General features: G+C 54.7%; 50 protein-coding genes and 1 tRNA gene (1 of these 51 running past the window's edge). 13 read left to right on the top strand and 38 right to left on the bottom strand.

What is annotated here, in order from left to right; all coding sequences use genetic code 11:
• From purF to SBO83_RS17610, 10 genes are all read right to left on the bottom strand, one after another.
• Window positions 1–1,403, bottom strand: partial view of an amidophosphoribosyltransferase gene (purF, locus tag SBO83_RS17655; RefSeq protein ID WP_034791819.1) — the 5' portion only. 115 nt of this gene lie to the left of the window's left edge; only the first 1,403 of its 1,518 coding nucleotides appear in the window; the start codon lies at window positions 1,401–1,403; its stop codon lies off the left edge, out of view.
• A 31-nt stretch (window positions 1,404–1,434) separates the two neighbouring features.
• Entirely contained in the window at window positions 1,435–1,926 is a 492-nt protein-coding gene (cvpA, locus tag SBO83_RS17650) for a colicin V production protein (protein ID WP_034791821.1), read from the bottom strand.
• A gap of 270 nt (window positions 1,927–2,196) precedes the next feature.
• A complete protein-coding gene (gene dedD / locus SBO83_RS17645) occupies window positions 2,197–3,015 on the bottom strand; it encodes a cell division protein DedD (RefSeq protein WP_396132403.1) in 819 nt (272 codons plus the stop codon).
• A complete protein-coding gene (gene folC / locus SBO83_RS17640; protein WP_396132402.1) occupies window positions 3,008–4,279 on the bottom strand; it encodes a bifunctional tetrahydrofolate synthase/dihydrofolate synthase in 1,272 nt (423 codons plus the stop codon). The genes dedD and folC overlap by 8 nt, the downstream gene beginning before the upstream one ends.
• 158 nt (window positions 4,280–4,437) lie before the next feature.
• Complete coding sequence (accD, locus tag SBO83_RS17635) at window positions 4,438–5,355, bottom strand: acetyl-CoA carboxylase, carboxyltransferase subunit beta (RefSeq protein ID WP_034791827.1); 918 nt, start codon at window positions 5,353–5,355, stop codon at window positions 4,438–4,440.
• A 254-nt stretch (window positions 5,356–5,609) separates the two neighbouring features.
• Window positions 5,610–6,278: a DedA family protein gene (locus SBO83_RS17630; RefSeq protein ID WP_034791829.1), complete on the bottom strand. Its 669-nt coding sequence runs from the start codon at window positions 6,276–6,278 to the stop codon at window positions 5,610–5,612.
• Between the two features lie 59 nt (window positions 6,279–6,337).
• On the bottom strand, window positions 6,338–7,153 hold the full coding sequence (truA, locus tag SBO83_RS17625) for a tRNA pseudouridine(38-40) synthase TruA (RefSeq protein WP_396132401.1): 816 nt from the start codon (window positions 7,151–7,153) through the stop codon (window positions 6,338–6,340).
• Window positions 7,153–8,163, bottom strand: coding sequence for an aspartate-semialdehyde dehydrogenase (locus SBO83_RS17620; protein ID WP_396132400.1), 1,011 nt, complete (start codon window positions 8,161–8,163; stop codon window positions 7,153–7,155). Before SBO83_RS17620 ends, truA begins: the two co-directional genes overlap by 1 nt.
• A gap of 84 nt (window positions 8,164–8,247) precedes the next feature.
• Complete coding sequence (pdxB, locus tag SBO83_RS17615) at window positions 8,248–9,375, bottom strand: 4-phosphoerythronate dehydrogenase PdxB (protein WP_396132399.1); 1,128 nt, start codon at window positions 9,373–9,375, stop codon at window positions 8,248–8,250.
• Window positions 9,376–9,475: 100 nt separating this feature from the next.
• Window positions 9,476–10,252, bottom strand: a complete 777-nt coding sequence (locus SBO83_RS17610; protein ID WP_396132398.1) for a helix-turn-helix domain-containing protein — start codon at window positions 10,250–10,252, stop codon at window positions 9,476–9,478.
• A gap of 142 nt (window positions 10,253–10,394) precedes the next feature.
• On the opposite strand from SBO83_RS17610, the gene SBO83_RS17605 reads away from it, so the two are divergent.
• On the top strand, window positions 10,395–11,303 hold the full coding sequence (locus SBO83_RS17605) for a DMT family transporter (RefSeq protein ID WP_353502793.1): 909 nt from the start codon (window positions 10,395–10,397) through the stop codon (window positions 11,301–11,303).
• A 208-nt stretch (window positions 11,304–11,511) separates the two neighbouring features.
• Complete coding sequence (gene flk, locus SBO83_RS17600; protein ID WP_396132397.1) at window positions 11,512–12,558, top strand: flagella biosynthesis regulator Flk; 1,047 nt, start codon at window positions 11,512–11,514, stop codon at window positions 12,556–12,558.
• A 12-nt stretch (window positions 12,559–12,570) separates the two neighbouring features.
• On the opposite strand, the gene SBO83_RS17595 is transcribed toward flk, so the two are convergent.
• The gene (locus SBO83_RS17595) at window positions 12,571–13,038 is read right to left on the bottom strand and encodes a rhodanese-like domain-containing protein (RefSeq protein ID WP_396132396.1); all 468 of its coding nucleotides are present in this window, start codon (window positions 13,036–13,038) and stop codon (window positions 12,571–12,573) included.
• Between the two features lie 123 nt (window positions 13,039–13,161).
• Between SBO83_RS17595 and pdxR the strand changes: the two genes are divergently transcribed.
• Window positions 13,162–14,643 (top strand): MocR-like pyridoxine biosynthesis transcription factor PdxR, encoded by a 1,482-nt coding sequence (gene pdxR, locus SBO83_RS17590; protein WP_396132395.1) that lies wholly within the window; start codon window positions 13,162–13,164, stop codon window positions 14,641–14,643.
• Here pdxR and SBO83_RS17585 read toward each other — a convergent pair.
• The 4 genes from SBO83_RS17585 to fabB form a co-directional block, all read right to left on the bottom strand.
• Window positions 14,626–15,747 (bottom strand): SLC13 family permease, encoded by a 1,122-nt coding sequence (locus tag SBO83_RS17585; protein WP_396132394.1) that lies wholly within the window; start codon window positions 15,745–15,747, stop codon window positions 14,626–14,628. The genes pdxR and SBO83_RS17585 overlap by 18 nt on opposite strands.
• A 214-nt stretch (window positions 15,748–15,961) precedes the next feature.
• On the bottom strand, window positions 15,962–17,422 hold the full coding sequence (locus SBO83_RS17580; RefSeq protein ID WP_396132393.1) for a PepSY domain-containing protein: 1,461 nt from the start codon (window positions 17,420–17,422) through the stop codon (window positions 15,962–15,964).
• Between the two features lie 93 nt (window positions 17,423–17,515).
• A complete protein-coding gene (locus SBO83_RS17575; RefSeq protein ID WP_396132392.1) occupies window positions 17,516–18,028 on the bottom strand; it encodes a DUF2946 domain-containing protein in 513 nt (170 codons plus the stop codon).
• 157 nt (window positions 18,029–18,185) lie between these two features.
• A complete protein-coding gene (gene fabB / locus SBO83_RS17570; protein ID WP_034791854.1) occupies window positions 18,186–19,406 on the bottom strand; it encodes a beta-ketoacyl-ACP synthase I in 1,221 nt (406 codons plus the stop codon).
• A gap of 169 nt (window positions 19,407–19,575) precedes the next feature.
• Between fabB and mnmC the strand changes: the two genes are divergently transcribed.
• On the top strand, window positions 19,576–21,612 hold the full coding sequence (mnmC, locus tag SBO83_RS17565; RefSeq protein ID WP_396132391.1) for a bifunctional tRNA (5-methylaminomethyl-2-thiouridine)(34)-methyltransferase MnmD/FAD-dependent 5-carboxymethylaminomethyl-2-thiouridine(34) oxidoreductase MnmC: 2,037 nt from the start codon (window positions 19,576–19,578) through the stop codon (window positions 21,610–21,612).
• A gap of 51 nt (window positions 21,613–21,663) precedes the next feature.
• Here mnmC and SBO83_RS17560 read toward each other — a convergent pair whose 3' ends face one another.
• The 6 genes from SBO83_RS17560 to prmB form a co-directional block, all read right to left on the bottom strand.
• The gene (locus SBO83_RS17560; RefSeq protein WP_034791857.1) at window positions 21,664–21,948 is read right to left on the bottom strand and encodes a YfcL family protein; all 285 of its coding nucleotides are present in this window, start codon (window positions 21,946–21,948) and stop codon (window positions 21,664–21,666) included.
• A gap of 32 nt (window positions 21,949–21,980) precedes the next feature.
• Window positions 21,981–22,538 carry an elongation factor P hydroxylase gene (locus tag SBO83_RS17555; protein ID WP_353502802.1) on the bottom strand — a complete coding sequence of 186 codons (558 nt, stop codon included), beginning with the start codon at window positions 22,536–22,538 and terminating at the stop codon, window positions 21,981–21,983.
• Between the two features lie 107 nt (window positions 22,539–22,645).
• Window positions 22,646–23,446: a sulfite exporter TauE/SafE family protein gene (locus SBO83_RS17550; protein ID WP_154145402.1), complete on the bottom strand. Its 801-nt coding sequence runs from the start codon at window positions 23,444–23,446 to the stop codon at window positions 22,646–22,648.
• Between the two features lie 46 nt (window positions 23,447–23,492).
• Window positions 23,493–24,347 carry a penicillin-insensitive murein endopeptidase gene (mepA, locus tag SBO83_RS17545; RefSeq protein WP_396132390.1) on the bottom strand — a complete coding sequence of 285 codons (855 nt, stop codon included), beginning with the start codon at window positions 24,345–24,347 and terminating at the stop codon, window positions 23,493–23,495.
• A gap of 25 nt (window positions 24,348–24,372) precedes the next feature.
• On the bottom strand, window positions 24,373–25,458 hold the full coding sequence (gene aroC, locus SBO83_RS17540; RefSeq protein ID WP_034791860.1) for a chorismate synthase: 1,086 nt from the start codon (window positions 25,456–25,458) through the stop codon (window positions 24,373–24,375).
• 71 nt (window positions 25,459–25,529) lie between these two features.
• On the bottom strand, window positions 25,530–26,462 hold the full coding sequence (gene prmB, locus SBO83_RS17535) for a 50S ribosomal protein L3 N(5)-glutamine methyltransferase (protein ID WP_034791861.1): 933 nt from the start codon (window positions 26,460–26,462) through the stop codon (window positions 25,530–25,532).
• A gap of 215 nt (window positions 26,463–26,677) precedes the next feature.
• Here prmB and smrB point away from each other — a divergent pair, with 215 nt between their 5' ends.
• Window positions 26,678–27,223 (top strand): endonuclease SmrB, encoded by a 546-nt coding sequence (gene smrB / locus SBO83_RS17530; protein ID WP_353502807.1) that lies wholly within the window; start codon window positions 26,678–26,680, stop codon window positions 27,221–27,223.
• A 78-nt stretch (window positions 27,224–27,301) separates the two neighbouring features.
• Here smrB and sixA read toward each other — a convergent pair whose 3' ends face one another.
• The 4 genes from sixA to SBO83_RS17510 form a co-directional block, all read right to left on the bottom strand.
• Window positions 27,302–27,784 (bottom strand): phosphohistidine phosphatase SixA, encoded by a 483-nt coding sequence (sixA, locus tag SBO83_RS17525; protein ID WP_396132389.1) that lies wholly within the window; start codon window positions 27,782–27,784, stop codon window positions 27,302–27,304.
• A gap of 505 nt (window positions 27,785–28,289) precedes the next feature.
• Window positions 28,290–30,440, bottom strand: a complete 2,151-nt coding sequence (fadJ, locus tag SBO83_RS17520; protein ID WP_396132388.1) for a fatty acid oxidation complex subunit alpha FadJ — start codon at window positions 30,438–30,440, stop codon at window positions 28,290–28,292.
• Window positions 30,437–31,750: an acetyl-CoA C-acyltransferase FadI gene (gene fadI / locus SBO83_RS17515; protein ID WP_396132387.1), complete on the bottom strand. Its 1,314-nt coding sequence runs from the start codon at window positions 31,748–31,750 to the stop codon at window positions 30,437–30,439. The genes fadJ and fadI overlap by 4 nt, the downstream gene beginning before the upstream one ends.
• A gap of 158 nt (window positions 31,751–31,908) precedes the next feature.
• Window positions 31,909–32,241: a YfcZ/YiiS family protein gene (locus SBO83_RS17510; RefSeq protein WP_353502811.1), complete on the bottom strand. Its 333-nt coding sequence runs from the start codon at window positions 32,239–32,241 to the stop codon at window positions 31,909–31,911.
• Window positions 32,242–32,656: 415 nt separating this feature from the next.
• On the opposite strand from SBO83_RS17510, the gene fadL reads away from it, so the two are divergent.
• On the top strand, window positions 32,657–33,934 hold the full coding sequence (gene fadL, locus SBO83_RS17505; RefSeq protein WP_353502812.1) for a long-chain fatty acid transporter FadL: 1,278 nt from the start codon (window positions 32,657–32,659) through the stop codon (window positions 33,932–33,934).
• Window positions 33,935–34,024: 90 nt separating this feature from the next.
• Here the strand turns inward: fadL and mlaA are convergent, their stop codons facing one another.
• The 10 genes from mlaA to ccmA all read right to left on the bottom strand — a co-directional run bounded on the left by mlaA (window position 34,025) and on the right by ccmA (window position 42,150).
• Window positions 34,025–34,789: a phospholipid-binding lipoprotein MlaA gene (gene mlaA, locus SBO83_RS17500; RefSeq protein ID WP_034791886.1), complete on the bottom strand. Its 765-nt coding sequence runs from the start codon at window positions 34,787–34,789 to the stop codon at window positions 34,025–34,027.
• Window positions 34,790–34,821: 32 nt separating this feature from the next.
• A complete protein-coding gene (ccmI, locus tag SBO83_RS17495) occupies window positions 34,822–36,033 on the bottom strand; it encodes a c-type cytochrome biogenesis protein CcmI (protein ID WP_396132386.1) in 1,212 nt (403 codons plus the stop codon).
• Window positions 36,030–36,554 carry a cytochrome c-type biogenesis protein CcmH gene (locus tag SBO83_RS17490; RefSeq protein ID WP_396132385.1) on the bottom strand — a complete coding sequence of 175 codons (525 nt, stop codon included), beginning with the start codon at window positions 36,552–36,554 and terminating at the stop codon, window positions 36,030–36,032. The genes ccmI and SBO83_RS17490 overlap by 4 nt, the downstream gene beginning before the upstream one ends.
• Window positions 36,551–37,102, bottom strand: coding sequence for a DsbE family thiol:disulfide interchange protein (locus SBO83_RS17485; RefSeq protein ID WP_353502816.1), 552 nt, complete (start codon window positions 37,100–37,102; stop codon window positions 36,551–36,553). Before SBO83_RS17485 ends, SBO83_RS17490 begins: the two co-directional genes overlap by 4 nt.
• The gene (locus tag SBO83_RS17480) at window positions 37,099–39,072 is read right to left on the bottom strand and encodes a heme lyase CcmF/NrfE family subunit (protein WP_396132384.1); all 1,974 of its coding nucleotides are present in this window, start codon (window positions 39,070–39,072) and stop codon (window positions 37,099–37,101) included. The genes SBO83_RS17485 and SBO83_RS17480 overlap by 4 nt, the downstream gene beginning before the upstream one ends.
• On the bottom strand, window positions 39,069–39,563 hold the full coding sequence (gene ccmE, locus SBO83_RS17475) for a cytochrome c maturation protein CcmE (protein WP_396132383.1): 495 nt from the start codon (window positions 39,561–39,563) through the stop codon (window positions 39,069–39,071). The genes SBO83_RS17480 and ccmE overlap by 4 nt, the downstream gene beginning before the upstream one ends.
• Window positions 39,560–39,838, bottom strand: a complete 279-nt coding sequence (gene ccmD, locus SBO83_RS17470; RefSeq protein WP_396132382.1) for a heme exporter protein CcmD — start codon at window positions 39,836–39,838, stop codon at window positions 39,560–39,562. Before ccmD ends, ccmE begins: the two co-directional genes overlap by 4 nt.
• On the bottom strand, window positions 39,838–40,572 hold the full coding sequence (locus tag SBO83_RS17465; protein WP_353502818.1) for a heme ABC transporter permease: 735 nt from the start codon (window positions 40,570–40,572) through the stop codon (window positions 39,838–39,840). The genes ccmD and SBO83_RS17465 overlap by 1 nt, the downstream gene beginning before the upstream one ends.
• A 269-nt stretch (window positions 40,573–40,841) precedes the next feature.
• Complete coding sequence (gene ccmB, locus SBO83_RS17460) at window positions 40,842–41,501, bottom strand: heme exporter protein CcmB (RefSeq protein ID WP_353502819.1); 660 nt, start codon at window positions 41,499–41,501, stop codon at window positions 40,842–40,844.
• Between the two features lie 22 nt (window positions 41,502–41,523).
• Window positions 41,524–42,150 (bottom strand): cytochrome c biogenesis heme-transporting ATPase CcmA, encoded by a 627-nt coding sequence (gene ccmA, locus SBO83_RS17455; protein WP_396132381.1) that lies wholly within the window; start codon window positions 42,148–42,150, stop codon window positions 41,524–41,526.
• Between the two features lie 182 nt (window positions 42,151–42,332).
• On the opposite strand from ccmA, the gene SBO83_RS17450 reads away from it, so the two are divergent.
• From SBO83_RS17450 to SBO83_RS17440, 3 genes are all read left to right on the top strand, one after another.
• Entirely contained in the window at window positions 42,333–43,253 is a 921-nt protein-coding gene (locus SBO83_RS17450) for a formate/nitrite transporter family protein (RefSeq protein ID WP_396132380.1), read from the top strand.
• A gap of 90 nt (window positions 43,254–43,343) precedes the next feature.
• A tRNA-Arg gene (locus SBO83_RS17445) sits at window positions 43,344–43,418 on the top strand.
• A 567-nt stretch (window positions 43,419–43,985) separates the two neighbouring features.
• Window positions 43,986–44,312, top strand: coding sequence for a hypothetical protein (locus tag SBO83_RS17440; protein WP_396132379.1), 327 nt, complete (start codon window positions 43,986–43,988; stop codon window positions 44,310–44,312).
• Here SBO83_RS17440 and SBO83_RS17435 read toward each other — a convergent pair.
• Window positions 44,300–45,091, bottom strand: a complete 792-nt coding sequence (locus tag SBO83_RS17435) for a DUF4225 domain-containing protein (protein WP_396132378.1) — start codon at window positions 45,089–45,091, stop codon at window positions 44,300–44,302. The genes SBO83_RS17440 and SBO83_RS17435 overlap by 13 nt on opposite strands.
• A gap of 665 nt (window positions 45,092–45,756) precedes the next feature.
• On the opposite strand from SBO83_RS17435, the gene SBO83_RS17430 reads away from it, so the two are divergent.
• Window positions 45,757–46,125 carry a VOC family protein gene (locus SBO83_RS17430; protein ID WP_396132377.1) on the top strand — a complete coding sequence of 123 codons (369 nt, stop codon included), beginning with the start codon at window positions 45,757–45,759 and terminating at the stop codon, window positions 46,123–46,125.
• A 27-nt stretch (window positions 46,126–46,152) separates the two neighbouring features.
• Window positions 46,153–46,281, top strand: a complete 129-nt coding sequence (locus SBO83_RS17425; protein WP_396132376.1) for a hypothetical protein — start codon at window positions 46,153–46,155, stop codon at window positions 46,279–46,281.
• A gap of 75 nt (window positions 46,282–46,356) precedes the next feature.
• Here SBO83_RS17425 and SBO83_RS17420 read toward each other — a convergent pair whose 3' ends face one another.
• Window positions 46,357–47,610: a glycosyl hydrolase family 18 protein gene (locus SBO83_RS17420; RefSeq protein WP_396132375.1), complete on the bottom strand. Its 1,254-nt coding sequence runs from the start codon at window positions 47,608–47,610 to the stop codon at window positions 46,357–46,359.
• Window positions 47,611–48,113: 503 nt separating this feature from the next.
• Here SBO83_RS17420 and SBO83_RS17415 point away from each other — a divergent pair.
• Together SBO83_RS17415 and pbpC are read left to right on the top strand one after the other, a co-directional pair.
• Entirely contained in the window at window positions 48,114–54,095 is a 5,982-nt protein-coding gene (locus tag SBO83_RS17415) for an alpha-2-macroglobulin (RefSeq protein WP_396132374.1), read from the top strand.
• A gap of 3 nt (window positions 54,096–54,098) precedes the next feature.
• Window positions 54,099–56,456 carry a penicillin-binding protein 1C gene (gene pbpC / locus SBO83_RS17410; RefSeq protein WP_396132373.1) on the top strand — a complete coding sequence of 786 codons (2,358 nt, stop codon included), beginning with the start codon at window positions 54,099–54,101 and terminating at the stop codon, window positions 56,454–56,456.
• A 249-nt stretch (window positions 56,457–56,705) separates the two neighbouring features.
• Here pbpC and SBO83_RS17405 read toward each other — a convergent pair.
• Window positions 56,706–57,671: VENN motif pre-toxin domain-containing protein (locus tag SBO83_RS17405; protein ID WP_396132372.1), on the bottom strand; the 966-nt coding region annotated here is incomplete at its 5' end.

Raw genomic sequence — 57,671 nt, 5'->3', positions numbered from 1 at the left:
GTAACGTAAACGCCGTCAAACACGGAACATTCGAACTGCTCGATATCCACGTTATCTTCTTTTACTGCCGCAATCAGATCGCTCAGGTCCTGGAAGATTAACGCGTCGGCGCCAATCATCTGGTTGATTTCACTGACTTCGCGACCGTGAGCAATCAGCTCGTTGGCACTTGGCATGTCGATACCGTAAACGTTCGGGAAACGAATCTCAGGTGCCGCAGAGGCCAGATAAACGCGTTTCGCCCCGGCTTCGCGCGCCATCTCAACGATTTGCTGAGAAGTGGTACCACGCACGATGGAGTCATCCACCAGCAGCACGTTTTTATCTCGGAACTCAGCGCGGTTTGCGTTGAGCTTGCGGCGCACCGACTTACGGCGCTCCTGCTGGCCCGGCATGATAAAGGTACGGCCGACATAACGGTTCTTCACAAAGCCCTGACGATAAGGCTTGTCGAGGATACGGGCGATTTCCAGCGCGATATCGCAAGAGGTTTCCGGGATAGGAATGACCACGTCGATATCCAAATCTTCCCACTCACGAGCAATTTTCGCGCCCAGCTTCTCGCCCATGCGAACACGTGCGCTGTAAACGGAAATCTTGTCGATGAAGGAGTCCGGACGCGCAAAATAGACGTATTCGAACAGACATGGGTTGTACTGAGGGTTTTCAGCACACAGGCGGGTGAACAGCTGGCCTTTCTCGGTGATGTACACCGCTTCGCCCGGCGCGACGTCGCGCAGGAACTCAAAACCTAAGGTGTCGAGCGCCACGCTCTCCGATGCCACCATGTACTCATTGCGGCCATCTTCCAGAGTGCGTTTACCGATAACTAGCGGGCGGATCCCGTGCGGGTCGCGGAACGCCAGCATGCCGTGACCGATGATCATCGCGACGCATGCATAAGCACCGCGGATTTTCAGGTTCATGGCGGATACGGCAGCAAACACATTATCAGCTTCCAGCGGGTAGTGCTGGAAACGGTCGAGTTCACTGGCCAGAATATTGAGCAGAATTTCAGAATCAGAAGTGGTGTTAACGTGGCGGCGTTGGCCTTCGAACAGGTTACTTCTCAATTCGTGAGCGTTGGTCAGGTTACCGTTGTGGGCCAAGGTGATGCCGAACGGTGAGTTGACGTAGAAAGGTTGAGCTTCTGAAGCGCTGGAACTGCCAGCCGTAGGGTAGCGAACATGCCCAATACCCATGTTGCCCTGCAAGCGTTGCATATGGCGTGCTTCGAATACATCTCTCACCAGACCATTGGCTTTCCGTAAACGGAAGTTGTTATTAGCATCAATGGTGACGATGCCCGCAGCATCTTGCCCACGGTGTTGTAACACCGTTAACGCATCATAAATCGACTGGTTTACCGGCGCAAAACCGGCGATACCGACAATACCGCACATGTTGTCTTTTCCTCATCAGCGCTGCCAAAAACTAGAGATGTTTTGGCAAGAAACTCGACGTGCTCTGCAGGTAGTCAAAGAACCACCTGATGATATAACTGAACTGTGGGATCAACTGAGACTGTTTCCAGTCCTCACTTTGTGAAAAGCCGGTAAAGGTATCCAGGAAGAACAGCATCGCGGAAACAATCAGTACGCCACGCAGTGCGCCGAAACACACGCCTAGCACTCTGTCTGTGCCGGATAACCCGGTTCGCTCAACCAGTGAACCAATCACATAGTTGACAATTGCACCTACGATCAACGTCGCGATGAACAAGATGGCAATTGCGATCCCGTTTCGAACTAATTCATCTTCGAAACGTGTGAAATAGATGGCGAGATAGGGGTAATAATGGCTGGCAACGAAGAAGGCGCAAGCCCAGGTTACCAGTGATAAGGCCTCGCGAACAAAACCCCGGATCAGGCTAACTAAAGCAGAAAACCCAATTACCGCAATAATGACGTAATCAATCCAGACCATTAACGTATTCCAATGTATAGACCAGTAAAACCCGTCTCCTATCCATTTCGCGGCGAATTCTAACAGAAAAAGAAAACGTTTGCGTAGGGGAAATCTGCGGGTTAGGAAAATTATTAACAGCGATGAAAAAAACCTCAATCATCGCAGAAACCTATAAAATTCCGACCTCAGAATCTTATAGAAAAAGGGCACAAAACGCGTGCCCTTTCCGATTATTTCTTAAGATTTAAACCCAATTATTGGCGCAACCAGAGCGGCAAAAATGCAGGTTTATTTGCCTGCGCTATAAGAGCGCACCTGCCCGCTTAACCCACTGATCTGGTTTAGCTGCGGCAGAGAAGCCTCGAGTTTTTGCTTCGAAGCATCTGGCCCGACGAAGACGCGCGTGATCTGCCCCTGCACCGGCGTGCTTGGCACAGTGTAAGCGCGGTAGCCCGACAGGCGCAGGTTAGCGACAATCTCGCTGGCCTTGGCGGCATTCTTCAACGCACCGAGCTGGACAATATAAGCCTGACCGCTTGGCGCTTTCTCTTCCGCCTGCGGCTTGCTTTCAGCTTTCGGCGCTTCCGCCGCTTTTGGCTGCTCAACCGCCTTCGGCTGCTCTACCGGTTTGGTTTCAACCGGTTTTGGTTTCGGCTTTTCGACCGGCTTTGGTTTCTCAACCGGTTTCGCTTCCACCATTGGCTTCGGCTCAATGGTCTTCGGCTTGGTTTGGGTCTGATGCGTCGGCTGCGTCGCTTTCGGCTGCTCAGGGCGCTTGGTGACTGGCGCGACCACCGGCTCATCCGGCTGTGCATCGGTGTCATCAGGCAATTCCTGACCGCTATTGGCAGGCTGCGAGGCGATATTCCCCTGCCCCTTCACGGCTTCGCTCGCGCCTTCCGGCGGCTGGGCTGGCAAAGATTGCGTCACCGGCGGCGGCACGTCCCCTTGTTCTGGCGCGTCACCCGGCTTCGGTACCAGCGGAATGGACGCAAATTCATCTTCATAATGCTTTTTCTTGCCATCGAGCAGGCCGGGCAAAATGATCACGCCGAGCGCCACCAAAATAACCGTTCCGACCAGACGATTTTGAAACTTACTAGCCACTGGTTTTCCCCGCGTCTAAAGCAGCCATCACGTGCGCTACGGTATGAAATGATCCGCAGACAATCACAATATCCTGACTATCAGCATCCTGCATCGCCTGCTGCCAGGCGGAAACCACATCCGTGAACTGATACGCTTGCGTCAGATGCACAGAAAGTTCTTCTACACTGGCACCGCGCGGCCCTTCGAGCGGCGCGCAGTACCAAAAATCAATTTGTGGCGAGAGGCAAGCCAGGGTACCTGCAATATCTTTATCATGCAGCATACCGACTACCGCGCGCACTTTCCCGCCATTGCGTGGCAATTCGGATAAACGCCCAGCCAGATATGCCGCGGCGTGTGGGTTATGGGCCACATCCAAAATCAGACGCGGCGACTCGCTTACCGTCTGGAAACGGCCCGGCAACTGTGCCTGCTGCAAGCCACAGCGAATCGCCTCTTCGGCAACCTCTAACTTACTAAAGTGCAAGGCCGCCAGCGCCGTCGCGGCATTGGCGAGCGGAACGTTGGGCATCGGCAGATTAGCCAGTGACTTGCCCTCGACGGCCTGCCAGCTCCAGCTGTCGCCTTCCACGGCGTAGCGCCAGTTTTCACCCACGCGATACAGCTCGGAACCCTTCTCTGCGGCCACGTCAGCAATCGACTGCGGCATATCAGGCTCGCCAACCACGGCGGGTGTTTGACCACGGAACACGCCGGCTTTTTCGCGGCCAATACTTTCGCGGTCTGACCCTAACCAGTCAGTGTGGTCCAGCGCGATACTGGTTACGACAGCAACATTGGCATCCACGATATTGGTGGCGTCAAGTCGCCCTCCAAGGCCCACTTCGAGGATAACCACGTCCAGTTTGGCGTGCTTAAACAGCTGCAAAGCGGAGACGGTGCCGTACTCGAAATAGGTTAGAGGAATATCACCTCGACCGGCTTCAAGCGTAGCAAAAGATTGGCAATGTGCTTGTTCTGGCAGCTCTTCGCCCTGAATTCTGACCCGCTCGGTGTAGCGAACCAAATGAGGAGAGCTGTAGACCCCAACGCGCAACCCCGCAGCCATCAAGATAGCTTCCAGCGTGCGACAGGTGGTGCCCTTGCCATTGGTGCCAGCGACGGTGATGACAAAAGGCGCGGGTTGCAGCAAGTCGAGCTTAGCGGCGACCGCTTTAACACGCTTGAGACCCAGCTCTATCGCTTGAGAATGGAGGTTTTCGAGATAATAAAGCCACGCGGCCAAAGGCGACGTGGCTTGGGGAATAGGTAGATTCTGCATGAGTCTCGTTCAGCCAATGTTAGGTCCACTTCGACACTATACCCAAAGTCATTGAAGTTGCAGCAAGACTACAAACCAGATGAAACACGGCCCGTTGACCAAAGCGTGCGAGAGCTCCCGCACGCTCGAGATGACTGACCGGTTTCATCTCAGACTAATCAGGCATCCTGATGGTTGTCAGCCGCGTTGCCGCTGACTGCCGCCTGAACCACGTCCACTTTAGGCTCAGGCTGACCGGTTAATTTGGCCAGCACGCTGCCCAATTTAGGTCGCAGATCAGGACGGCGAACGATCATATCGATAGCGCCCTTCTCAATCAGGAACTCACTGCGCTGGAAGCCCGGCGGCAGTTTTTCACGAACGGTTTGTTCGATAACGCGTGGGCCAGCAAAGCCGATCAGCGCTTTTGGCTCAGCCACGTTGATATCACCCAGCATTGCCAGACTCGCCGACACGCCACCCATGGTTGGGTCAGTCATTACAGAAATGTACGGCAGGCCGCGTTCCTGTAATTTCGCCAGCGCAGCACTGGTTTTCGCCATCTGCATCAGGGACATCAGCGCTTCTTGCATACGCGCACCGCCACTGGCTGAGAAACAGACCAGCGGGCAATTATCTTCCAACGCCTGCTCTACCGCACGAACGAAACGCGCGCCAACAACAGAAGCCATTGAACCGCCCATGAAGGCAAATTCAAAAGCAGCAACGACGATTGGCATGCCGTACAGGGTGCCTTTCATGACAACCATGGCGTCTTTTTCGTCAGTTTCTTTCTGTGCTGCGACCAGACGGTCTTTATATTTTTTGGAATCTTTAAACTTCAGAACATCTTTAGGCTCAAGCTCGCTGCCTAATTCAACCTCGCTGCCTTCATCCATAAAGGTGAAGAGACGCATACGCGCAGACATGCGCATGTGATGGTCGCACTTTGGGCAAACCATGAGATTGCGTTCCAACTCGGCGCGGTAAAGTACCTGACCGCAGCTGTCACACTTAGTCCAGACACCCTCAGGAATGCTTGCCTTACGGGTTTGCGAGACGTTGCTCTTATTAAGAATTCGTTCAATCCAGCTCATCGATAACCTTTCTGTTTGAACCCGGCCGAAGCCAGTCCGCTGTTCATGCTGTAACAAGTCCCCTGAAACCTACCCAAAATCACCCGCCAGCACTGATGCCCAGTGGCATTCACCATGCAAAACGGAAGGGTTGTTCGCAGGAACAGACCATAAATGTCGCTCATTAAACCATAACGGCCCGACGCTGTGGATAAAAAACTGGTCGAACCCTCTGGTTTAATCTCTTTATATTTCCCAGCTTTGCTGCCTTAAGGCTAGCCTTGCTGACGCTTTTCCTTGGCTGCCGCACGTTTGTGCCGCCAAATTTCGATCACGCCCGGCAAAATCGAAAGCACAATGATCGCCACGATCAATAATTTCAGATTTTCCTGAACCACCGGCACGTTGCCGAAAAGGTAGCCAGCATAGGTAAATAACAGCACCCAAACTAGCGCACCAATCACGTTATAGGCCGCAAAGTGGCGATACGACATGCGCCCCATACCCGCAACGAAGGGTGCAAAAGTTCGTACGATTGGGACAAAGCGCGCAAGAATAATCGTTTTGCCGCCATGTTTCTCGTAAAACTTGTGCGTTTGATCCAAATAACTGCGACGGAATATCTTCGAATTCGGATTGCTGAACAAACGTTCACCAAACAGGCGGCCAATCGTATAGTTAATCGCATCACCCAGAATCGCCGCCACCACCATCAGGAACACCATCAGATGGACATTCAGATCATTGCCCGGCAAGGCCGCCAGCGCGCCAGCCACGAACAGTAAAGAATCGCCCGGCAGGAACGGCGTGACCACCAGCCCCGTCTCACAGAATAAGATCAGGAACAGGATACCGTAGACCCAAACACCATACTGAGCAACCAGCTCGGCTAAGTGCACATCGATATGTAAAATGAAATCAATAACAAGGTGGATGAAATCCATTTGATTTATCGCCTTTTTTAAGCGCCCGATGCGCAATGTTAATCAATAGAAAACCGTCTTCAGTCTTCTAAGAACAGCGGCCCCATATTCATTTTGGGTAAGCCAAACTTCTCCGGGTAATCCACTGAGACTAAGTACAACCCCTCAGCACGCGCGGTGGCAGCCGCCAAATTGCGGTCTTTGGCTGCTAACAGCTCGCCCATCCAGCTTTCGGGCTGGATCCCGGCACCGATATCAATCAAGCTGCCGACGATATTGCGCACCATGTGGTGAACAAAGGCGTTGGCTTTGACATCCACCACCACATAGTTACCGTGGCGCGCGACGTTCAGGTGCATCATGTAACGCCACGGCGTGCGCGACTGACACTGGGAGGCGCGAAACGACGTGAAGTCATTCTCACCCAACAGTGCCTGACCGGCACGCTGCATTTTGTCGACGTCCAGCGGCATATGCACATGGGTGATTCCACTGTGCAGAATGGCCGAACGGTAGCGATGATTATAGATAACGTAACGATAACGGCGCGCGGTGGCGCTAAAGCGCGCGTGGAAATCCTCCGGCACCTCGTGCATCCAGCGCACGGCGATGTTTTTCGGCAAATGGGTATTCACCCCCATAGTCCACGCCGCCTCTTTACGCATTACCGGCGTGTCGAAATGCACCACTTGCCCGGTGGCGCTGACGCCCGCGTCAGTACGCCCCGCGCAAAACACCACAATCGGCGCATCCGCCACGCGGCTCAAGGCCTTTTCCAGACAGGCCTGAACGCTGGCCGCATCTTGCTGGCGCTGCCAGCCATAATAGGCGCTACCGTCGTACTCAATTCCTAATGCAATGCGTCCGGCAACGGGCGCAGCAGGCAATTCAGACATTAATACCAATACTCCCCAATCAGCTTCTCGGCAGTTTCTACCGCCATCAGCGCGCCGCCGAAGCGCACGTTGTCAGCCACAGACCAGAACTGCACCACTTCAGGAATACCGTAATCATTGCGCAGACAGCCGATGCTCAGGTTGGCGTTGCCCGAGGCGTCGCTGACCTGTGTCGGGAAATCATCTTCTTCGCTCAGATTAATATCATCAATGCGTTCAAGCTCGGTGCGGGCTTCTTCGGCAGACAGCGGGCGCAAGCCTTCCATATGCACCACCTGCGCGTGGCCGTAAAACACCGGCGACTGCACGCAGCTGACAGAAATCGGTAAGCCGTCGTTTTGCAACACTTTGCGCACTTGGTCAACCAGACGGCGCTCTTCGCGCACGCTGCCCTCTTCGTCATTCAACAGCGGCAACAGGTTGAAAGCCAACTGCTTGCTGAAAATGCCCTCTTCGGCAGGAATGCCGTTGAGCAGGCGCGCGCTCTGTCCGGCCAAATCGTCCACTGCCGCTTTGCCCAAGGCAGAAACGGAGAGCAAAGAAGTCACGTGCAGACGCGCCAAACCAGCCTGATCGGTTAAAGGCTTGATGGCCGTTAACAACTGGCTGGTCAGGCTATCAGCGACCGCCACGATGTTGCGGTTGCGATAGTGCGCCAGCGCGTCAGGGTTAACCCCCGGCACCACCAGCGGAATGTCGTGTTCCATAGCAAACAGGCCGCTGCTGTCGATAACCAGACAGCCCTGATTGGCAGCTTCTTCGGCAAACTGCGCCGAGGCCTCGTGGCCTGCCACAAAGAAAGCCAGTTGCACCAGCGACCAGTCGAACTCGGCGACGTTTTGCACGCGCAGGCTTTTGCCATTGAAGCGCACGGTTTGACCCGCGCTGCGTTCGCTGGCTAACGGAAAGAGTTCACCAACCGGGAACTGGCGATCGGCCAGCAGCTCCAGTAACGCATCACCGACTGCGCCCGTGGCGCCAAGCAGCGCAATATTCCAGCCATCAGACATGTTGGTCTTCTCCAAAAAATGAATCGTACAGAAATACAAAGGGGCGGTAGTTCACCGCCCTCAAGTCGAAAATTGCGCCGGGCCTTAGCCCTGAACGGCAGTAAAACCGAGTTTATTGAGCAACTCGACGGTCGCCGGATTATCGCAAATTACTTTCAGCGATGACCACTCGCGGCGCTCTTCATAGAATTTGCGCAGTTTGTCGAACTCCCCGGCTTTGCCCGCCACGCGGCGTAACGGCGCGTCATCGCGGCGCACATCATACACTAAGTGAATAAGTCGCAGCAGTCTGGCTTCGTTCAGTTCCCCTGAGAATGAGACAACCGGGAACTCTGGAGCAGGCAGCAACTCTTCCAACGGTACTTTTTGCGGCTGGCCGATAAACTGGCTAAATGCTTCGAACACCTGAGTGGTGCCGCGCGCCTTGCCTTCAAGGCTGTATCCGGCAATGTGCGCCGTGCCAATCGCCACTTTATCCAGCAATGCCAGCGAGAGATCCGGCTCCGGCTCCCACACGTCCAGCACGGCGGTGAGTTTTTTCGCGCCGTTGAGCGCGTCGAGCAGCGCGGCGTTATCTACCACTTCGCCACGACAGGCGTTAATCAAAATACGGTCAGCAGGCAGGCGTGCCAACAGGTCGGCGTCCACCAGATGGTGCGTGCTATAAGGCCCGGACATGTTCAACGGCGTGTGAAAGGTCAAGATATCGGCTTCGGCCACCAGTTGGTCCAGCGAAGAGAAAGTCTCTTCGTCACCTCGATCGGCGCGCGGCGGGTCGCACAGCAGAGTGCGGATGCCCAAGGCACGCAGGCGCGCATTCAGACGCGATCCCACATTGCCTACCCCAACAATGCCGACCGCTTTGTCGCGCAGCTGGAAGCCATCACGCTGGGCCAAAATCAGTAAAGAAGAGAACACATATTCCACTACCGCAATGGCGTTACAGCCCGGCGCGGCGGAGAAACCAATCCCCTGCTGTTGCAGCCAGGCGTCATCCACGTGGTCAGTCCCCGCCGTCGCGGTACCCACGAATTTCACCGGCTTTCCTGCCAGCAGTGCCTCATTCACCTTGGTCACCGAGCGCACCATCAGGGCATCGGCGTCATTGAGTGCATCTTGCGGAATCGGCCGGCCCGGAACGGCCTGCACATTGCCCAGTCGGCTAAATAGCTCGACGGCATAAGGCATATTTTCATCAACCAGGATTTTCACGTGTGTCTCCGGCAGGCAGTGCCATAGAAAAAACAGACTATAAAGAAGAGGAAGATTTTGCCACGAACTGCGGCAGATCCCAATGCCAGCTTGTCACGGCTTACCGTTCATTACGAAAACGTTGAGGCGTGGTCCCAGATATTTGCTGGAACATGGCAATAAACGCTGATGATGAACTGTAGCCAACTTCCAGCGCCACGTCTTGCACCGTTTTGCCCTGCTCGAGCAGAGAAATCGAATGGAGGAAGCGCAGACGCTGACGCCATTCGGCAAAGCCCATGCCCAAATCCTGTTGGCAGCGGCGTGAAAGCGTGCGTTCGGTGGTGTAAACCCGCGCCGCCCACTCCGCCAGCGAGGTGTTATCCGCCGGGTTCTTCTCCAGCGCGTTTAACACCTGCGACAACAGCTTGTTGTCGGACGTGGGTAAATAGGTGTTTTGCCGCGGGGCCTGACAGATTTGGTCCAACAGCACCAATGCCATACGCATATCGCGATCGGTCACTGGCTCTGAAAGATCACGCAGCGCGAAGTCGTTGGCGATGGCGTTAAAAATCGGTGTCAGAGTGAGCAGGCAGGGCTTTTCAGGCAGGCCGTCATCCCACTCGGGCGCGATGTCGATGGCGCAAAAACGGGTCGTCCGGCGGTTATAGCTGGAGTGCTTCACTCCGGCAGGTATCCAGATAGCAAACTCGCGCGGCGCAAGGTAGCGCTCACCTTCAACCTTCATCGCCATCACGCCTGATTTGATGGTAATAATCTGGCTCCACGGGTGCGAATGGCAAACATATTCCGAGTTAGCCAGAATGGTTTCTCCGCGAAAGAGCAGCGTATTGGGGATCTGTTCAGGAAGCGGAGGATAGAAACGAGGCTGTGGCATAAAACCCCTTGTCAATTGTGGTCATCACAAATTCGGGATCAAGTTGTCCGAATTACGCAAAGCGTTGTCTGGTTATCGTTATATATAACAAACACGACAAACGTACACTAGCGCAACGATTTAACTACGGACGTATTTTTTCATGAATGCTCTCTTCCCATTACTGGCGGTGTTGATCTGGTCGATTAACGCCGTGGTCAGCAAGGCCTCTGCGACCGCCATCGATCCTGCGGCGATCTCCTTCTACCGCTGGTTTCTAGCGCTTATCACGCTCACACCCTTTGTCTTGCCGGGCGTAGTGCGCAATTTCAAAGAGATTAAGCAGTATTGGTGGAAATTGCTGATCCTCGGCCTGCTGGGAATGGTGCTATTCCAAAGCCTGGCCTATTACGCCGCCCACACCGTGAGCGCGCTGTATATCGGCATCATCACCTCCTTTATTCCGTTGCTGACGGTGCTGATCAGCCTGTTTGTGTTGAGCGTGGTGCCAACCGTGGGTCTGGCGCTGGGCGGCGTGCTCTCCTTGATCGGGCTGGTGTGGCTAGTCAGCGCGGGCAACCCGGGCCAGCTGCTAGAGCACGGCATTGGTAGCGGCGAAATCATGATGTTTGTCGCCTCCATCTCCTACGCCCTGTATGGCGTGTTGACCAAACGCTGGGCGATCCCGCTGCCTAATTGGCAATCGCTTTACATGCAGATCTTGTTTGGGGTGCTGCTCCTGCTGCCAAATTTCCTGATGACGGAAAATGTGCAGCTAAACGCGCACAACATTCCCTTGGTGGCCTTTGCAGGCATTGCGGCGTCAATCATTGCGCCTTTCCTGTGGATTCAGGGGGTTATTCGACTGGGTGCTAACAAAACCTCTATTTTCATGAATTTGGCCCCTATCTTCACCGCCGTGATTGCCGTGATTTTCCTGCGCGAGCAGTTGCACAGTTACCACTTGATTGGGGGTGGTATCACCCTGCTCGGGGTAATTCTGGCCCAACGCCTGCGCCGTCCGCTGTTTGGCACTAAGCCAGAAGTGAAGGAAGATAAACCTGCCGTTTAATGATGTTATCGCCGCCTGTAACTTCACAGGCGGCATTATTTATCCTGCCTTTTATCGCTTTCGCGCCCCACTCGTCGTTTTCTGCAAAAAATAAGCCTAAGAATATTATTTCCATACCCATTCACAGTGTTGATTGATTTCGTTTGCAGGTATGATGTTGCGCTTGCGCGCTTTGCGCCGTTTTAACTCGCAGCGAAGGACTGGTGATATGCAACCTTTAAGTGGCCCGGGCGCGCCAATTGGCGACAACAGGATGCAACCGAATAACTCAGTTCCCGCGGGCTCTGGTGATAATCAGCAGCTTACCCCTGCGCAGCGCACTACCCTCGAAAAACTCATCGTCAAATTGATGGCGCTGACCCCCATGAAGTCCGCCGAAATTTGGGCTGGCTTACGCCACGAGCTGTCTCTCCCTCATGATGCTGAACTGACCGCCGCCATCTACCCGCGCGCGGAAGGCATCCTGCAAGGCAAATTGACGCAGGCACAGGACAGCCACGCCACGCGCCAGCTGTTCCAGCAGCTCACCGAATTATTGCCACAGGGCAATAACCGTCAGGCGGTGAGCGACTTCATTCGCCAAAATTTCGGCCATACCGTGCTCAGCCAGCTGAGCCACGAGCAACTACAGCAGGTGTTTTTGCTGGTCCAGACTGGCGAAATGACCATTCCGAAACCGCAGCAAACGCCGATCACCGATCGCGCCCTGCTGCCTGCCGAACATAACAGTTTGCAGCAGCTGGTGACGCGTCTCAGCGCAGCCACGGGCGAAGCACCGGCCAAACTGTGGCAGCAACTGTTTAACTTAGTCGGCGTGAAAGTGGGCGAACCTATCCCGGCGCGCCATTTTCAGCTGTTAAGCCAGTTTATGCAGGTCAAAGCGGCGCTGAGCCAACCGACAGCGCCACCGACGCTAACCACCTTGCTCAGCGTGTTGAAACAGCCAGCGACGCTGCAAGAAGTCCAGCAGCTGACGGAATATGTCGAAAGCCGGTTCAACGCCACGCCAAACACGCCGCTGAACGTCGCCCAGCTTAACGATCTAGTAGGCGTGCTCTTCAGCCAGCGCGTGGATCGCTCTCCGCGCCCTGAAAAAGTGGATGATGACGTTACCGTGGTGGCTCGCACCGAGCCTCAGCCAATCGTCAACCCATTCCTCGCCATGCTGCCGGAATCAATGCAATCTATAGGCGGCAAGCCGCTGGCTTTCATCGCCTTTGTGGTGGTGGTTATTCTGCTCTGGCTGCTGTTTTAAGCCGCACATTTACTAGCAACCGCACTCTTCCACGCTAAAATCGGCAGGATACTCGCCGCACTCAGCACCGGTCGCCAACGGATGGCGATCGCGAGTCCAGAAATCTAAGCCCCCTATCAACTCTTTGACGCGAAAACCCAGTTTCGCCAGCTTATAGGCCCCATTGGTCGAGCCGTTGCAGCCAATGCCATCGCAATAAGTCACATACACCTGCTCTCTATTAAGATGCCGCGTTGACTCTTCGGTCATCAAACGATGCGGAAAGCTGATTGCGCCCGGAATATGTCCGCGCTGATAGTGCAACTCAGCACGAGTATCCACCACCACAATGCCTGAAATACGGTTTTTCAAATCTTCGGCGACATCAGCGGCATCGGTGTAAAAACTCAATTTATTGAAGAGATAGGCTTCGCTCACCGCCGGAGCCGGTGGCGCAAACTGTAATACGGCTGACGTCTGGCTTTGCTGTTTTTGACTCATTTTGCCTCTCTTTCAATCAGGTAATAGGAACGCAGCGCGTAAAGCGCAACATGACAACGGTTGTATCATCCGCTATTTTGGTCTTATTCATAATGCCAATTCCCCAATATCCATAAGACCCATATGCGCTCTTACACTGGCTCCTCGACCTTAATTACCCTGTTTGAGAATAGCCTCGAACCAGGACTCAATCTACGCGAGAGGCTTTGCGTTACGCTGCGTAAGGCGATTAACAGTGGCGCTTTAAGCAATGGACAGCGACTACCTTCTTCACGCCAACTCGCCGCCGACTTGCGTATTGCGCGCATCACGGTTGAGGCCGCCTACGCGCAAATTGAAGCCGAGGGCTATTTGCGCCGCGAGATAGGCAAAGGCACCTTTGTCAGCATCGCCATGCCGCCGGAAACGACCTTTAAAAAGAGCCACAGACTGGCACCAAGGCTGGCAACTCTTTCTGCTCGCGGCCAGCAAATTGTCGCGACCGGCGGCTGCCAAGACCCTCAGTCACCTCTGCCCTTCGCCGCGGGTAGCCCGGACTTACGCGTCTTCCCGCTGAAAATTTGGCAGCAGTTGATCAACAAGCATCTACGCATCGGGGGCACAACGCTGCTCGGCTATGGCGATCCGCAGGGTTTTGCTCCCCTGCGCGAAGCCATTTGTGCTTACCTCCAGCAATCTCGCGGCGTGCAGTGCAGCCCGCAGCAAATCATGATCACCACCAGCTCGCAGCAGGCTTTGCAGCTCTTGGCAACTCTGCTGCTCGATCAAGGTGATAACGTCTGGCTAGAACAGCCGGGCTATCTCGGCGCAAGAAATGCCTTTACCAGCGCGGGCGGCAAGATATACCCGGTGGGAGTGGATGAAGAAGGCATGAACCCAGTCGGCCAAACCGTTCAGCCTAAAGTTATCTATCTCACGCCTTCCCACCACTACCCTTCCGGCGTTAGTCTTAGCCTGCCACGCCGACTGGCGCTACTGGCGCTGGCGCGGAAATATCAGTCGTGGATTATCGAGGATGATTACGACAGCGAGCTACATTATGATGGCCGCCCTTTACCAGCCATGCAGGGGCTGGATAAACACCAGCAGGTGATTTATCTCGGCACCTTTTCCAAAGTGCTCTTTCCTTCCTTACGTTTGGCCTACGCTGTACTCCCCGAGGCGCTGGTAGAGCCTATGACCACGCTGCGCACGGTATATGACGGCCATTCGTCTCAGTTGATGCAGGCGGTGACGGCTGATTTTATTCAGTCTGGCCATTTCGCCACGCACCTGCGTTTTTCACGCCAGCTTTACCATAGCCGCCGCAATCATTTGCTGGAGGAGATCCAGCAAAAGCTCGCAAACTGGCTGATTCCGCAACCCGCCGCCGGAGGCTTACAGCTGGCGGCTCGCCTGCCCGCTGGCTCCGAAAAGAGGCTGACTCAGCTGGCCTTGCAACAGGGTGTCGTCACGCCACGCCTTTCGCCGCTGTGGCTGCCCGACGCTGGCGCGCAGGAGCAAATACCTGATGGCTGGCTACTAGGCTTCTCGGCATTAACGCCCGGAGAGATAACCTCGGCGGTTAATCGATTAGCCAAGCTGCCCTTAGCTCCAAGCCAGTAATAGCCAGCCGCCCAGGCCACTCAAAATAAGGAATGGGAAGGAGAAATAGTGGAACTTGAGCCAGATCTTGCGATCGTTGGCCATGCGCAGGGCAATGAGGTTAGCCAGTGAACCAATCGCAAGGCCGAAACCGCCAGCGTTAACGGCGTAAGCCAGCAAGGCGTTAGGTGGCACGTAGTTAATCATCAAAATGGTAGCTGGCACGTTGCTAATGACCTGCGACAGCCCGATACCAAGGGCGTAAACGCCCGCCGGGCTTAGGTGTGCAATCTGGTTCACCGCGTCACGCACGGCGTCTAAACCGACAATCAACCGCACGTCGATAAACATGGCGATAAACACCAGAATCAACGGCCAGTCGATGCGCAACAGCACCTGCCGCGCCAGCAAAAGAAAGCACAGCAGCACGGCAATCAGGCCATATAGCGCCAAGCCGAAATCCACACAGCCAATAAACAACACGTACATCACCAGACAGCTAAACAGCAGTTTTTTCTGGTATGGATAGCCCTGATTATTCTCCAGCCTTTTCAGCTTTATCGCTGGGAAATTCAGCCAAGTCACTATCAATAATGCCGCAAAACTGACGAATGCCAGCGGGCTCATTTGTGCTATAAACCCCAAAAATGACAGGCCGGATTTGTTCCACAACAAGATATTTTGCGGATTACCGATAGGCGTAAGTAAGGAGCCCGCGTTTACCGCCAATGCCTCAAAGATGATCAGTCGCGTGACGGGCAGCGTAGAGAGCTTTTTCAGGGTGATCGTGAGTGGAATGACGATAAACAGCGCCACGTCATTGGTCATAAAGGTAGAAAGCAGCGCGGCGGCACAAACCAAAAACAGCGCCAAATAGCGCTCATTGTTGATGCTGTTGATCATCTTACGGCCAACAAAATCAAAGTAGCCGCTCACCTCAACGCCCTTGGTCAGCATCAGCAACCCAATCAGCGTGACGATAGTTGACCAATCTACAAATTGTGCAAATTGGTGGATTTTCTCCGGCTGGAAAAGAGTCAGTACCACACCCAGTAGCAATAAGACGTGCAAAAAACGGTCACGTAAGAAGGGCTTGAGTAATGTTGTGAAGAAAGTTGCCAGCATAGTTTTCCGCAATGAGTGACCCGGTCGATTGCGCTGACGTTACCCGAAGACGTTGCGGCCCGCTACTGCAAAAATGAGTTTTCCAGCAAACCTCGTAATAAAAAACGAGGCCGCTGAGGGCCTCGTCAATAATTTGCGAGAAGGCTCGCAATCACTTATTTCCGCTCGCTTTTCAGCTTGTTATTTGCACGCTGCGAGCTAAAGTCGGCGCTCATTAATTCACCGCAACAGCTTGGAGCCGGTTTCTATGTCGCAGCCAACGGAGCACATCAATCAGCAAGAAGATAAGCAGGCTGACACCCATCACTGGCAGGCTGATGGAGAGAGCCAGTGCTATCAGCCCAATTGGCCATTGCAGGCTGGCAGGAAGTTGGCGCCACGTTTGAATCAGGGTTACCACCGGATGCGGGCCGCTGTTCATCGCCGGACGGCGCAGCCACCACATGCGGTAACCCCAGCCGATCATCACGCACAGCCCGATGCCAAAAAGCACCAGAATGGCCTGATTCCAGAAGCCAAACAGAATACCCATATGGGCATCAACGCCCCAGCGGGTGAGCTTCGCCAGCAGCGGGAAATGGGCAAACTCGGTATGGTCAATAATCGCCATCGTCTGTGGGTTAACCGATACGGCATCAACCTGCGTTGGCCAGCTTCGGTCCACTTCCGTCACCGTCCAGGCCTTATCCGCCGTATATGCCGGGCGAATTTCTATTTTGTTAGCCGTGATCCCTGTATGACGCGCGGCGGCGATGACCTGATCGAAAGTGATCGGCAGAACATTAACCGGCTCAACTTTTGCTGGCATGTGATGAGCTGCCATATCGGGCATGTCAGGCATATCTGCCATGCTCATATCACTCATCTGGTGCTCGGCATGTTCACCCGCAGGAGCCGATTTTTCGCCTGCCAGAGTGGTCGCGACCGAAGGGGTCATCCAGCCCATATATTGACGCAGGATGCTTATATTGCTCCCGGCCCACTGTGACCATGTCAGGCCCGTTACCGACAGAAACAGCATGCCGACCAGCAGCGTGATGCCAAGCCAGGTATGCCAGCGGCGGCTAATGTGCTGCTTGGCAGCCGTGCCGGTAAGCTTACGGTTGCCACGTGTTTTCTGTCGGCTGGTTGCCCATAGAAGAATGCCGCCCAGTGCCGCAACCCACAGCCATGAAGCAGCGAGTTCGCTGTAATTACGGCCAATATCGCCTAGCAGCAGCTCGCGGTGAAGCTCATCGAGCCAGGTGCGTAAAGGCAGGATGCCGCTGGTGCCATAGACGGTCTCTTCACCCTTGATATCCAGCGTCACGGGGTCAACAAATATTGCCTTGGTTTTGGACGCGCCGAGGCTTGGGTCGGACAGCATAACCCGCATGGTTTCCCCCAGCGCAGGGGCTGGACGAATCGCAGCGATCTTCGCCTGATCGCCAGCAATGGCCAGCGCAGCTTCAATTTGCCGAGAGATCGGCTGCACGTCACCTTTCGCGGAAGTGAAAAGCTCGTTGGCGTACAAGTGGTTTTCAAGCTGAGGAGTAAGTACATACAGCGTGCCGGTCAGCGCGGCGACAAAGATAAAAGGCCCGACGAACAAACCGATATAGAAATGGATACGCTTGAGTAACGCAACGGACGCGGCTTTGGCCGTCATTTTGGTAGAGCTTGCAGGATGGCTCATCAAGAATGTTTCCTGAGTGTTCAAATAGCAGGTGCAGAACAGCAAAGCCAGGTCGGCACTGTTCAGACGATGTTTAATAGAAGAAACAAAAAGCTATTTGAAAGCAGGAGGGGCGCGAGGCTGAGAGTCAGGGTAGAAAGCAGTGGGAACAGGACGAACGGCTGCGAGGCGCGGCGGTGCGCGGCTGGAGGTGTTAGACACCCACAGCATCGGCAGCGCTAACATATGAAACAGCGGCAGGTGGACTAAAAGTACGCAGTAACCACAGGCTGCGTCACTCATGTCGCCGGGCATCATCACTCCCAGCCCCATATCGTGCATGGGCATAGAGTTTTGATGAGCCACAGTATCAGCCTGTTCAGCCATCTCGCCATGCGACATCGGCATGTCGGACTCTGACATCTCTGACATATCCATCGATGCCATAGGCATTTCTGCCGTCGACATCTCTGTCATCGCCATGCCAGGCATCATCGAATGCGACATGCCAGCAGCCACCAGTGATTTAGACACCACCGGCGCGATAAATAACATCAGGATGGCCAGAATCCCAAGCCAGGCAGGAAAAAGAGTGTGCCTGTGCTTTATCTGGCTAAGTGAGAGCATTGCATCTTAGTTATAAAAGTATCTATTGAGTGAAAAGAAAGCGACGGAATTGTACCTGATTAGTTAAGTCGTTTGTAGCTGTTGAGGCATTGGGGAGTATGACGGCGGGCATAAAAAAACCCGCACGATGGCGGGTTTTTCAAAGAGAACGACGAGATTACTTGTCGTTTTTCAGCTTACGCATAACCAGCGTGGCGTTAGTACCGCCGAAGCCGAAGCTGTTAGACATCACGGTAGTCAGCTCGCGCTGAGTTGGCTTAGTGATGATGTCCATACCTTCAGCCTGCTCATCGAGGTTTTCGATGTTGATGCTTGGCGCGATGAAGTTATTTTCAGCCATCAGCAAGGTGTAGATTGCTTCCTGCACGCCCGCAGCACCCAGTGAGTGGCCGGTCATGGCTTTAGTAGAAGACAGTGCTGGTGTTGTAGCGCCGAACACTTCGCGGATTGCGCCGAGCTCTTTCACATCGCCTACTGGAGTAGAAGTACCGTGTACGTTGACGTAGTCAATCGGGGTGTCCACACCCTGCATTGCCATCTTCATACAGCGCACTGCGCCTTCGCCTGATGGAGCAACCATGTCTGCGCCGTCAGATGTTGCGCCGTAGCCCACGATTTCTGCGTAGATGTGCGCGCCACGTGCCAGAGCGTGTTCCAGCTCTTCCACAACAACCATACCGCCGCCGCCAGCGATGACGAAACCGTCACGGGCTTTATCGTAAGTACGGGAAGCTTTATCTGGAGTGTCGTTGTAGCTGGTAGAGAGTGCGCCCATAGCGTCGAACTCACAGGCCATTTCCCAGCACAGCTCTTCGCCGCCACCGGCGAACACCACGTCTTGCTTACCGAGCTGAATCATCTCTACCGCGTTACCGATGCAGTGAGCAGAGGTCGCACAAGCAGAGCTGATGGAATAGTTAACGCCACGAATTTTGAACGGAGTCGCGAGGCAAGCAGAAACGCCAGACGCCATCGCCTTAGTCACCATGTATGGACCTACGCCGCGCAGACCTTTAGCACGCATGCCGTCAGAACCCGCAACCTGGTTACGTGGTGAACCGCCACCGGAACCTGCGATCAGGCCGGTACGCTCGTTAGAAACCATCTCAGGCGTCAGGCCAGAATCCTCGATAGCCTGCTGCATGGACAGATAAGCGTAGATAGAAGCATCACTCATGAAACGCACGACCTTACGATCGATAAGCCCTGCGGTGTCTAACTTAACATCACCCCAGACATGGCTACGCATTCCGGCATCTTTCAACTCTTGCGAGAAGGTGATCCCTGAGCGCCCTTCTTGCAGGGAGTTAAGTACTTCCTGCTTGTTGTTACCGATGCTCGAGATGATACCCAGGCCAGTAATGACTGCACGTTTCATTTAATACCTCTTGTACTATTAACTATTCGGGATTTCGTGACGCACTCTAGCGTACAGTTGTACGCCGAACAAGTCCGATCAGCAATTCCTTGTGTAAATCGCAGTAAATTTGCGCGAGGTCAAACTGGCCGTTAAACTTCGGCATCGCCTTGAACTGAGGGAGTTTCATGTGAGCCACACCCCAATCCAGCCCGCCGAATTAAGTTGGAACGAACAGGGTACACCTGTTTCCCGACATTTTGATGACGTCTATTTTTCCAACCAAAACGGCCTGCTGGAAACCCGCCACGTCTTTCTAAACGGTAATGGATTCCCACAACGCTTTGCCGAACATCCGCGCTCGGTCTGCGTTATTGCAGAAACCGGATTTGGCACCGGCCTGAACTTTCTCACTCTGTGGCAAGCCTTTGATGACTATACCCAGCAGCAGCCCGAAGCTCGCCTAAAACGCCTGCATTTCATTAGCTTCGAGAAATTTCCACTGTCCGTAAATGACCTGACTGCCGCCTTAACCCAGTGGCCTGAACTTGCCGACTATGCCAGCCAACTTGTTGCCCAATGGCCGCTGCCTTTTTCCGGCTGCCATCGCCTGCTGCTGGACGACGGGCGCATCACTCTCGACCTATGGTTCGGCGATGTTACTACCCTGCTTCCGGCTTGTGACAGCAGTATGAATCAACAGGTTGACGCCTGGTTTTTAGATGGTTTTGCCCCTTCTAAAAACCCCGATATGTGGACCCCCGAGCTGTTTGCCAACATGGCGCGGCTTTCGCGCTCGCAAGGTACGCTGGCAACCTTTACCGTGGCCGGTTTTGTCCGTCGCGGTTTACTCGATGCAGGCTTTGACGTCGGGAAAGTGAAAGGGTTCGGTCAAAAGAAACATATGCTTAGCGGCGTGATGAATAATCCGCTGAGTCTGCCACATTCGGCTCCGTGGTATCAGAGACCGGCGGCGGAAAACACCCAAGACATTGCTATTATCGGCGGCGGCGTCGCCAGTGCCGTGCTGGCGCTGGCGCTGCTGCGGCGTGATTTTAACGTCACCCTTTATTGTGCCGATGATCAACCGGCTCAGGGAGCTTCGGGGAATCGTCAGGGCGCGGTGTATCCCTTACTCAATGGTAAAGGCGACGCGCTGGAGCGATTTTTCTCCCACGCATTCACCTTCGCCCGTCGCCAGTATCAGGCTTTAGCAGCAAGTGGCGTGGCGTTCGACCATCAGTGGTGCGGCGTAAGCCAGATTGGCTATGACGCCAAGAGTCAGGGGAAAATTGATAAGATCCTCGCAGGCGAACTGCCCGCCGAGCTAGCCACCGCCCTCAATCAGCAGCAGCTGACCGAAGCTTGCGGCTTAGCGTGTCATCATGGCGGGATCAGCTATGGGCTGGGGGGCTGGCTCTGCCCCGCTCAACTCACCACGGAGTTAATCCGACTGGCCGAGACGCGCGGGCTAAAGGCACATTTCAACCAGCCGGTCACGGGGTTACGACAGACCGAGGACAGCCGCTGGGCGCTGACCTTCGCCAATGGCGAAACCCTAGTGCATGACAGCCTGGTGCTGGCAAACGGGGCGAATATTACTGATTTCCAGCAAACCGAGAAGCTGCCGGTGTACGCCGTCGGCGGGCAGGTTTCACATATTCCCACCACGCCGGAACTGCAAAAGCTCAAACAAGTGCTGTGCTATGACGGCTACCTCACGCCAGTTAACCCACTGAATCAGCACCATTGCATTGGCGCGAGCTATCACCGTGCTGATAAGTCGACGGCTTATCGCGAAGATGACCAGCAACAGAACCGCCAGCGGCTGATTGATTGCTTGCCGCAAGCCGACTGGGCGCGGGAAGTTGACGTGAGTAGCGGCGAGGCGAGAAACGGCGTGCGCTGCGCGACCCGCGACCACCTGCCGATGGTGGGTGCAGTGGCCGATTATGACGCCATGCTTAGGGCTTATAGCAAGCTGGATATCGCCGTGAAACGCGGCCAGCCGGTGGCTGATGCGCCATATCATCGCAATCTATTCCTGCTCGGGGCGCTGGGTTCGCGTGGGCTAAGTTCAGCCCCGCTGGTGGCGGAAGTGCTGGCGGCGCAAATTTCGGGGGAGCCGATGCCGCTCGATAGCGAAACGCTGGCGGCGCTTAACCCGCATCGCATGTGGGTAAGAAAACTGCTGAAAGGCAAACCGGTGGTGAGCGAGGCGAACTGACAGAATTGACAAAGGGCCTGACGGCCCTTTGTTTTTATAAGGTATGACTGATTATTTGGCTTCTGGCAGAGACGCCTGATAGAGGTTTTCCCACATACCGAGCACCAGAACCTGATCGCGCGGAGAGAGCTCCCCGGCCTTGATGGCATTATCTAGGCTGTGTTGCACCCGCACTTTCAATGCTTCGGCAGTGTGTTCGCCGTTCTCTTCCGCGTCGGCAACCGCCACGGTCAGATGGCCTCGCAGATAGCCACTGGCGAACAGCTCATCATCGCTGGCGCTTTCAACCATGTCGTCAATCAGCGTCAAAATACGCGCTTCAAATTCTGCGATCATCAATCATCCTCAATTATTCAATATTCAGAAATTCATTCTAGCGGTTGCAGCGCAGGGAAATCTGCCGCCGTCAAAGGTGCCGTATTGTAAAACGATTGTAACGCTTTTATAAAGCGCGCCGGTCTTTCTGGGACGCCTTGTTGCAAGATCCGCAGCACTTCTTCGCGGACCTTATTGTGGAAAGCCACGCGGTCCGGCTCACAATCGCCGCTCAGGTTGTCACAACTGACGTTAAAGCGGAACCCGGCGGCGGCGCAAAATAGCCACTCATAGGATTGAGGCTTAATTTCCACCTTCTCAAATTCACTTTGCGTTTGCGCGTCACGGCCATCCGGGCAATACCAGTAACCGAAATCCACCAGCTTGCGGCGCTCGGCCCCCGCCACGCACCAGTGGGAGATTTCATGCAGCCCGCTGGCGTAGTAGCCGTGAGCAAAAACGATGCGATTGAAATCTTCCTGTTCATCGGCGGGCAGGTAAATTGGCTCGTCATCACCTTTAATCAGCCGGGTGTTGAATTCCTCATAGAAGCAGGAATCAAAAATCTGGATTAATTGATGATAATTATGGGTTTCTGTTGAATCGGACATAGTTGCTGCGAAACTCTATCAAGTGAAATTAGGGGCAAATACTCCCCTATTTGAATATTGTTTTTACTGATGTTGATCAGTGATTTGCCTCAGTGACTCGCCTGTTGCTATAGGTGCAAACTGAGCCACTGGTAGATCTCCGCCCCGTGGCTGTCATAAATCAGCTTACAGCTCATTACCGTTGACACACAGACCACCATCGGGCGGATCATCTTCTGCCCTTTAGATAACACCATGCGAGCGCCGAGGCGCGCGCCGATAAACTGCCCGGCCAGCATCACCAAGCCAATACTCCAAATCACTTTGTGGCCCATGATGAAAAACAGCAGGCCACCAAAGTTAGAGGTGAAGTTCAGCACTTTGGCGTGTGCCGTGGCTTTGGCAAGATTAAAGCCGCACAGCGTCACAAAGCCCAGCGCGTAGAAAGAGCCCGCCCCCGGCCCGAAGAAGCCGTCATAAAAACCAACGCAGCCGCCACCGACTAATGCATAAGGCAGCGCGGATAAGCGGCGCTGACGATCGCTTTCGCCCAATCTTGGCGTCAGCAGAAAATAGAGACCAATGCAGATGATCAGCAGCGGCAGGATCTGCCGGAGCATGTCTGCGCGCAGGTGCTGAATCAAAATCGCGCCCAATACCGAGCCAACAAAGGTGCAGGCAATATTGAGCTTTTGGTCGTTAAGGTTCACCACCCCACGGCGCACAAAGTACAGGCTAGCGGAGAAAGATCCCCCTACCGCCGACAGCTTATTGGTGGCAATCGCCTGAGCGGGAGACACACCCGCCGCCAGCAGTGCCGGCAAGCTGAGTAGCCCACCGCCACCGGCTATTGAATCAATAAACCCCGCTAAAACAGCCACTAAAAACAGAACGCCTACTACCCAAGGGGCAACAATCAACCAATCCATTTTTCTTTTTGTCTCGCTCTATAAAGCGGGGAATGTTCAATAGCGATTAGAGCACGTGTTTATCCAGCAGCGCCTGACAAGACGGCGGCAACGGAGGTGGCTCTTTTTTCACTGGTGTACCGGTGCCCGGTTTCGGTGGCAGGAACCAACTTTGCAGTTCCGCGCCGCAACCATCTCCCGGCGGAGGTGGCGCCTGATCTTCACATTCCAGGCTGCCCGCAGGGCAACGCAGACGGACATGCATGTGCGCACGATGGCCAAACCACGGACGAACTTTATGCAGCCACGCGCGATCCGTTCCCGCATCGGCACACAGCTGCTGTTTGATGGCCGGGTTGACGAAGATGCGCGTCACGTCGCTGTCCTGCGCGGCCAGCTTGATCAGCGTTTCAATGCGTGGTTGCCACTGTCGCTGATTGACGGTTTTACCGTCAGCATTGACCAAATCAATAGGCTGCGGCTTGAGCAGCATCTGCTCGCTCCAGCGCTGACGCGGCAGTTGCAGCCAGATATCAACATCCAAACCCGACTGGTGGCTGGCATGTCCGCTGCTGAAACGACCACCGGCTGGCATCGCCATATCGCCAATCAGCATGGTGCCAAGGCCTTTATCCGTCGCCTGAAGTCCCAGACGTTTGATAAAAGCCAGCAGGTCAGGCTGACCGAAATAGCGGCGCTGGTCAGTGCGCATCACCTGATAATTAGGCGAGTTCAGCGGCAGAGGCTGGGCGCCAATCTGGCAGCCGTTGGCGAAACCGCCGATGGCCTGCGGCGCCCCGGCCACCGGATGGGTGATTTTCTGCCAAGGTGTTACCGCCAGAGCGGGCGCGCAAAACGCCAGCGCCAGCAGACCCGCGCAGGCCGTTTTGAACAGATTTGCCGTCATGAAAGCAGGTTTCATCGGTTTACCACCTTTGATTAGCTAATCACCAGCGTGGAACGCTTGAGTTCACATCACCGTTTTGAGCACGTTGACGCAGCAAGTGGTCCATCAGCACGATAGCCATCATCGCTTCAGCGATTGGCACGGCGCGGATGCCCACACAAGGGTCATGGCGACCTTTGGTGATCATCTCCACCTGCTCGCCTTCGCGGTTAATGGTGCGCCCCGGAACGGTGATGCTGGAGGTCGGTTTCAACGCAATATGCGCGATAACCGGCTGGCCGCTGCTGATACCGCCGAGAATGCCGCCCGCGTGGTTGCTTTCAAAGCCGTTTGGTGTGATTTCGTCACGGTTTTCGCTGCCGCGCTTGGTGACTACGGCAAAACCGTCGCCAATTTCCACGCCTTTCACCGCGTTGATGCTCATCAGCGCGTGAGCCAAATCAGCGTCAAGACGGTCGAAGACCGGCTCGCCGAGGCCCGCTGGCAGGTTTTCCGCCATCACGGTAATTTTCGCGCCGATAGAGTCACCGGCCTTTTTCAGCTCGCGCATCAGTTCGTCCAGCGCTTCCAGCTTGGACTCATCCGGGCAGAAGAAAGGGTTGGTTTCGACCAAGTCCCAGTCTTTCAACTCACAGCTGACATCGCCAATCTGTGCCAGATAGCCACGGACTTTAACGCCAAATTTTTGCGCCAAATATTTCTTGGCGACGGCACCGGCGGCAACGCGCATTGCGGTTTCACGGGCCGAAGAACGACCGCCGCCGCGGTAGTCGCGCACGCCATATTTCTGCTCATAGGTGTAGTCAGCGTGTCCCGGACGGAAAACGTCTTTAATCGCACTGTAATCCTGAGAGCGCTGGTCAGTATTCTCGATGATCAGGCCGATGCTGGTGCCGGTAGTCACCCCTTCGAACACGCCGGAGAGGATCTTCACCTGATCCGGTTCGCGGCGCTGAGTGGTGTAACGCGACGTGCCCGGACGGCGGCGATCGAGATCGTGCTGCAAATCTGCTTCGGTCAGCGGAATGCCCGGTGGCACGCCGTCGATGATGCAACCCAAGGCCACGCCGTGGGATTCGCCAAAAGTGGTGACGCGGAAAAACTGCCCAATACTGTTCCCTGCCATCACGGCTCCTTAACCATTATGTTGTTTATTTGATGAGGTGACCGGCTGCGAGGCCCGTCACCCAAAATTTTTTAGTCGCGGTAAGCAGTGAAATACTCAGCGCAATCCAGCAACTGCTGCTTGGTCAGCATAAATACGCCGTCGCCGCCGTTTTCGAATTCCAGCCAGGTAAATGGAATCTCTGGGTACTGTTCCATCAGATGTACCATGCTGTTACCCACTTCACAAATCAGCACGCCCTGCTCGGTCAGGTAGTCTGGCGCGCAGGCCAGAATGCGGCGAGTCAGCTTCAGACCGTCAGTGCCGGAAGCCAGGCCTAGCTCAGGCTCGTGGCGATATTCCTGCGGCAGGTCTGACATATCTTCTTCGTCAACGTATGGCGGGTTGGTGACGATCAGGTCGTACTGTAATGACACCAGTTCACGGAACAGGTCGGAGCGAATTGGGGTGACCCAGTTCTCCACGCCGTGGGCTTCGATATTGCGTTCGGCCACCGCCAGCGCGTCGGCAGAGATATCTACCGCGTCCACTTCGGTTTCCGGGAAGGCATAGGCACAGGCGATAGCAATACAGCCGCTGCCGGTACACATGTCGAGAATGTGCTGCGGCTTGTCGCGCAGGATGCCGGAGAAGCGATTGTCGATCAGTTCGCCAATCGGTGAGCGCGGCACCAGCACGCGTTCGTCAACGTAGAACTCCATGCCGCAGAACCAGGCTTTGTTAGTCAGATAGGCGACAGGAACGCGCTCGTTAACGCGGCGGATCACGCGCTCAACGATGCGATGGCGCTCACTGGAGGTCAGGCGCGCGGTGTGCATATCTTCTGGAATGTCGAGCGGCAGGAACACGCTTGGCAGCACCAGCTGCACGGCTTCATCCCACGGGTTATCGGTACCATGGCCATAATAAACATTAGCGGCGTTCAGGCGGCTTACTGTCCAACGCAGCATGTCCTGAATGGTGTGAAGCTCGCCTACGGCTTCATCTACGAATATTTTGTCCAATTTTCTCTCCTGACGGCAGGCTGGCTTTTAACAGCCCTTTAACCGAGGGTTTACAGTACCTAATTTGCCGCATAGTTTGCCACGAAGCCGGGGACAAATCAGCAGCTATAGGAAGTTGTTGCGAGAAGTGATGGGAATTTAAGTCTGAGTTTTTGTTAACCCTCGACTAATGCGCAGGTACACTGTGAAAATGTGCTAAGAATGATGACGAATCCATGAAGAAAAAACATGCGCTAAGCCCGGAGGAAAAGCTGCTTTTCCGTGAAGCCGTGCCGGGGATTAAACGCCTGCAAAATGACACTATTACTCATCGTCCGGTGCGTAAAAAAGTGACCGAAGTATCGCCAAAAAAGCTGTTGCAAGAACAGGTTGATGCGACTTACTACTTCTCCGATGAATTCCAGCCGATGTTGCAGGAAGAAGGCCCGGTGCGCCACCTGCGCCCTGATGTCAGCCATTTCGAATTAAAGAAGCTGCGCCGCGGCGACTACTCGCCGGAGCTGTTTCTCGATTTACACGGCCTGACCCAGCGCGAAGCCAAGCAGGAGCTGGGCGCGCTGATTGCCGCCTGCCGCCGCGAGCACGTGCACTGCGCCTGCGTGATGCACGGTCACGGCAAGCACATCCTCAAGCAACAGACGCCGCTGTGGCTGGCGCAGCACCCTGACGTGTTAGCCTTTCATCAGGCACCCAAAGAGCTGGGCGGAACCGCCGCACTGCTTGTGCTGATTGAGCTGGACGATAAGCAGCATGAGCTGTAACCGCCGCTGATTCGCAAAAGCAGAAAGCAAAAAAGCACAGCCTGAGCTGTGCTTTTTGATTTTTAGCGGAGCAACGTTTTAGACTTTCGCCATCACCTGACAAGGGCTGAACTGCCACTCAAAGGTGCCTTTGCCGGTTTCAGCGTCTAACTCTACGCTGGCCATCGCAGAAGTGGCGAACATCGGCGGGCAAACGCCCGGGCACAACTCGGCGACCAGATACCCCACCAGCGGCAGGTGTGAAACCACCAGCACGCTGCTCACGCCTTCCAGCGCCAGCGCATGGAGTTCTTGCGCGACAACGGCAGGATCGCCCCCCGGAGTCAGTTCTTTCAGAACTTCCACCTCATCGGGCAGACCGATGGCCTGTTTCACTTTTTCCAGCGTCTGCTGCGCACGTAGATACGGGCTAACCAAAACACGCTGAATATTGATTGCGCGACCTTTCAGCCACGCCGCCATATGTACTGATTCGTCACATCCGCATTCGGTAAGAGGTCTTGCCGAATCACTGGCTGCTTCAAGAGCTGCCTCACCGTGACGCATAATCACAACTTGCATATTGCACCGCTTTTGTTAACAAAAATAGCGCTATACAGAAACGCCTTGCGTGCTGTATCACCCTTTGCCCGATGCTTTCGTTGAAAGCCTGAAGGGCAAACCACAGCCACCTAACGCGCCGTCTCTCTATGGCGGCCGGGCATTTTGCCTGAAACTTCACGTAAAGAAAACGCTGTTTTTTACATCAACTGATTCCACTTGTAAACTAGTTTGCCTACTTATTAATCATATCGGATGTATTTCAAACGCTTGCTGCAAACCTCACCAGTTTGCCTACGGCTAACAATATTTCTTTTCGATTTCTTTTCGCACAGATGCATTATCTAACTCATCACCGTATCTGGAAACAGACCCTGCCAGATTCCCGCGAAAACGCGACATAAGCCGTGATCGTTGTCACAGGATGATGAGCTTTCATGCGCGCTGAAATAATTCCGGCATGAAAGCTTTTCATCATCAGTCGATCAATCGCTTTTGACCGCGAACAGCATCATGACCAACCACATCATGGATAGAAGCGGCTGCCCTCTTGCGCCCGGCGTATCAGGCCAGGGCATGGCGCGAAGTGCTCGCCATAATGCTGTTGCAGGCCCTGCAAGGTTTTCAGCACCTCTGCCCCGCCAAGCTGGTCAATGTAGCGGAACGGGCCGCCGAGGAACGGCGGGAAGCCGATGCCAAAGACCGCGCCAATATCGCCATCGCGGGCACTGCGAATGACATTTTCATCCAAACAGCGCACCGCCTCGTTGAGCATCAGCATCACGCAGCGGCGGGCGATCAACTCCCCGCCCTGCTGCTGTTTTGGCGACAGGTTAAGCAGCCGATAAATTGACGGATCAGCCTGTTTCTTCTTCGCCGGTCGGCCTTTATCCGCATAGAGATAGAAGCCTTTGCCGTTTTTGCGCCCTTTACGGCCGTCTTCCAGCACGGCGTCCAGCGCGCGCGGCGCGGCAAAACGCGGGCCTAAAGCATTCACCAGAATCGGAATGATTTTAGTACCGACGTCGATCCCTACCTCGTCCAGTAATTGCAACGGCCCGACCGGGAAACCGAAATCAACCAGAGCTTTATCAATGTGTTCAATCGGCTCCCCTTCTAGTAAGCAGCGCGCCGCTTCATTAATGTAAGGAGCGAGAATGCGGTTTACATAGAACCCGGCGCTATCGCCCACCACAATCGCCGTTTTCCCCTGTTTCTTCGCCAGCGCGACGGTGGTCGAAATGGTTTGCTCACTGGTTCCTGCATGCGGGATCACTTCCACCAGCGGCATTTTGTCTACCGGGCTGAAATAGTGCAGCCCAATCACGTTCTGCGGCCTACTGGCCGTGGCTGCAATGTCGTGAATCGGCAAAGAAGAGGTGTTTGAAGCAAAAACCGTATGCTCAGAGGCGTTTTGTTCAATCTCGGCGACCATTTTTTGCTTCAGCGCTAAATCCTCAAACACGGCTTCGACCACCAGATCAACGCGCTCAAAGCCGCTGTAATCCGTGGTGCCGGAAATCAGCATCATCTGCCGCTGCTGCTCGGCCTTTTTCAGTCGCCCGCGGCGAACGCGCTTCTCTAGCAGATCCCAGCTGTATTTCAGCGCGTGGCGAATGCCTTCCTGATTAATGTCTTTGATCCTCACCGGCAGGCCCGCGCGCGTGGCGGTGACATTGGCGATACCGCCGCCCATTAGCCCGCCGCCGAGAATGCCCACTCTGCGCAGTGGCAGCGGATCGGCGTCTGCCCCGCGCTCTTTTTTCAGCGCCGTGGAGGCAAAGAACAAGCCGCGCAGCGCGGCCGACTGTGGCGTCATCACCAGCTCGCCAAAGGCTTCGGCCTCGGCCTGATAACCACTGGTACGCCCGCTATCCAGCCCCTGCTTGACCACATCGATGATCTTTTCGGTAGCCGGGTAGTTGCCGTGAGTTTTGGCTCGGGTCTTTTTGCGAACCACCGAGAATAGGAGTGCCTTGCCCAAGGGGCCGCCCGCCAAACGCGCCTGCCAAGGCAGTGGAGCGCGGGTTTTGCGCCCTTGCAGCACGCGCTCAATGGCAGTTTGCAGCAAAATGGATTGAGGCACGGCGTCATCCACCAGCCCCATTCGCTGAGCCTGCTTGGCGCGAATGCTGCGCCCGGTGAGCATCATATCCAGCGCTTTCGGCGCGCCAATTAGCCTTGGCAGTCGCTGCGTGCCGCCGGAACCCGGCAACAGGCCAAGCTGCACTTCAGGCAGCCCAAGCTGCGTTTTATCGTCGAGGGAGCAAATTCGCGAATGGCAGGCCAGCGCCAACTCTAGCCCGCCGCCGAGGCAGGCTCCGTGAATGGCGGCCACCACCGGCACCGGGAATGCCGAAATGTGCGACATCACCGTCTGGCCTTTGGTGGCTAACTCACTGGCCTCGCGGGCCGTTTTACAGCCGCTGATCATGCTGATATCGGCCCCGGCAATAAAAGAGTCGGTTTTGCCGGAAATCAGTACCAGCCCTTTCAACTGTGAATATTGCTGGGCTTTCTGCAAAATCGTGCCGATTTGTTCAACAAATTCAGCCTTTAAGGTATTCACCTTTTCATTCGGCACGTCGATGGTGATGATGCCAACGTGCTGGTTGGTAAAGGTCAGTTTGAATGCAGAATCGGGCTGGTTCTCCAGTAAGAACAGATCGTCGGTCATTCGGCTGCCTCCAGAATCATTGCGGCACCTAATCCACCCGCCGCGCAGGCAGTGGTCAGCCCGTAACGCCCGCCGCGACGGCGAAGCTCGTGTAATGTTTGGGTGATCATGCGCGCGCCGGTGGCGGCAAAAGGATGGCCATAGGCCAGAGAGCCGCCGAGCACGTTGAATCTCTCCCAGTCTATTTCGCCGATGGATTGCTCACGCCCCAGCTTCTCGCGGGCGAACGTCTCACTGGCGAACATTTTGATGTTTGCCAGCGTTTGTGCGGCGAAAGCCTCGTGCATCTCAATTAAGTCCAAATCGCTGAGCGTCAGCCCTGCCCTGTCTAGCGCAATCGGCGTGGCGTAGGCCGGGCCTAACAGCATATCTTCCCAAACGTCGATGGCGGCGAAGGCGAAGCTTTTCAGATAACCCAGCGGCGTTAGGCCGAGTTCGCGCGCGCGGGATTCACTCATCATCAGCACCGCCGCCGCGCCATCGGTTAAAGGCGTACTGGTTGCCGCCGTGACCGTGCCGTGGCGGCGATCAAAGGCTGGGCGAAGTTTGGTGTATTGGCTCAGTTCAGACTGGGTGCGAATATTGTTGTCTTTCTGCAACACGTCGCGGTACGGCGGCACTTGGGCGGCCATCACCTGCGAATCAAGATAGCCATTTTCCCACGCCTGAGTCGCTAAAGTGTGGGAACGGTGCGCCAGTTCGTCCTGCTGCTGGCGGGAAATACCATGGGTTTTCGCCATCTGTTCGGCGGTGTCACCCATGCGCAGGCCGGTGGAGTACTCGGCCACGGCGGGCGGCACCGGCAGCAAGTCGCGGAATTTCAATTTGCTAAACAGCGCCAGGCGCTGTGACAGCGTGCGGGCTTTATTCACATCGACTAAAGTGCGAGCCAGCCGTTTACTGACCCCAATCGGCAAGACCGAAGAGGAGTCCGCGCCCCCGGCGATGCCGATACTGACCGAGCCGCTAATGATGCTTTCCGCCACATTGGCTACGGCCTGAAAACTAGTGGCGCAGGCGCGGGAGACGCTGTAGGCATCCGTCGAGACACTCATGCCAGTACCGAGCACGATTTCGCGCGCAATATTCGGTGCTTCGGGCATTTGCACCACCTGCCCAAACACCAGCTGATCGATGATTTTGGGGTCAATGCCGCTTTTTGCCAGCAGTTCACTGACCACCATCTTACCCAAATCAACCGCCGGAATGCCGTGGTACGCCGTGGCCTGCTTGGCGAATGGCGTGCGTAAACCATCGACAATCGCGATGCGATCGCCTTCACGCGTCACCAGCGGGATAACCTTATTCATACGGACTCCAATTTAAGAGGTCAGACCTGATAAGTCAGTTTTAACCATATGTTTATATTTAGCAAATGCCTAAAGGAGGGAACTGCGAGCGACTGCAAAAAAAAACCGCGACACAGGGGTCGCGGCTTGGAGAACTGAGAGAATTTTGCAGGTTGGATTTAGCGCAACCCTAGCTGGAAGATCATGGTTTCAGCTTGGCATGAGAATGTGAAGTCGATATTCAGCTCAACGCCGCCTTCAACCTTTTCAATTCGGCTATCAATGACGCAAGGCTCAGATTCCACCGCGCGCGCTTTGGCGGTCAGGCTATTTAACATCTCATTGGCCTGGGCTTCGTTGGCAAAAACGTGACTGTAGGAGGCGGTGCAGTCGGTGTTGTCCATGATAGTACCGACGTCAACGCAACAGCAGGCCGCCGTTTCTTCCGCGCCGCATTTGTTAATGGAGTGCAGAGGCTGGGTGGATTTCGATGACAAAGTTGCTTCGGACATAATCTTCTCCTGGGCCAAATTTACGCCTTGGCGGTCGGCCCTGTTGGTCATTCAAAGGTGTATTTTCATCCACTATTTTACGCCTGCTCAGCCGCTACGCCTAGCACTTACTTTTTGTGTGTCTTTTAAGTGACTAATATCACAGAAATAAATTCAAAAGGTTATAAATGTCACCAATTTTTATCTTCCAAGTTATTAAGTTCCGCCGGAGCTGTATGTTTTTTGTTAAGCGGATCTAATTTCTGGCATCAAATTGGAAATATCCATGAAACATCATTGCAACATGTGTACAGGTCGGACCTATACTTCGCTCACTGGTCTGATTTGTCAGACTGAGAACGAACCCTACAATCCCGCGCTCATTGTTACATGATGTAACATTGTTTGATAAAAACATAAAATTGAGGTTTTGGTCATGAACCAGAAAAACCTGTTGAAAAGATCAGCTCTGGCAGCTGCAGTGGCAATTGTTTCCTCAAACGTGTATGCGGCCGGTTTTCAGTTAAATGAATACACCGCAGCCGGTCTTGGCCGTTCGTTTTCAGGTGAAGGGGCCATTGCTGATACCGCAGCATCTGGCAGCCGAAACCCGGCAACCATGACCATGTTTGATCGCCCTTCTTTCTCCGGCGGTGCGATTTACGTCGCGCCTGACGTCAACATTACGGGTCGCTCGCCAATCACTGGCAACAGCACTGACGCCGATAACATCGCGCCAAACCAGTGGGTGCCAAACCTGCACTTTATTCTGCCGTTGAACGACAAGTGGGCGTTGGGAGCATCTTCCACCTCCAACTATGGTCTGGCGACCGAGTTCAATGACAACTACGCGGCAGGTCCTTTAGGCGGCAAAACCGACCTGATCACCATCAACAACAACTTAAGCGCCGCGTACCGTGTTAACGAGCACTTCAGCTTAGGTTTAGGCTTCGACGCCGTGTGGGCCAAAGCGAAAATCAGCCGTACCGCGGGTGAACTTGGCCCAATTCAGTCTCGCGGCCAGCTCCCGGCAAAAACCGAGATTGCTCACCTGAAAGGTGACGAATGGGGTTATGGCTGGAACGCCGGTATCCTGTATGAAGTGGATGAAAATAACCGCTACGGTTTCACCTACCGTTCCAAAGTGGATATCGACTTTAAAGGCGATTACCGCAACAGCGTCCCAGTTCAGGCGGGCGGCACCGGCGGCAGCACTATTCCTGGCTCTTTGACACTGAACTTGCCAGAAATGTGGGAAATCTCAGGTTATAACAAAGTGGCACCGAAATGGGCGATTCACTATAGCCTGGCTTACACCAGCTGGAGCGAATTCCAGGAGCTGAAAGCCACTGGCAATAACGGCCAGACGCTGTTCCAAAAAGAAGAAAACTATCACGATGCTTACCGCATCGCGCTGGGTACCACCTATTACTATGACGATAACTGGACTTTCCGTACCGGCATCGCCTTCGACGATAGCCCGGTTCCAGCAGACAACCGCACCATCTCTATTCCTGACCAAGACCGTTTCTGGATAAGCGCCGGTACCACTTATGCGTTTAACAAAGATGCGTCTGTTGATCTGGGTGTGTCTTACATGCACGGCCAGACGGTTAACATCAGCGAGAAAGTGGCTAATGGCGTGCCGAACTATGAGTTCCAGGCCAAAGGTACCGCGATGCTGTACGGTGCTAACTTTAACTACAGTTTCTAATGCTACAGCTTGCAATATCTGGCGTAGATTGTTGATTGCCAGACACAAAAAAAGCGCCGAAAGGCGCTTTTTTTATGGGCAGCATCTGAATCAGTTAGCTGAGTCGATGCTTTGCAGATCATCCTGAATCGCTGCGGCGTTCGGGTTGTTCTGCGGGGTTAACTTGCCGCCGCTGGCCAAGAAGTCGTGACGCTGGAAGTAAGCTTCACGCACCATCAGGTAAGGGTCAGACGAGTTACGCAGGATAGGATCGGAGTCGAGCAATTCAGCACGAGTCTCAACGCCCTCAAGCACGAACTTACCGGCCGACATCCAGAAGGTCAGGTAGCTGAGCATCGGATAGAGGTAATCGACGGTGTCGCCGCCCTCGTCACGCAGGGTGAAACTGCCGTAAGCCGGAAGTTGCACGTATGGGCCGTAGCCTACGCCATAGTGCGCCAAGGTGGTGCCAAAGCCGCGCTTCTCTTCTTTCGCCAGTTTCGGGTTAGCCATTGACGCTACGTCAATCAGGCCGCCCATCCCCAGCAGGGTGTTGAGGAAGAAACGGTTAAAGTGAATCATCGCACGGTATGGGTCACCCTGTGCGAAGGCGTTGACCATGCTGGCAGGTTCGTCGAGGTTATCGAAGAAGTTAGTCATCCCGTTACGCGCTGGCACAGGCACATAGTTTCTCCACGCCACAGCAACAGGACGAAGAACATAAGGGTCCATGATGTTGTAGTTGAAGTCGAACATTGTCCGGTTGAAACCTTCAAGCGGATCAGAACGTCCCTGCGGTTGGCTGTCCGATGATGTACCGGCACAACCCACCAGCAGCGCGGTCGCAAACGCCAGCCCAGTCAGGCGTAAGTTCATGGATATCTCCCTATTTTTCTTCAGTTCCGCTATCAGGGAACCTGCTGATTGATCTCAATGCTGACCTGTCCATTGCCGGAAAAATCAGTCAGCGGACTGTCGCCGTACCAGTCACCTGCGGCTGGCGTTGCCAGTCCGTTTTGTGAAATTCGAACGCGTACTTTTAACTGATGCAGCGAAGAAAGCAATCTTTCCGGCATCATGGCATTGGAATCATCCATTGTCATGGCAAGCGGGAAGCGGCTTAGAGGCAGTTTCTTCACGGCAATCGGCACTGGGCTGCTACCATCGGTGACCGAAATAAACACCGTGCCTTGCTGCGGAATACTCTTCGCGGCGTTATCAGATAGCGTCACGTTAACCGCCAATTTAGCGGAGTTCTGCCCCGATTTGGCCTTCGCCTGCTCAATACTGGCGCGAACCATTTCAGCACGTTTATCCCCGGCTGGCAGAATCTTCAGCATTAGCTCCCAGGCACCAATGGCCTGCGGATAATGCCCCTGCTCAAATTCATTGTAGGCTAGCAAACTCAGGACGCGTAGGTTGCCCTGATTTTGTTCCAGCATACTGCGCAACAGTTTGCCGCCGCTAATGTTATCTTGCGGATCGCCGGAGCGAGTTAACACTTCCGCATATCCGAGCTTGATATCCATATTGTTCGGCGAAAGCTGGTAAGCATGGGCAAAAGCCTGCGTCGCGGTATTGGCATTATCCAGCGCCATCCCCACGCGGCCCAGCATCATCCAGTCTTGCGCATTGTTCGGGTCGCGCTGCAATTCGGTACGCAGCCCTAAGCCGAGATCCTGCACGTCATTCATGGTTAAGGCTGGCGCATTGTCATCGGCCACGCGGTGGCGTAAATCTGGCATGCGCTGCATGACATTATTCCACGCGCTAACCTGGGTTAAACCGCCGGAATAGAGGTAGAACCCTAGCGTGACCAGCACGAGTAACAGTGCGCCCGGCACCAGCGTCCAACGGCCAATTGGCTGCGCGGCGCGCTGCTGCTCTTCGGGAATATCACTCAGCAGGTTTTCCTGCAATTCGCGAATATGCTGCGGGCGCTCGTCAACCACGCCCTGCTCTTCGTCTTGCTCAAGCTCGCTCAGACGATGTTGGTAAAAAGCTTTGTTCAGCACATCGCGCGACGTGTGTTCTGCCCTGTCGCGACGCATCACCGGCACCAAAAACAGTGCCAGCGCGATAATAAGCATCACTACAATAGTCAGCCAAAAAATACTCATGATCCTTTCCCGTCGCTCTCTGTCTTCGTGACATCAGTCAGTAACTGCGCCAGCCGCTGTTGTTCTTTTATTGAAAGCTCTGACGCTGACACGCCCTGTTTCACCGATGTTTCTGACCCTGTTTGTCCATTCTGGCGACGCGCGCGCATGACGATCACCGACGCGCCAATCAGTACAAACAGCAGAGGACCCAGCCATAAAATAAGCGTGGAAGGCGTAACTGGCGGTTCGTAGGTCACAAAGTTACCGTATCGCGCCACCATATACTGCACAATCTGCTCGCGCGTTTGGCCTTGGTTAAGTAATTGATAAACCTTGGTACGCATATCGGCCGCTATGATCGAATCCGAGGCCGCGATGCTGGTGTTCTGGCACTTCGGGCAGCGAAGCTGTTCGGTGATTTGCCGATACTGCTGCTCCTGCGCCTCTGACTTGAACTGGTAAGTGTCAATGGCGGCAAACGCCGCCCAACTTAGGCTCAGGCCGAGGATCAGTGCGCAAAGCGAAGTGACAGCTCTCATGCGTCACCGCCATATTTTTTGTACAGCGGCAGGACTTCGTTTTGCCACACTTTAGCATTCATATCACCGGCATGGCGGTAGCGGATGATGCCCTGACCGTCGATCAAGAAGGTCTCCGGCGCGCCGTACACGCCAAGGTCCAGCCCCAGCATGCCGTCGCCGTCATACAGGCTCAGCGCATAAGGATTACCCAGCGTATTCAGCCAGTTAACTGCTTTCTGCCGGTCATCTTTATAGTTCAGCCCCACCACGCGAATGCCTTTCACCGCCAGCGTATTGAGATATTCATGCTCGGCGCGGCAGGTTGGGCACCAGGTCGCCCAGACATTCAGCAGGATCGGCTTGCCGTCGCGCAGCACCGACTGGTCGTAGGTTTTGCCCGGCTGCGACAGCGATTCCAGCTTAAATACCGGCACCGGTTTGCCGATCAACGCCGACTCCAGCAGGGTCGGGTCATCGCCGTTGGCGTTACGGGTCAGTTGCACCATAAAGGCCGCGGCCAGCGCCAAAAACAGCACCAGGGGGATAAATAGCAGTTTGCGACTCATGCCTCTTCAGCCTCCGCTTTGCCCTGACGCTTGAGTTTTTTGCTCATGCGATAACGCGGGTCGAGAATACAGAGCACGCCGCCAAAGGCCATAAAGATGCCGCCGAGCCAGATCCAGCGCACAAAAGGTTTGTAGTACAGGCGCACGGCCCAAGAGCCGTCGTCCATCTCTTCACCCAGCGCGGCATACAGGTCACGCGCCAGATTCCCGTGAATTGCCGCCTCGGTCATCATGGTGTGCGCAACGCTGTAATAGCGTTTTTCAGCATGCAAGGTGGTGACAGGCTTGCCATTGCGGGTGACGTCGATATTGGCTTCGCCGCCGGAATAGTTGGAGCCTTGGATATCGCGCATGTCGCGGAAAACAAAGTGATAATCGTGGATATCCACGCTGTCGCCTGCCTTCATTCGCACATCGCGCTCGACGCTGTAATTCTGGCTAAAGGCGATACCAATCACCGTGACGGCGACGCCGAGATGCCCCAGCACCATACCCCAATGACTACGGGAAAGATGGGTCAGGCCGCGCCAGAAGGTGTGACGATGAGTGGCGCGCTCGTGCAGTTCCATCAGAGTGAGGACAATCACCCATACCGACATCAGCAGGCCGACCACCGTCATACCGACAATTTTGTCCTGCAGTAGCCAAGGCAGCAGAATCGACAACAGTAAAGTCACCACGAGCGCCACGCCAAGGCGACGCCACAGCTTGCTTGGCTCGTCGCGACGCCAGCGCACCAGTGGGCCGATGCCCAACAGCAGGGCCAGCGGGGCCATCAACCAAGTAAACATGGTATTAAAGAAAGGTTCACCGATGGAAATACTGCCCATGCCGAGCTGTTTGTGGATCAGCGGCAGCAGCGTGCCGAGCAGCACCACCAGCATGGCGGCCACCAGCAGCACGTTGTTGCCTAACAGATAGCTTTCGCGCGAGTGCAGTTCGTGACGGCTTGGCGCACGCACCGAGTTCCCTTTGATGGCATACAGCAGCAGCGAACCGCCGATGATGATCACCAGATAGGCAAGAATAAACATGCCGCGTGCCGGGTCTGAGGCGAAGGAGTGAACCGACACCAGCACGCCCGAGCGCACCAGGAAGGTCCCCAGCAGGCAAAGTGAGAAACAGGTAATGGCCAGCAGCACGGTCCAGGCTTTGAAGGTGCCGCGTTTTTCAGTCACCGCCAGCGAGTGGATCAGCGCCGTGCCTGCCAGCCAAGGCATAAACGAGGCGTTTTCTACCGGATCCCAGAACCACCAGCCGCCCCAGCCTAATTCGTAATAAGCCCATGCCGAGCCCAGCACGATGCCCATGGTCAGGAACACCCACGCAGCCGTCGTCCAAGGTCGCGACCAGCGCGCCCACGCGGTATCCAGTCGGCCCGCTATCAGCGAGGCAATGGCAAACGCGAAGGCCACGGAGAAGCCGACATATCCCATATAGAGCAATGGCGGGTGGAAAATCAGCCCAATATCTTGCAGCACGGGGTTAAGGTCGCTGCCGTCCACCGGGAAGCCCGGCAAAGTGCGAATAAACGGGTTAGAAGTCAGCAGGATAAACACCAGGAAGCCGGCTGTGATCATCCCCATGACGGCCAGCACGCGGGCCACGGCGTCTTGCGGCATGCGGCGGCTAAACAGCGCCACCGCCAGCGTCCAGCAGCTCAGCAGCAGCACCCACAGCAGCAGCGAGCCTTCGTGCGCGCCCCAGGTGGCGGCCATGCGGTAATAGACCGGCAGGCGAGTGTTGGAGTTATTCGCCACATAGGCGACGGTAAAGTCGTTCACCACAAAGGCGTGAACCAGAATGATAAAGGCCAGCGTGATGGCGGCGAACATGCCGTAAGAGAGCGGGCGCGCCATCGCCATCATGCGGTTATCTTGCCGCGCCGCGCCCCATTGTGGGTAAATACTCAGGAGTATCGCCAGACCTAAAGCCAGACAGAGGGAAAAGGTTCCTATTTCCGGCATCATGAGCGAACACTTCCTTTATCGTTACCCGCGTAGGCCGCAGCCGGGGCTTTGTTATCATCTTTCATTGCATCTTCCACTTCTGGCGGCACGTATTTCTCATCATGCTTCGCCAACACTTGCTGAGCATTGACCACGTTACCGGCTTCCATGACACCCTGTGCCACTACGCCCTGCCCTTCGCGGAACAGGTCCGGCAGGATGCCGTTGTAGGTCACGCTAATCGCGCCACGGGCGTCATAAATTTTAAAACTGACCTGCAAACTCTTGGCATCGCGCTTCACCGAACCGGGCATCACCATGCCGCCAATGCGCAGGCGCTGGCCGACAAACGGCATCTCATGGTTTTCACCTTTACCTTGCAGAATCTCGGTTGGCGTATAGAACAGATCAATGTTGGATCTCAGGGCGTACATCACCAGAGAGATACTCAGACCAAGGCCGACCAGCACCACCAGCGCCAGCGAAAGGCGCTTTTTACGACGTGGATTCACAATAACTTCTCCCCGGACGCATCCGGTTTCAACCGAGGAACAGCCGACTTCGTCGCGGCTGGCGATTCATTAGTAGCGTTGCGTTTGGATTGCACAATGCGTTTCTCACGCGCCTGACGACGGCGAACGTCAGCCAGAATTTGCCGACGCTGCACCATGGTGTGCGCCACTAGGGCAATCAGAGAAATCAACGTGGCGGCCACAGATAGCCAGACATAAAAGGCGTAGCCGCCCATGTCAAAGAATGCCTGCCAGCTTGAGAATGCGGCGTTCATCAGCGGCGCTCCTTATTAACGAGTTCCGCCACCCACGGACGCAGGCGTTCCTGAATAAGAATAAGGTTACGCAGGCGCATTAGCGTCAGCGTAATAAAGAAGAACAGATAGCCGAAGATGGCCCAGCGCAGCGGGTAGCGCATACTCGGGTCGATGGTTTGCTGCATGTTGGTCGAGCCTTGATGCAGGGTATTCCACCACTCCACCGAGTAATGAATGATGGGGATATTGACCACACCGACCAGCACCAAAATGCCCGCAGCGCGCCCGGCAAGGCGGCGATCTTCAAAGGAGTGATATAAGGCGATGGCTCCTAAATAGAGGAACAGCAGCACCAGTTCAGAGGTCAGACGTGCGTCCCACACCCACCAGGTTCCCCACATAGGTTTACCCCAGGCGGAGCCGGTGACCAGCGCAATAAAGGTGAAGACTGCCCCCACGGGTGCCATGGCGGCCAGAGCTAAGTCGGACATTTTCATCTGCCACACCAGCCCGATAAAGGCAGCAATCGCCATCGCGCTGTAAATCCCCATCGACCAGATAGCCGCAGGAACGTGAATGTACATGATGCGATAGCTGTTACCCTGCTGGTAATCAGGCGGCGCGTAGCCAAAGCCCCAGACCCAGCCAATTAGCAAACAGGCTAATCCCAGAATGCCGAGCCACGGAATAAACCGGCCGCAGACCGAGTAAAGACGCTCGGGTCGCGCGAGTTGATGTAACCATTTCCACATTGTTATCGTTGCTCACTCTAAAAAGACTTTCACTGGGGCGCGTGGACCGTTATTGGCCTATTGCGCGGTAAGAGATGGAACCGGTTTCTATCCGCACTTATTTATTCGCACTGAATACCCCTTCCCTATATTGTTCCCTATAGAGAAGTGTGATGTTAGTCAAAGGTTGCGCTTTTTCTGCCAATTTGTAACTACAGGTAAATTTAGCCAAATTGATCGGAATAATATTGCCCCGTCATACTTCGAGCTGAAGCTCGAAGTATGACGGGTCAGTGAATGCTGACTCGCAAAGCTGCCGCCGTGGCGAACGGCGCGAGTGTCGCACTTCCCGCGAGCATCGCGCCAAGAATTGCCAAATACCCGCCAAGCGGCATACCCATAGAGGCGGCGTCGATCGCACCAGTGGCAAAAATCAGCACCGGAATATACAGCGGCAATACCAGCAAACTCAGCAGCACTCCGCCTTTACGCAGGCCCACGGTCAGCGCCACGCCAATGGCACCAATAAAACTCAGGGTCGGCGTTCCAAGCAAAATGGTCAGCGCGACGGCTTTCCACGTGTTGAAATCCAATGACAGCAGCAAGGCAATCACCGGAGACAAAATCAATAACGGCAGCCCGGTAACCACCCAGTGAGCACATACTTTGCCTAGAACCGTGAGTGCCAGCGGGGATGGTAACAATAGTAGCTGCTCCAGCGTGCCGTCGAGGAAGTCATCACGAAACAGCCTCTCAAGAGATAGCAGCGAGGCGAGCAGTGCCGCGACCCAGACGATGCCCGGCGCAATGCGCGCCAGCAGTTGTGGTTCCGGTCCCAGCCCCAGTGGAAACAGGGTGATCACGATGATGAAGAACCACAGCGGGTTGATGATTTCCGCACTTTTACGAAAAGCGATTTTCAGTTCGCGGCGCAGGACTTTAATAAACATTAGACCAACTTCCCTAATCGAGTCATAGCAGTTCTGCGTTAGTCAAGCGGAGCTTGCGCACGTCGCGGCTCACGCCCTGTAGGTCTTGGTGGGTAGTAAGCACTACCATACCGCCTCGTCCGGCGTGCATTTCGAACAGGTCGATAAGTGTCGCCACGCCCTGCTTGTCGATAGCCGTTAGTGGTTCATCAAGGATCCACAGCGGCGCGCGCGTCAGCCATAGTCTCGCTAATGCAACGCGGCGCTGCTGCCCGGCGGACATCTGCGCCACGGTGACATCTTCATAGCCCAGCAGGCCGACATTATCTAAGGCCTGATACAGAGCATCGCCATCAACTTTGCCGTCAACCGACTGATAAAATGCCAGATTTTCATATGCAGTGAGTACTGACTTTATCCCCGGCTGATGGCCGAGAAAGAGTAAATCCTGATGGAACAGGTCGCGCTGGCGGCGAGTATTCTCACCCTTCCAGCGCACTTCGCCGGAGTCCGGTGAAGAAAGCCCGGCCAAAATCCGCAGCAGGCTGGTTTTCCCGGCGCCGTTCTGGCCTTCAATTTGCACCATATCACCGGGCTCGATGGTGAAACTCAGGTCGCTAAACAGGGGGCGCTCGTCGCGCACGCAGCTCAGGTTAACGGCTTCAAACATCGGAATATCCCGTAAAATTCACAAGGGTACATCATATCATAAGCATCCTATGCGTCGCAGCCAGAGGTTGCAGTGGTTCCTGCCACTACCCGTCTGTCTTGCAGCATAACTACCATCCCTGTCCTATGCTTAAAACGGTTTTATTTTTCCGCGATGCCTCGCAAAACTTCTGGGGAAACACCATGAATCAAGCCATTAAAGAGCATAATGTAGAGAACGATGTCGACAGCGAGGAGCATGCGCAAGGCACTGAGATTGAAGTTGATGAAGAGAACCTGCCCTCGCGCGCGGCGGCGGTTCACGAGCAGATTCGCCAAGAGGGAGAGAAGGAGCTGGAGCGCGATGGATTGGCGCTGTTCTGGTCGGCGGTAGCCGCAGGGCTGTCGATTAGCGCATCCATGATGGCCAAAGGCATTTTGCACGCCCGCCTGCCGGAGTCGCCGGAACGCTTTTTCATCGAGAACATTGGTTACACCGCGGGTTTCATTATTGTCATCATGGCCCGCCAGCAGCTTTTCACCGAAAATACCGTCACCGCCGTGCTGCCGGTGATGCATAAGCTGACGCTAAAAAACAGCGCCCTGCTGCTGCGACTTTGGAGCTGGGTGCTCGGTGGCAACCTGATTGGCTGCGCCTGCGCCGCGCTGGCCTTCCACCTGGTGCCGTTTTTCGACGCCGATACCGACGCGGCCTTTCGCAGCATCAGTCTGGAGATCATGAAGAAAGACCCGACGGCGATGTTCGTCAGCGGCATTATTTCCGGCTGGCTGATTGCCACCATGGTATGGATGCTGCCATCGGCGGGTGCAGCAAAAGTGTGGGTGATCATGCTGATGACTTATCTGGTGGCCATCGCCGACCTGACGCACATTGTGGTCGGCTCGGTAGAAATCCTCTATCTGGTGTTCACCGGCGCAATCCCCTGGCAGCAGTTCATCTGGCCCTTCGCCCTGCCGACTCTCGCCGGGAATATCATCGGCGGCACCTTTATCTTCGCGCTCATCAGCCATGCCCAAATCCGCAATGACATGAGCAACCAGAACAAAGCCAAGCAGCAGAAGAGAGCCAACAACAAGCAAGAAAACCAGCAGAAAGCGCAATAACTGGCGACGAAACAACCAAACGACCGCCTAACGCCTTATTATTGTGGCAAAAACGAGTATACTACGCGGGCGCTTTCCCAAGACGCCCGTGTCTCCTTAGTTAAACGGATATAACAAGCCCCTCCTAAGGGCTAGTTACAGGTTCGATTCCTGTAGGGGACACCAAAATCAAGTCTCTTAAAGTCTACTTTATCCATTTTCATTCAGTCATTTAACTCAACTTCATGGCCCCCCTGTCTCCAGCAGACTTACAAATTCCACAATGTCATGTTGGTATGTTTGGTTTGATAATGCAGACACCATCAGGCGAGGATTTTTACTATGCCGGTCAATGAGTTAAAGATAAGGAATGCGAAAGCTGCTGCGAAGCCCGTCAAAATGAAAGACTGAAGTGGTTTACTGTAAAGAATCAGCGGCAAAAGGTACATACTAGTGAAAAGTGAATACTGATATAACGTTACCACTCATGGGCGAGAAGCAAATAATAGCTGAATTCAAATTTATGAATAATGATAGAAACTGAAAAGTATCATCTTAATTGAAACCAATAATTAACAAGCTGAGTTTTCATCGGAATCTCAAAGCAAACATTTTATGCGCAAGTGTTATCGACAGAGAACAATCTCTAAAAAATAAAAGATACTGAGCCTTTCACCGGCCTGTCAGGTTTGTATAAAAGTTAGGTAATGAGTTATAATCAAACTATCGTAAGACAAATGAATGACGCTTATTATGAATAAAATGCAAATCGAAGAAATGCTTGTAAAAGAGGGGTTTACACAAAAAGAAGTCTCTGTAATACGTCAGCATGCTGAGAAAGACGGTTATCCTTATCCTTGGCTTCTTTCACAGTTAAAGAAAAGATTCATAGTTGCAATGATATTAATAGCAATCCTTCTTGCAGGACTGATTTATACCATTCGCAGTGGTACACATGAAAACCTTGTTTCGTATTCGATCACTATTGTAGCAGGTTTCATCATTTTATATATATTCATACCTTTGAAACCTGCATTTAAAGCTTACAGGTTCATGAAAAAGCATGGTCACTCTTTGTAAGTGTCAGAGATTGACTTTATGGCTGAAGCGTCATTATAGACTTCAATGAATAGCTCTTTTCTGCTCATTTCCTTAATACCGCGAACATAGTCGGTATTAAGAAAATAGTAGAGACGCCAGGCCTCAGGTTTTTGTACCAGACGCACGATTCCGTAGAGAGACAGTGCCAGGTCCATTGAACTGTATGCTAACTGCCCAACCCTCTGATCGAACCCTAAAAAATCAGCTGTCGCTACATAACTCTGTTTGAGTAATCCCACACTATCAGTTTTGCCATACACCAGGTTCTCAACAGATTCCTGAAAACCGTTGAGTCCATGCAGAACCAACATTCCCCCAAAGGCAGAACCTATGATTGTCCCTGACGCTAGGGAAGCACCAATCACTGTTACACCGGCTATTACCTGCATACCGCTTAGCACGACCCCAACACCATTGATCACATAGCCCCAAAAATCTCCATTCTTGACCAACTGTACCGAAGCACGAACCGTAGCTGTTCCTGCTCTGAGCATTCTGTCCTGAATCGTAAGGTACTCATTTTCTTTTTTAAGATTTTGGATGCATTCCTGACATTGATCATCAGTTGAGTCAGAACGGATGATGTTAAGCTGAGCGTTAACGAAAGCTTTAACATCATCTTGGAACTGTAACCTATTAAATCCGTCTTTAAGGTATAGGTGAGAAAGGTGATTAGCATTGCTAAGCAGCTGATTTGATTCAGCATGAGCCATAGTAAGATAGTAATCCTTGAATCGGTTTGGTTTCCAGTAGTCCATGACTGTGCCTTGATTTCATTATACGTATCATTAAGTTTATTTAATCAGATTACCCTTCTCAGGGAAAGAAAAAGGGCCAGGCATGAGTACATATCTCTTCTTAAAAATTGATGGCAGTGGTGATTAAATGAATGCTTTTGAAATTGAAAGGAAACTCTCTCAGAGTGGCTTCAACGCCAAACATATGTCAGCGTTAAGGCAGCAACTTGGGAACAGTGGGTCAACTTATCCAGCATTATTGAGAGAGCTTTACATCAGGTTTATTGCCTCTATGGTACTTGTCCTGATTTTGGCGGCCGTTTGGATATACACGATTATGTACAGCACTAACATTGCTATCATTTCATATTCGATAACAATGTTAATCGTTGCCCCTATCTTCTACATTTTTACGCCTATGAAGTTGGGCTACAAAGCATTTCGTTATATGAGAAAAAATTGAGCCAACTTAGATTGATTAAATAATCACTAAGTCGTTATAGGGCAACACCTCGAATATCCTCAGGGGATGCTGGTGGTTAGCTAAAACTATCCTTTCTAACGATGCTATAAATCTCTGATTTTTATCACTGCTTGATTTTAACAAGGCTGTGCGTAATGTATTGCGCTAATAATTAAAGAGTATTCCTTACCAAACACCAGCTCCCCCATAAGGAAATCCCAACATGCCCAACCTAACCCCCTTCTCCTACGTCCTTGCTGTCCCTAATCTCGCCAAAACTTCGGCTTATTTTCGGGATGCGTTGGGATTTAAACTTGCTTGGCCGGAGGGTGGTGGCTGGCAGTTGGCGGTACGGGGGGAAGTGCGAATTATGCTGGGAGATTGCCCGGATGCGATTGCGCCTTCGGCGTTAGGCGACCATAGTTACTTTGGTTATTGGCATGTTGATGATGCGACTGCCCTTTATGAAGAATTTACCGCCTCGGGCGCGATTATTTTGCACCCTATTGCCGACATGCCGCACGGCATGCGTGAGTTCACCATTGCGACGCCGGACGGGCATCGGATGGCGATTGGTGAGGACTTGGGCTGAGATATAAACAATGAGCGAGGGAAGCGCGTGTTTTACCGGTTTTTAGAGATTTTAGTATTTTTACTGTTACTGCTGTGGATTGCGCTGCTGTTTAACGTCGGCGGGATGTCAGTAAAACTCAGCGAATTCATGACCTATCTTGATTCACTATTCTGACCTTTGCGTAAGCCACAAAAAAGCCACTTACCCAGTAAGTGGCTGATTACATTGATGACTTAAAGCATATCTATCTTAGTGTTTAACCCCCAGCGTGTCGGCCAGCGTTCTGGCTAACTGGTTGTTATCATCAGCACCAAACTCCCAGAACATGGCCCCGGCCAACCCTTTGCTTTTGATGTATTCCCCTTTGATAGCCACCGAGCGCGGGTTCTCGTAAGAGATAGCAAACAGCGGATCGCCCTTGGCAGACTTGATCGACAACCACGGCACTTTCGCCTCATCATCCCAGTGCTGGGTGAAGCGTTTTTGCGGGTCGTTGAGCAGTTTGCTGACGATGTCGTTGTACTTCACATAGGTATCTTTGGTCAGGTCATATCCCAGCGACTTGAACAAGGCGACCTCGGTCGGGCTAAACGATGGCTGGGTAACCGGATTTTTCTGCGCATCTGGCTTGGTCCAGTCAATTCCCGGCTCCATGGTGCGTTTTGGTACACGCCCGTAGAAACCTATGCCGAGGTTCATCTGGCTGGCCTTCAACCCCGCCGCGAGGTAATTATTCACCACGAAATCTGCGCTGTATTTATCTGCCGCCGCGACGGTTGGCCACTCTTTGGAGTCATACAGGTTGGAGTTGAAGTACTGCGTGCCGTAGGCCATGTCGTAGGTCATCAGGTTGATGTAATCCAGCGACGGGGCAATGGCTTTGACGTCGATCCAGCTTTTCGGGCTTTCCGCGCTGGCGGCGACGGCGATGGTCACCAGCTTCTCTTTGCCGAATCTTTCACGCAGCTCTTTCAAAATGGCAGTGAAGTTATCCTTGTCGGCAGGCGTGCTGTCCACCAGCCCCCACGCGCCGTTGACCGGATATTCCCAGTCGAGGTCGATGCCATCAAGGCCATATTTTTTTACGATCTGTTCTGCGGAATCAATGAAGATTTTGCGTGTTTCCGGGGTAGCCGCAGCGGAGGAGAAACCGCGCGCGCCCCAGCCGCCGACGGAAAGCAGCACTTTCAGGTTCGGGTTCTGCTTACGCAAGGCGGGGATTTTTGCCAGATCGGCTTCAACTTTGGGTGACAGCCAAATCTGGTGCAACTTGGCAGGGTCTTTCAGCGCGGCGTTGGTTTCGCCCGCCTCATTGTTGTAAACCAAACCAAATGAGTAGTTGAGATGGGTTATCAGGCGAACGTCGAGTTTATCGATGTCGCCCCCCGGCCCGGCAGTGACGTCACCGCCGCCGTTGAAATAACCTACGGACATTAAAGAGTTGGCTGAGGCAGCTGACGCGCACAGCAAGGGTAATACCGCGAGAAGGGGTAAAAGTTTCATAAATAAGCCTCTTTGACATTTTAAAATAAATACCGCGACCTAAAGTGAGGTGGCGAATAAACAACCACCTAACCTTAGCATCGCTGGCCTGTCAAAGCAGATATTCATGACAGAATTGTGACCGATATTATGGACTTAATCAGTCATGGTTAGAACGTCCAGCGCCCCCCGCCGGTATAGCCCCCAGACCTTGGCGCCGTTGCTGTTAATCTTTTTGCGATAATCTACTTCTGCATAGAGCGACACGTCTTTTTTGAAGGTCGCCGTGCCGCACACGCTGTCTTTGTCGCCGTCGAGGCGCAGCAGAGAAGAGGAAAATTGTTCGTTATTGAGCTGTTAAATAACGATGGTTTTATTCGCTATTTCTCTTGCTTTTACTTACCATTCCTTACAAATGTGGTGAACCCTCCTGCCAGCCCGATAGCCTGAGCTTTTTAATCGCCTTGGCCTTTCGCCGCGCGCAGTGATACCGATCCTTGGCTTGTGGAAAAAAGGTTCAAATAATGGATTTATTACGGTTTTTACTCCGTCTGCCCTTCACTTTACTTAAAGGTGTTTGCTGGCTATTGGCCAAAATTGTTTGGCTGGTGGGGCTGGTGCTGCGCCCGCTGATTGGCAATATTCAGTGGCGCTCCCCTGCATGGGTTGCGGGCGTGAAGAAAGGTTTTCTCGCCACGGAAAAGGGGGTGGATAGCCATCCAAAATCAGTCGCCGCCGGACTTTTGCTGCTGGTGTTGCTGGCTGTCGGAGGTTTTTACGGTTATCACGCCTGGCTCAATCGCCCTCAGCCCATTGAACCTGCGCCGATGGTTTATCAACAAACCACGGTGCGCGTCGCCGAGCCGGAGTTGGTGAACTACAACGCGCAGAACCGTCCGCCGCAGGAGATCATTCTCTATTTCAGCCATGCCGCTGCGCCTATCACATTGGTGGGGAAAGCCGTCGAGCAAGGCGTAAGCCTGTCGCCAGCCGTTGAAGGCCAATGGGTATGGCGCAATGCCGCAACGCTGGTCTTCACCCCGAAAGCCGCGCTGCCTATGGGTTCGGCGTATAAAATCAAGCTCGACGCCGACAAGTTGCTGGCGCCACGAATCAAAATTAAACAGACCGAGTACAGCGCCAACGCGCCCTCATTCGACTATCAGCTAGGTCAGGCCGAGTACTACCAAGATCCGCAAGATGCCCAGAAGCGCAGCGCGATTTTCCACGTGCAGTTCAACGCGCCGGTGGACGTGGCGAGTTTCGAAAAACGTATCTCATTGGGTTTGATCGAAGGCAAAGGGGCGCCGGAGAAAAAGCTCAACTTCTCACTGGCGTATGACGAGAAAAAGCTCAATGCCTGGGTCCACTCCGAACCGTTGAAAGCCTTAGAGCACGGCGGATCGGTGCACGTCGCCATTGATAGCGGCGTGAAGGCCAGCGTGGCCTCGCAGCCGACGGCGGGCAAGAAGGACGACTGGGTTACTGTGCCGAGCCTGTATAGCCTCAGCGTGGCCGACGTGGCCGCCACCGTGGTGAACTCCGACGACAACCAAGGCAGCCGCGCGCTGGTGGTCGCCCTCAGCGATGGCGTTAAAGACAAAGAGATCGGTGCCGCGGTCAAAGCCTGGCTGCTGCCGCAAAAGAACCCGAAATACGGCGATGATGACCAGGACGCTATCTACCCGTGGTCGATGTCCGACATCGATACCGGCATCATCAGTCAATCTGCGCCGGTCAAGCTGGCGTTAAACGACGCCGAGCAGGAGTATCAGCCGCAGTTCAGCTTCACTTTTGACGCCCCGGCCCATCGCTACTTGCTGGTGGAAATCAATAACGCGCTGACCTCATTCGGCGGCTACAAGATGCCGGAGAAGCAGTATCGCGTGGTGGCGGTGCCGGACTACCCGACCTCGCTGAGTTTTATGTCGCAAGGCTCGCTGCTGTCGATGAACGGCGAGAAGCAAATCAGCGTGGCGGCCCGCAACGTGCCGGGCCTCAAGCTGGATATCAAACGGGTTATTCCAAGCCAGTTGCAGCACATCGTCTCCTTCAAAAGCAGCCAATACTCCTCGGCGGAGTTCAACCGTCTGGGCGATGAATACTTTACCGAGCACTTTGAATACACCCACGCGGTGGACAACCAGAAGCCGGGCGAAGTGAGCTATCAAGGCATCGACCTGTCGCGCTATCTGTCAGACAACCCGAACGCCCGTCGCGGCGTGTTCTTGCTGACCCTCACCCCGTGGGACCCGGCGAAAAAGGCCGAGCAGCCAGAAGAAGGCCAGCCGGAAGAAGAGTACAGCGAAGACGGCGAGAGTAGCGACGCGCAGGTCGGCGACTCCCGCTTCGTGGTGATCACTGATTTGGGCATCATCAGCAAACGCTCGCAGGACAAAACCCGCGACGTGTTTGTGCAGTCAGTGCAATCCGGCCTGCCGGTCAGCGACGCCAAGGTGTCGGTCATTGGTAAGAACGGCGTGGCGCTGCTCACCCAAACCACTGACGCAGAAGGTCACGCGCGCTTCCCAGCACTCGACGTCTATAAAAATGAGCGCCAGCCGGTGATGTTTTTGGTTGAAAAGCAGGGAGACGTCTCCTTCCTGCCGACCAGCGATTACAACGATCGCGGTTTAGACCTGTCACGCTTTGACGTCAGCGGCGAGCAAACGCCGTCTGACCCGCGCACGCTGAGCAGCTATCTGTTCTCTGACCGTGGCGTGTATCGCCCCGGCGACACCTTCAACATTGGCCTGATCACTCGAACCGCCCAGTGGGGCAACAGTCTGGCGGGCGTGCCGGTTCGCGCCGAAATCCGCGACCCGCGCGACACGCTGATGAGCACTCAGCCGCTCAAACTCACCGCCAGCGGCTTCAACGAGCTGAGCTATACCACCAGCGAAAGTTCGCCAACCGGCGAGTGGAATGTCTATCTCTACCTGATTGGCAAAAATAACGACGCCACCACCCTACTCGGCCACGTGGCGGTCAACGTCAAAGAGTTCGAGCCGGACCAGCTGAAGGTCAAACTGCAATTGACGCCGGACCGCAAACAGGGCTGGGTCAAGCCGTCTGAGCTGCAAGCCAATATTGATGTGCAAAACCTGTTTGGCACCCCGGCGCAGAACCGCCGTGTGACCTCCAAACTGACTCTGCGCCCAATGTATCCGAGCTTTGACCAATATCCGGACTACCTGTTCTACGAGAATCGCACCAACAACGACGGTTTCGACACCGAGTTGCAGGAGCAAACCACCGATCTCGAGGGTAAGGCCGCGATCCCGCTGGATCTCAAAGCCTATGCTGATGCTACCTATCAGCTGCAACTGCTGTCCGAAGCTTTCACCGCCGGCAGTGGTCGCTCGGTGGCCGCCACCGCCCGCGTGCTGGTGTCGCCTTATGATTATCTGGTGGGCGTGAAGGCTGACGGCGACTTGGGTTACATCAATAAGGACGCCGAGCGCCATCTCAATCTGATTGCGATTAATCCGTCGCTGGAAAAGATTGCCCTGCCGAACCTCAGCCTGTCGCTGATTGAGCAAAAAACCGTGTCAGTACTGACCAAGCAGGATTCGGGCGTCTATAAATATCAGTCGAAAATGCGCGAAGTGCAGCTCTCAGAGCAGCCGCTGGCGATTGCCGCCGAAGGCAGCGATTTCCGCCTGCCAACCCAGCAGCCGGGCGACTTCGTGCTGGTGGTGAAAACCGCGCAGGGTCAGGTGCTTAACCGCGTTTCTTACAGCGTGGCGGGCAATGCCAACCTCAGCCGCTCTTTGGACCGCAACGCAGAGCTAAAACTGAAACTTAATCAGGCCGAATACCAGCCGGGCGAAGAGATTGAAATCGCCATCAACGCGCCTTACACCGGCAGTGGCCTAATCACCATCGAAAAAGATAAAGTCTATAGCTGGCAGTGGTTTAAAAGCTCCACCACCAGTTCAGTACAGAAGATTCGCGTGCCAGCAGGCATGGAGGGGAATGGCTACATCAACGTGCAGTTCGTGCGCGATGTGAATTCCGATGAGATCTTCATGAGCCCGCTGAGCTACGGCGTGATGCCATTCAAAATCAGCACCAGCGCGCGCAAAGCCGGGTTACAACTTAGCACGCCGGAGGTGATTAAACCGGGAGAGAAACTGCCGATCACCGTCAATACCGACTCGCCGCAAAACGTGGTGGTGTTCGCCGTGGATGAAGGGATTTTGCAGGTCGCGCGCTACAAGCTGAAAGACCCGCTGGAGTTCTTCTTCCGCAAGCGCGAGCTGAGCGTCGACAGCGCGCAGATCCTCGACCTGATCCTGCCGGAGTTCAGCAAAATTATGTCGCTGACCTCCGCGCCGGGCGGTGACGCCGGTGAAGGGCTGGATCTGCACCTCAACCCGTTCAAACGCAAACGCGATAAACCGGTGGCCTACTGGTCTGGCATCGTGCCGGTCAATGGTCAGGCACGCTTTGACTACCCGGTGCCGGACTACTTTAACGGCAAAATCCGCGTGATGGCGATTTCCGTCACCCCGGACAAAATCGGCACGGCGCAGACCAACGCCACGGTGCGCGATAACTTCATCATGACGCCAAATGTGCCTTCTATGGCGGCACCGGGGGATGAGTTTGACGTCAGCGTTGGCGTGAGCAATAACCTTGAAGGCGCGAGCGACCAGCCGGTGGATATCGCCGTTAAGCTGACCCCGCCGCCGCAGCTCGAGGTGGTGGGCAATGCCCAGCAGTCGCTGTCGCTGGCCGCCAAGCGCGAAGGCAATCTGACCTTCCGCCTGCGCGCCAAGGCCGAGCTGGGGGATGCGCCGCTGGTCTTCGACGCTCATTACGCCGACAAGAGCAGCCGCCGCACCATCAGCACCTCCGTGCGTCCGGCGATGCCGTTCCGCACCCAGTCGGTGATGGGCCGCATGCGTGGCAAAACCCAGAGTGTCGACAATCTGCGCAGCATGTTCGATGCCTATGCCCAGCGCGAGGCGGTAGTGTCGAACTCGCCGTTGGTGCTGACCAGCGGGCTGGCGCAGTATCTGGCGGATTATCCTTATTACTGCTCTGAGCAGATTGTCAGTCGTTCGATCCCATTGGTGCTGCAAAGCAAGTACCCGCAGCTCAAGGGCAAACTGAGTCAGGCCGAGGTGAACAGCCAGTTGAACAACATGCTGCGCACCCTGCGTTCGCGGCAGAACGACAGCGGCGCGATTGGTCTGTGGCAGGCCTCGCCGGTCGCCGATCCGTTTATCACGCCATATGTCGTGCAGTATATGCTGCTGGCAAAATCGTCCGGCTACGCCATCCCTGCCGGCATGCTGGAAGAGGCCAATAGCGCCCTGCGCGAGCAGGCCGCCAGCGGCTATGAGGATTTGTACCATCTGCGCCTGCGCGCCTTTGCGGTTTACCTGCTGACGCTGCAAGGTGAAGTCACTACCAACTCGCTGGCATCGGTACAGGACAGTCTGCAAAAACGTTACGCCACCAGCTGGCAAACTGACCTGAGCGCGCTCTATTTAGCTTCTTCTTACCGTCTGCTGAAAATGGATGACGAAGCCAATAAGCTGTTGCAGCCAAGCTGGAATGAGCTGGGCAAGGCGTATAACAGCGCCTGGTGGTCGCAGAACTACTTCGACCCACTGGTGCAGGATGCCACTCGCCTGTACCTGATCACCCGCCACTTCCCGGAAAAGGCCGCGTCGATTCCGCCGCAGGTGCTGGAGAATATGGTGAAAGCGCTGAAAGAGGAGCGTTACACCACTTACTCCTCCGCCATGAGCATCTTGGCGCTGGACAGCTACTCAAGCCAAATCGCCCAGCAGTCGAGCGCCGATGGCCTGAGCATCAGCGCTATCAGTAAAGAGAAGCAGGCGCAGCCAGAGGTGATTTCAACCCTGCAAGGGCTGTTCGCCAAAGGTGATTTTAACGCCTCGGCGCGCTCGATTGAGTTCAGCAACCAGAACGACGCACCGGCCTGGTACGTGGTGACGCAGTCGGGCTACGACGTGGGCGCGCCGCAGAAAGCCATCTCTCGCGGGCTGGAAATCACCCGTGACTACACCGACGAGCACGGCAAGCCGGTGACTCAGGTCACTTTGGGCGAGAAGATCAATGTCCATCTGAAGATCCGCGCCAATGCGAAGGAAGGTCAAAGTAATCTGGCGATTGTCGATTTGCTGCCGGGCGGCTTTGAAGTGGTGCAGCAGGCTGCGCCAGAGCCGGAAAACGAAGGCGAGAACGGCGACGGCGAGGCGCAGGCCGATAACGTTTGGCGTTCGCCAATCGCTGCCGACGGTTCAACCTGGCAGCCGGACTACAGCGACGTGCGCGACGACCGGGTGATTATCTATGGCAGCGCCAGCACCGAGGTGCAGGAGTTCGTCTATCAGATTAAATCGACCAATACCGGCAGCTTCGTCATTCCTCCCGCCTTCGGCGAAGCCATGTACGACCGCGAAGTTCAGGCGCTGTCGGTAGGTTCAGGGAATATCGTGGTGGTTCCGGCGGATGCTAAAAAGTAACGCATGACTCAGACTTTTAGCCTAAAACGTCTCCTACAAAACGGCCTTATGGCCGTTTTTTTGCTGGCTATCTTCTTCGTCGGCTTCCGCCTGTGGCCGCATCCGCCGCTGTCGTACGGCTTGCCCTTTTCCAGCACTTACTACGACCGCCACGGCACCCTGCTGCGCATCACCCTCGCCAATGACGAACGTTATCGCACCTGGACGCCGCTGGAGCAGATTTCCCCACGCGTGATTCAGGGCATTCAATTGCATGAAGATCGCTGGTTCTACTTTCACCCCGGATTTAACCCCGCCAGCCTGCTGCGCGGCTTCTGGCGTAGTTATATTCTTGGCGGCAAGCAGCAAGGCGGCTCGACGCTGACCATGCAGTTGGCGCGCATGCGCTGGCATCTCAATACCCGCACTCCTTCCGGCAAGCTTTGGCAAATTGTTCGCGCGGTGCAGCTCGAGCTGAGTTATTCCAAACACGACATTCTCGAGGCTTATCTCAACTACGCGCCTTATGGGCGGAACATTGAGAGCATTGGCGCGGCCAGCCTGATTTACTTCAACAAGTCGCCGGGCGATCTTAACCTGCCGGAAGCCCTGACGCTGGCGGTTTTGCCGCAGTCGCCGAGTTATCGCATTGACACCAAAACCGGCGTGCTCGGCGAGGCGCTGAATCAGGCGCGCAATCGCCTGTTTGCCCGCTGGCAGCGGCGTTATGACACTGACAGCAGCCAGAGCGCGCTGTTTCAACTTCCGCTAAGCCTGCGCCAGCCGGAGCAGATGCCTTATATCGCGCCGCACTTCATCGAGCAGATTCGTCAAGAGCATCCGCCACTGCAAGGTACTCAAAGCCGGGTTGATACCGAGCTGGACGCCGGGCTGCAAAAGTTGGTCGAGCGGCAGGTGGACGCCTTCATCACCCGCAACGCCAGCCGTGGGATCCACAACGCCGCCGCGCTGCTGGTCGATACGCGCGATATGGGCGTGCGGGCGCTGGTTGGCTCCGCCGACTACTACAATCGGGATATTCAGGGGCAGGTTAACGGCACCAAGGCCAAACGCTCGCCCGGCTCGACCCTCAAACCCTTTATCTACGCGCTGGGGCTGGAGCAGGGCGTGCTGCACCCGATGACCATTCTCAAAGACGTGCCCTCCTCCTTCGGGGCTTATGCGCCGGAGAACTTCGACCGACGCTTTCTCGGTCCGGTTACCGCCACCGACGCCTTAAACTTCAGCCGTAATATTCCGGCGGTGTACATCGCCTCCCAGCTCAAAAACCCGACGCTGTATCAGTTTCTGCGGCTGTCCGGCGTCGCTAATATGGCGAGTGAAAGCCACTATGGTTTGTCGTTGGTGCTCGGCGGCGGCGAAGTCACGGTGCAAGAGCTGGCGCGGCTTTACGCGCTGCTGGCTAACCGTGGGGAACTCAAACCGCTGCGACTGCAAAAGCAGGACGCCTCCCCTGCCCCGATTCGCCTGCTGAGCAATGAAGCCAGTTTTATTACGCTGGATATTCTGCGCCAGCACCGCAGGCCGGGCGACACGCTGGCGCAAAGGCCGACCTCTCTGCCGGTATATTGGAAAACCGGCACCTCATGGGGATTTCGTGACGCGTGGACAGCGGGGATTTTCGGCCCCTACGTGCTGGTGGTCTGGGAAGGGAATTTCGACAGTAAAGGTAACGGAGCCTTCATCGGCGCGGATGCTGCAGCACCTCTTTTCTTCAATATTATCGACAGCGTTCAAGCCAACTACCCGACCCTACGCGAGCCAAAACATCCGTGGCCGAAACAGCTAAAACGGGTGGATATCTGCCTCGCCAGCGGCGACCTGCCGACGCCGTGGTGCCAGCAGCAGGGCAAAACCTGGTTTATTCCGGGCAAATCGCCGATTAAAGTCGATACTATTTATCGCCCGGTAGTGCTGGATATTCAAACTGGGGAAGTCGCCTGCCCGCCTTATGACCCAGAGCAGACGCGCACCGAGGTGTTTGAGTTCTGGCCGTCAGATCTGGCCAACGTTTTCGCGCAGGCCGGTTTACCCAAACGCACGCCGCCGAATAATAGCCGCTGCAAGAGTGACACCAATACGGTCAGCGGCTCGCCGCCGCGAATCACTTCTCCACTGCGTAACACCACTTACACCCTGCGCCAGTCGCAGCAAGGGCGCGATGCGATTGTCTTCAACGCCACCACGGACGCGGATAGCAAAACGATATATTGGTTTGTGGATGATATTTATCTCGGCAGCAGCGCCAGCAAAACCGCTCTGCAGTGGCGGCCAGAGAATAACGGCCAATATCGAATAAGGGCCGTGGATGATCACGGGCGCGGAGATTCAAGGTTGATAAAAATTGAGATAGTGAATTAATTGGCGGGGAAGCCACTGGGTTATTCCTCCCCTTTTTGGAGAGGTTTGAATGAATATCTATTTCCGCAATCGGCGTATTCGTGGTATTCCCGCCTACATCCGGCGCACCGTCGCTATTACCCGTATTACTCGCGCCCTGCCCGCCACTCTGATCCGGCGTAACCAGCGATGTTCCCTTATTCTGGTCTGGGATCGGATTTTCAAGCTTACCACCAGTTGGATCTTTTTCTACGGTTGGGAAGACTGTGATCAGGCCTTGATTTCCCTTCCATTCCTCATAAGCTGCACGCTCGCTCGGTGACAGATTGTCGATAAGATTCTGATCGCCCGACATCGCTGCCAGCATAACATTGGTTTTCTGCGCCCCTGAGAGATCTTCCATCGCCGATGTGGCGACACCAACACCGACCAGAGCACCGAGCCCAATATCAATGACAGCTTTACTACACGCAGGTATTTCCGCACAAGCCGCTGCTCCGGTACGGATGACAGCAAGGTTATTATTCTCAAACGCTTCTTCCCTGCTTGCGCCCCCGCCACGGCATCCGCTGAGCTATCGCCCGTCAAGCCGCCTGCTAGTCCCGCCGCCAAGGTCGCCAGGGTCGATACGGTCTGTTTCTCCGTTTCGCTCAGCTCGTCGGCTTTTTTACCATACATCTGCTGCGCGATCATCCCAACCATTTCGCCGCTGACTGCGCCTGCAGCACCTGCCGCCGCGTTGTTGCCCTGCGCCGCGGCCAGCGCCGCGTTGACTACCGCGTGCGCCATCAGGTTTGCCGTGCGGTCGACATTGCCGGTCACCGGGTCGGTGGTCATCTTATGGATCACTTCAGCCAGATACGGCGCACTGCCGCCCGCGATAGCTTTCGCCATGTCTCCGCCCGCCAGCCCCTGTATCGCCGCCGTGGCCGCCTGTATCCCCTGCTGCAACGCGCTGCCGGTGCCGTACTTCTTCATTTCTGCTTTGTAGACGTCGGTCTTGCGCAGCTCATCAGCGGACATGCCAGGGTGAGTTTTCTTCGCCTCATTCAGCCCGTTGATATCACCCTGCGTCCGCGCGATATCACTAACCTGACTCCCTATCTTCTGCGCCTCCTGCAGGCGGCGCTGCTCTTTCTCCTTGTCGAAGATTGGCGAAAGGGTCTGGTTGGCGTGCTCGACGTCGCGGCTCAGGTCGGCGACGTTTTGCGTCTGTTTGTCCTTATCGCGGATGAC

This window comes from Ewingella allii (genome assembly GCF_044430645.1).
In the GTDB taxonomy this organism is placed as follows: Bacteria; Pseudomonadota; Gammaproteobacteria; order Enterobacterales; family Enterobacteriaceae; genus Ewingella; species Ewingella allii.
This window is presented reverse-complemented; position numbering and strand designations above follow the sequence as displayed.

Excerpts from the sequence above, each read along its gene's own strand:
- cvpA (WP_034791821.1), bottom strand. The coding sequence starts at position 1,926 with ATGGTCTGGATTGATTACGTCATTATTGCGGTAATTGGGTTTTCTGCT.
- folC (WP_396132402.1), bottom strand. The coding sequence starts at position 4,279 with ATGCAGAATCTACCTATTCCCCAAGCCACGTCGCCTTTGGCCGCGTGG.
- accD (WP_034791827.1), bottom strand. The coding sequence starts at position 5,355 with ATGAGCTGGATTGAACGAATTCTTAATAAGAGCAACGTCTCGCAAACC.
- SBO83_RS17630 (WP_034791829.1), bottom strand. The coding sequence starts at position 6,278 with ATGGATTTCATCCACCTTGTTATTGATTTCATTTTACATATCGATGTG.
- truA (WP_396132401.1), bottom strand. The coding sequence starts at position 7,153 with ATGTCTGAATTGCCTGCTGCGCCCGTTGCCGGACGCATTGCATTAGGA.
- SBO83_RS17620 (WP_396132400.1), bottom strand. The coding sequence starts at position 8,163 with ATGTCTGATGGCTGGAATATTGCGCTGCTTGGCGCCACGGGCGCAGTC.
- SBO83_RS17610 (WP_396132398.1), bottom strand. The coding sequence starts at position 10,252 with ATGCCACAGCCTCGTTTCTATCCTCCGCTTCCTGAACAGATCCCCAAT.
- SBO83_RS17605 (WP_353502793.1), top strand. The coding sequence starts at position 10,395 with ATGAATGCTCTCTTCCCATTACTGGCGGTGTTGATCTGGTCGATTAAC.
- flk (WP_396132397.1), top strand. The coding sequence starts at position 11,512 with ATGCAACCTTTAAGTGGCCCGGGCGCGCCAATTGGCGACAACAGGATG.
- SBO83_RS17595 (WP_396132396.1), bottom strand. The coding sequence starts at position 13,038 with ATGAGTCAAAAACAGCAAAGCCAGACGTCAGCCGTATTACAGTTTGCG.
- pdxR (WP_396132395.1), top strand. The coding sequence starts at position 13,162 with ATGCGCTCTTACACTGGCTCCTCGACCTTAATTACCCTGTTTGAGAAT.
- SBO83_RS17585 (WP_396132394.1), bottom strand. The coding sequence starts at position 15,747 with ATGCTGGCAACTTTCTTCACAACATTACTCAAGCCCTTCTTACGTGAC.
- SBO83_RS17580 (WP_396132393.1), bottom strand. The coding sequence starts at position 17,422 with ATGAGCCATCCTGCAAGCTCTACCAAAATGACGGCCAAAGCCGCGTCC.
- SBO83_RS17575 (WP_396132392.1), bottom strand. The coding sequence starts at position 18,028 with ATGCTCTCACTTAGCCAGATAAAGCACAGGCACACTCTTTTTCCTGCC.
- fabB (WP_034791854.1), bottom strand. The coding sequence starts at position 19,406 with ATGAAACGTGCAGTCATTACTGGCCTGGGTATCATCTCGAGCATCGGT.
- SBO83_RS17560 (WP_034791857.1), bottom strand. The coding sequence starts at position 21,948 with ATGATCGCAGAATTTGAAGCGCGTATTTTGACGCTGATTGACGACATG.
- SBO83_RS17555 (WP_353502802.1), bottom strand. The coding sequence starts at position 22,538 with ATGTCCGATTCAACAGAAACCCATAATTATCATCAATTAATCCAGATT.
- SBO83_RS17550 (WP_154145402.1), bottom strand. The coding sequence starts at position 23,446 with ATGGATTGGTTGATTGTTGCCCCTTGGGTAGTAGGCGTTCTGTTTTTA.
- mepA (WP_396132390.1), bottom strand. The coding sequence starts at position 24,347 with ATGAAACCTGCTTTCATGACGGCAAATCTGTTCAAAACGGCCTGCGCG.
- aroC (WP_034791860.1), bottom strand. The coding sequence starts at position 25,458 with ATGGCAGGGAACAGTATTGGGCAGTTTTTCCGCGTCACCACTTTTGGC.
- smrB (WP_353502807.1), top strand. The coding sequence starts at position 26,678 with ATGAAGAAAAAACATGCGCTAAGCCCGGAGGAAAAGCTGCTTTTCCGT.
- sixA (WP_396132389.1), bottom strand. The coding sequence starts at position 27,784 with ATGCAAGTTGTGATTATGCGTCACGGTGAGGCAGCTCTTGAAGCAGCC.
- fadJ (WP_396132388.1), bottom strand. The coding sequence starts at position 30,440 with ATGACCGACGATCTGTTCTTACTGGAGAACCAGCCCGATTCTGCATTC.
- fadI (WP_396132387.1), bottom strand. The coding sequence starts at position 31,750 with ATGAATAAGGTTATCCCGCTGGTGACGCGTGAAGGCGATCGCATCGCG.
- SBO83_RS17510 (WP_353502811.1), bottom strand. The coding sequence starts at position 32,241 with ATGTCCGAAGCAACTTTGTCATCGAAATCCACCCAGCCTCTGCACTCC.
- fadL (WP_353502812.1), top strand. The coding sequence starts at position 32,657 with ATGAACCAGAAAAACCTGTTGAAAAGATCAGCTCTGGCAGCTGCAGTG.
- mlaA (WP_034791886.1), bottom strand. The coding sequence starts at position 34,789 with ATGAACTTACGCCTGACTGGGCTGGCGTTTGCGACCGCGCTGCTGGTG.
- ccmI (WP_396132386.1), bottom strand. The coding sequence starts at position 36,033 with ATGAGTATTTTTTGGCTGACTATTGTAGTGATGCTTATTATCGCGCTG.
- SBO83_RS17490 (WP_396132385.1), bottom strand. The coding sequence starts at position 36,554 with ATGAGAGCTGTCACTTCGCTTTGCGCACTGATCCTCGGCCTGAGCCTA.
- SBO83_RS17485 (WP_353502816.1), bottom strand. The coding sequence starts at position 37,102 with ATGAGTCGCAAACTGCTATTTATCCCCCTGGTGCTGTTTTTGGCGCTG.
- SBO83_RS17480 (WP_396132384.1), bottom strand. The coding sequence starts at position 39,072 with ATGATGCCGGAAATAGGAACCTTTTCCCTCTGTCTGGCTTTAGGTCTG.
- ccmD (WP_396132382.1), bottom strand. The coding sequence starts at position 39,838 with ATGAACGCCGCATTCTCAAGCTGGCAGGCATTCTTTGACATGGGCGGC.
- SBO83_RS17465 (WP_353502818.1), bottom strand. The coding sequence starts at position 40,572 with ATGTGGAAATGGTTACATCAACTCGCGCGACCCGAGCGTCTTTACTCG.
- ccmB (WP_353502819.1), bottom strand. The coding sequence starts at position 41,501 with ATGTTTATTAAAGTCCTGCGCCGCGAACTGAAAATCGCTTTTCGTAAA.
- ccmA (WP_396132381.1), bottom strand. The coding sequence starts at position 42,150 with ATGTTTGAAGCCGTTAACCTGAGCTGCGTGCGCGACGAGCGCCCCCTG.
- SBO83_RS17450 (WP_396132380.1), top strand. The coding sequence starts at position 42,333 with ATGAATCAAGCCATTAAAGAGCATAATGTAGAGAACGATGTCGACAGC.
- SBO83_RS17440 (WP_396132379.1), top strand. The coding sequence starts at position 43,986 with ATGAATAAAATGCAAATCGAAGAAATGCTTGTAAAAGAGGGGTTTACA.
- SBO83_RS17435 (WP_396132378.1), bottom strand. The coding sequence starts at position 45,091 with ATGGACTACTGGAAACCAAACCGATTCAAGGATTACTATCTTACTATG.
- SBO83_RS17430 (WP_396132377.1), top strand. The coding sequence starts at position 45,757 with ATGCCCAACCTAACCCCCTTCTCCTACGTCCTTGCTGTCCCTAATCTC.
- SBO83_RS17420 (WP_396132375.1), bottom strand. The coding sequence starts at position 47,610 with ATGAAACTTTTACCCCTTCTCGCGGTATTACCCTTGCTGTGCGCGTCA.
- SBO83_RS17415 (WP_396132374.1), top strand. The coding sequence starts at position 48,114 with ATGGATTTATTACGGTTTTTACTCCGTCTGCCCTTCACTTTACTTAAA.
- pbpC (WP_396132373.1), top strand. The coding sequence starts at position 54,099 with ATGACTCAGACTTTTAGCCTAAAACGTCTCCTACAAAACGGCCTTATG.